The sequence below is a fragment of the Pseudomonas sp. MF6767 genome, from assembly GCF_016405475.1.
GTDB lineage: Bacteria > Pseudomonadota > Gammaproteobacteria > Pseudomonadales > Pseudomonadaceae > Aquipseudomonas > Aquipseudomonas paracarnis.
In genome coordinates this window covers 508,241-565,911 of sequence record NZ_JAEKCY010000001.1, presented here as the reverse complement: position 1 = coordinate 565,911, position 57,671 = coordinate 508,241, and the positions used below count along the sequence as shown (strand labels likewise).

The window sequence follows — 57,671 nt, the reverse complement described above, 5'->3', positions numbered from 1 at the left end:
GTCGATGAACAGTTGTTCCTCGATTTCCACCAGCAGGTCTTCGTCAGGCAGCTCCAAAGGCACCGGGACCGGTTCGTTGGCTTCACGCAGTTGTTCGATGATTTCTTCCACGGCCGGGATCCTCTTGCTAGATGGCGCGGTTTATAGGGGCGTTTTATACAGTAGCTCGCTATAAGTGCAACCGTGAAATAGAAAACCCCGGACATGTCCGGGGTTTTTGTTACCGCTTGCTCAAACGCGCAGGTATTAGCCGTTCTGGCGGATACCGGCGACCAGCCATGGCTGGTCGTCGCCCTGGGCGCGTTCCATATTCCAGCTTTCGCTGAACACTTCGCCCTGGTCGAAGCGCGAGGACTTCGACACGCCGCTGAAGGTCAGGGTGGCGATAGTCTTGTCGGCACGATCATCCACGCCATCGAGCTGTACGCGCAGGTCGTCGATGTAGGTCGACTGGAAGGCGTCACCGATCTCGGCACGTTCGCGCTTGAGGAACTCCAGCAACTGCGGGGTCACGAACTCGGAGATCTTGTCCATTTCGTTGGCGTCCCAGTGCTGTTGCAGGGACTGGAAGTGGCTGCGGGCCGCTTCGACGAAACGCTCTTCGTTGAACCAAGCCGGTGCGTTGATCACCGGACGGGCGGCAGGGGCTGCCGAACCACCGAAGATCGAACCCATGGCAGGCTTCTGTTCGAACGCTTCACGCTGCATCGGCGCGCCGGCTGGAGCCAGGTGCTCCTGCTGCTTGCGGCGACGGGCGGCGATAAAGCGGAAGACCAGGAAGGCGATGACGCCCATGATCAGGATGTCGAAGATCTGCATGCCCTGGAAGCCGTCGCCCATGAACATGGACGCAAGCAGGCCACCGGCGGCGATGCCGGCCAGTGGGCCCAGCCAACGCGAAGCACCGCCGGCCTTGGCAGCAGCGCCAGCGGCACCGGCTGCGCCTGCAGTAGCCGCAGCACCGCCGGCACCGGCGGATGGAGCCATTTGGCTGGTCTGGTGAGTCGGTGCCGCGCCCGAGCTTTTGCCGCCACCGAAGCGTTTGGCGTTGGCGTCGAGGCTCATCGTCAGGCCGATGCACAACGCCATGGCGATGCTAAGAAAACGTTTCATATAGGGAATTCCCATTTGTGGATTGCACGCGCGCCATGTTGCACAGGTGTCGTGGCAGAGGCTAGCGGCATAATGTTTCGGGCTTTTGCGTAAGACCAAATCCGAAGGGTCTGTAGGATCAATTACAGATATTGGCCCGCACGCCTCTAAAACAAGGCTGGGCCAATAATCTTCATGTTACGCAGTGTTTCATGATGGTGGGCTTATTGTGGCCAGAGATTGCTCCCGCTGGGCTGCGCAGCAGCCCCAAAAAACGGGCGCGCTGCGCACGCCAGCGGAAGCAATCTATGGCCACAGGTGATCAGCTCAGACCGCTTCGAGCTTGGCGTAACCCATCATCAGCCACTTGCTGCCCTCGGCGAAGTTCACCTGCACCCGCGCCTGGGCGCCTGCGCCTTCGAAGTTGAGGATCACGCCTTCGCCGAAGATCGCATGCTTGACCTGCTGGCCCAGGCTGAACGGGGTTTCCGGTATTTCGGAACCGGCAAACATGCTGCTGGAGTTCTGTTGCTGGCCACCGCCGAACGGGCGGCTGACGCTGTTGGACAAGCGTACTTCCTGGATCAGCCCCTTCGGCACCTCACGTACGAAGCGCGACACCTTGTTGTAGGTTTCGCTGCCATACAGGCGTCGGGTCTCGGCGTAGGTCATCACCAGGTTCTGCATCGCCCGGGTGATGCCCACGTAGGCCAGGCGGCGTTCTTCTTCAAGGCGGCCGGGCTCTTCCAGGCTCATCTTGTGAGGGAACAGGCCTTCTTCCATGCCCACCAGGAACACATAAGGGAATTCCAGGCCTTTGGCGCTGTGCAAGGTCATCAGCTGGATGCTGTCTTCATGCTCGTCGGCCTGGGTATCGCCGGCTTCCAGCGAGGCGTGGCCCAGGAAGGCGGCGAGCGGCGTCAGCTCTTCGTCGTCCTCGGTGTTTTCGAACGCACGGGCGGCGCTGACCAGTTCCTCAAGGTTTTCTACCCGGGCCTGGCCTTTCTCGCCTTTTTCCGCTTCGTGATAGGCGATCAGCCCGGACTGCTCGATCACGGTCTGAGTCATCAGGTGCAGCGGCATCTCTGCGCACTTGGCGGCCAGGTTCTCGATCAGCTCGACAAACACCCCCAACGCCCCCGCAGCACGGCCAGTCAGGCCTTTGTTGGCGATCAGCAAGCGCATGGCTTCCCACATCGACACATCGGCATGGCGCGCATGGTCGCGGATCGCTTCGACGGTTTTCTCGCCAATGCCACGCGCCGGGATGTTGATCACCCGCTCCAGCGCTGCATCGTTACCACGGCCTTCCAGCAAGCGCAGGTAGGCCATGGCGTTCTTGATTTCGGCTCGTTCGAAGAAGCGCTGGCCGCCGTAGATGCGGTACGGGATGCGCTCGCGCAGCAAGGCCTCTTCCAGCACCCGCGATTGGGCGTTGGAACGGTACAGAATCGCGATATCGCTGCGGGCCAGGCCGGTTTTCAGTGCGCTTTCAATGGTTTCGACCACGTAGCGCGCTTCATCGTGCTCATTGAACGCCGCGTACAGGTTGATCGCTTCGCCTTCGCCGCCGTCGGTCCACAGCTCTTTGCCCAGGCGCCCGGTGTTGTTGGCGATCAAGGCGTTGGCCGCCTTGAGGATCCCGGCGGTGGAGCGGTAATTCTGCTCCAGGCGGATGGTCACCGCGTCCGGGAAGTCTTCGGAATACTGGTAGATGTTCTCGATTTTCGCGCCACGCCAGCCGTAGATCGACTGGTCGTCATCGCCCACCACCATCAGGCTGTCACCGCCCTTGGCCAGTAGACGCAACCAGGCGTACTGCACGGCGTTGGTGTCCTGAAACTCGTCCACCAGGATATGGCGGAAGCGTTTCTGGTAATGGGCCAGCAAACCGGGGTTGTCGCGCCACAGGTCGAGGGCACGCAGCAGCAGTTCGGAGAAGTCGATGACGCCAGCGCGCACGCAGGCCGCTTCATAGGCCTCATAAATGCTGCGCATTGTGGCCAGGAACAGGTCGCCGCTGGCTTGGATATGTTGCGGGCGCAGGCCCTCGTCTTTCTGGCCGTTGATAAACCACTGTGCCTGGCGCGCCGGCCAGCGTTGTTCGTCCAGGCCCAGTTCGCGGATCACGCGCTTGACCAGGCGTTGCTGGTCGTCGCTGTCGAGAATCTGGAAGGTCTGGCTCAGGCCGGCTTCCTGCCAATGCGCCCGCAACAGGCGGTGCGCCAGGCCGTGGAAGGTGCCCACCCACATGCCCGCCGGGCTGATGCCCATCAACTGCTCGATGCGATGACGCATCTCGGCAGCGGCCTTGTTGGTGAAGGTCACCGACAGGATGGAATGCGGGGACGCGTTTTCGACCTGGATCAACCAGGCGATACGGTGCACCAGCACTCGGGTTTTACCGGAGCCAGCACCGGCCAGGACCAACTGACGGCCAACGGGTGCCGCTACGGCCTGGCGTTGGGCATCGTTGAGAGAGTTCAGCAAAAGAGAGAGATCATCGCGCATCGACGCATTCTATGGGCCTTGGGGGGCCTGGGCAAATCCCAATGCCGGATGGTCGATGCAAAACGCCTGCAAGCTATCGACGGGCGAACATTCTGACGGGGGTGATGACCGGTTGGTCATCGCCCGCAGCCCATGCCGTGTCTTGCTCAAGCGGTCTGGGCCAAAGGTTTGCGGCCAATCGCAGGAGGTTTTTTATGACTTGTAGCAGTTTGGCCCAGGCGCTTGCTTGTGTATGCTCCGTCGACGTTTCGGGCTCACCATTATAAGAACACCGCCTATGACCCTTAGCACCGACCTGTTTGGCCCCTCGCCGGCCCCGGCACAGGTCATCCGTAAACACTATGCAACCGAAATCGCGGTTGAGCGCACGCGCCTGCTCTATCAGGGCTCGTTGCTGCCGACGCTGCTGATGCTGGTCAACGGCCTGGTCTGCGCCTGGTTACTGTGGAACCCCAATCAGTACCTGCTGGACAGCGTCTGGCTGCTCTGGTTGCTCGCCCTGGTGGCGATGCGCGTGATTCAAGTGGCGGCCTTTGATTCGGCCATGCCCAGCCGGCAGGCCCAGCCCGTGTGGCGCCGTATGTTCATGCTCGGCTCGGCGGTCAGTGGCCTGACCCTCTCGGTTGCGGCTATTGCCCTGGTGCCCACGGACAGCTTCATGCATCAGGCTTGGGTGTTTGGCCTGATTGGCGCCGCCACCTTGTCGGCCAGCGTGGCCTATGCCGTGAGCTTTTGGGCCTACCTGTCGTTTGCCTTGCCGTGCCTGGTGCCGGCCATCGTCTACCTGTTCTGGAATGGCACACCGCAGCAACAAGGCTGGGGCGTGCTCGGGCTGATCCTGCTGGCGTCCCTGAGCCTGGTCGCGTGGCAGGTCAACCGCCTGATCCAGCGCGGGTTGTTGCGCCGTTTCCAGAACCAGGCCCTGATCGAGCATTTACAGCAGGCGCAGCAACGCAGTGAGCAGTTGAACCAGGACCTGGTGCGCGAAGTCGAGCAGCGCCGCGAGGTGGAGCAGAACTTGCGTGAAGCCCAGGTCGGTCTGCAAGATCGTGTGGCGCAACGCAGCCAGCAATTGGATGCTGCCAGCCTCGCCTTGAGTAAAAGCGAAGCGCGCCTGGCTATGGCCCTGCAAGCCAGTGAACTGGGCCTGTGGGACTGGAACCTGCAAACCGACGAGGTCCACCACACGCAACTCAAGGAGTTGTTTGGCCTGGAGCCCGAATACGTCACGGCGATGCTCAGCCACCTCAAACCGCGCCTGCACCCCGACGATCTGCCACTGCTCAAGCACGCACTGGTAGAGCATCTCAAAGGCCGCAGCGAGGACTATCAGGTGGAGTACCGGATACGTCATGGCGATGGGCATTGGGTGTGGATCGAAGACCGCGGGCGCGCCGTGGAGCGCACACCCAGTGGCCGCGTCGTCCGTATGCTGGGCACGCGCCGCGACATCAGCGCCGGCAAGGCGGTGGAGGAGCAGCAACGCCTGGCTTCGACGGTGTTCGAGGCGGCCAGCGAAGGCATTGTGATCCTCGACCCGAACTACGCGCTGATCGCCGTGAACCAGGCGTTCAGCCGCGTCACCGGTTTCGACATCGACGACATGCTTGGCCGCAACGTCGTGGAACTGCCCAGCAGTCGCGATGCGCGGCGCCACTTCCCGCTGATCCGCCAGGCATTGCTCAGCCACGGCACCTGGCAGGGCGAATTGGTGGAGACGCGCAAGAACGGCGAACTGTACCCGCAATGGCTACAGCTGAATGTGGTGCGTGATGTACGGGGGAACGTCAGTCATATCGTAGGATTCTTCGCCGATCTGTCCGCCCGGCGCGAGTCGGAAGAGCGCATGCGCTACCTCACCCACTACGACGAGTTGACCGGCCTGGCCAACCGCTCGCTGTTTCGCGAACGGCTGCGCGAAGCTCACCAGCGGGTGCGCCAAGGCGGTCGCAGCCTCGCGCTGCTGCATATCAACCTCGACCGCTTCAAATTGCTCAATGACAGCCTGGGCCATGAAGTGGCCGACCAACTGCTGCAGAAAATGGCGCGGCGCTTGATCAACGCGCTGCCGGAGGCCGACACCATTGCGCGCCTGTCCGGTGATGAATTCGCCGTGTTGTTTGACGCCTATGGCAACCTATCGAGCCTGGCGCGGGTGGCGACCCGGCTGCTGGCGAAATTGCGCGTGCCGGTGAATGTGGAGGGGCATGAACTGGTGGTCAGCGCCTCGATGGGCGTCAGCCTGCTGCCTGATAACGCACGGGAGATTTCTGCACTGGTCAGCCAGGCGAATATGGCGATGCAGCACGCCAAGCATTTGGGCGGGAATAATTTCCAGTTCTTCACCGACAGCCTGCAAGCCAGCACCCTGGAGCGTTTGCAGCTGGAAAACCACCTGCGCAAAGCCATCGACGAGCGTCAGCTCACGGTGTTTTACCAACCCAAGCTGTGCCTGGTCACTGGCAAGCTGAAGGCTGCCGAGGCGTTGGTCCGCTGGGAGCATCCGCAATGGGGCATGGTGCCGCCGAGTGACTTTATCGGTTTGGCGGAAGAAACCGGCTTGATCGTGCCGTTGGGCGAATTTGTGCTGCGCCAGGCCTGCTGGCAGGCCTGCGAATGGCAGCGTCAGGGGCTGGCGCCGATTCGCGTGTCGGTCAACCTGTCGGTGCATCAGCTGCGCCAGGGCAAGCTGGTCAGCCTGGTGCGCCAAGTGCTGGAGGAAACCGCACTGGACCCGCAGTACCTGGAGCTGGAACTGACCGAAAGCCAGTTGCTCGACAGCGTTGAACACATCATCGCCACCTTCCAGCAATTGCGCGACCTGGGGGTGAAGCTGGCCATCGACGACTTTGGCACCGGTTATTCGTCCCTCAGCTACCTCAAGCGTATCCCGGTGGACTACGTAAAAATCGACCAGGCCTTTATCCGGGGGCTTGGCCAGGGGCGCGAGGATGCGGCCATCACCCGTGCGATCATCGCCATGGCCCACGGGTTGGCGCTCAAGGTAGTGGCCGAAGGAGTGGAGGATCAGCAGCAGCTGGATTTCCTGCGCGGTGAGCAGTGTGACGAGGTACAGGGTTACCTGATCAGCCCGCCCATGAGGGCCGAAGGGCTGGCGGATTTGTTACGCAAAAACGCAGATTTTTCTTAACGCAGCGTAGGCCGCCTTTATGGCTACATAGCGCCTGCCCGCTGAATCAGAGGGGAGCAGGGCGATTTAGTGATGCATCTAACGGGCAAAACGACAATTCTTGTAGTATAACTACAAGCTTGCTACATCCCTGGCGCCTGCCAATAACAAGAGTCCTGCCCTTTGAACCTGTTGCAACATATCGCCCAGTCGCGCCACCTGTTACGCAAATCGGAACTCAAGGTTGCCGATCATGTGCTGCTTGACCCTGCGGCCGTGATGCACAGTTCCATGGCCGACTTGGCCCACAGCGTGGGCATCAGCGAGCCGACCATCGTGCGCTTCTGCCGCGCCATTGGTTGCTCCGGCTTTCAGGACCTCAAGCTCAAGCTGGCGCAAAGCCTGGCTGCCGGTGCGAGCTTCGGCCAGTTTGCAATCCATGAAGACGACTCCGTCGCCGACTACAGCCTGAAAATCTTCGACACCACCTTGCACACCTTGATGGAAGTGCGTGAGAAGCTCGACCCGGTGGAGCTGCAAAAGGCCGTGACCGCAATGTCCCAGGCCCAGCGCGTCGAGTTCTACGGCTTCGGTGCGTCCGGCGCGGTGGCGGCCGATGCCCAGCACAAGTTCTTCCGCCTGCTGCTGACCGCCGCGGCCTACAGCGACCCGCACATGCAGGCGATGTCGGCGGTGACCTTGAAGCCCACTGACGTGGCCATCTGCATTTCCCAATCAGGTCGTTCCAAAGACCTGCTGATCACCGCCAACCTGGTGCGTGAGAGCGGCGCGTCGTTGATTACCCTGTGCCCGAGCCAGACGCCATTGGCGGAGTTGTCCACGGTGAACCTGGCGATCGACGTGCATGAAGACACCGAAATCTACACGCCGCTGACCTCGCGCATTGCCCACCTGGTGGTCATCGACGTGTTGGCGATGGGCGTGGCCATGGCCCGTGGCCCGAGCCTGGTCAACCACCTCAAGAGCGTGAAGCGCAGCTTGCGTAGCCTTCGCCTCTCGCCAAAATCCGTCAAAGCCCTCGACGACTAAGCCCAGGCCATACTCGGTCAAAGTGTGGGAGCTGGCTTGCTGTGGCGAGGGAGCTTGCTCCCGCTGACTGCGCAGCAGTCTCCGGCTTTTTGGGGGCGCTTCGCACCCCAGCGCAAGCAAGCTTGCTCGCCACAGCGAACCAGCTCCTACAGGGAGTTTGCGTCAATTTCGCAAGATTCATCATCCTGTAATCCCCGCGCCGCCAAACCGTCATCCCCCACGCCCATCCTGTACTCCCCGTACTCGCATTGGGAGACTCCAAATGACCCGGCCCTACGAAGACAGCAACAGCACCGTCAAGACCCGTCGTCAGCAGGAAGACCAGCGCCGCATGGCGTTCCGTCGCGCCATCGAAGACCGTTGCGAGGAGCGCCAGTTGCTCCAGAGCATCAGTGACTACCCGGAACTGCATTGGCAGGCACCCGTGGCTGCCCAGCGAAACGCTCAGCCAGCGCGCTGATCTGCACCCGTTCGCTGCGAATAAAGCCCAGGAACGCATGGGCCACCGGTGACAGGCGTTTAGCCTTGGCCTGCACCAGGCACCAACTGCGGTACAGCGGCAGTTCTTCCACCGGCAGCTCCTTGAGCCCGCCGGTGGCCAGCTCCAGGTTCAAGGCGTGGCGCGTCAGCAATGCCACGCCCAACCCTGCACTCACACATTCACGCTGCGCCTCGGCCGAGGCCACTTCCACCGTCTGGGTGAAGTGCACGCGTTTTTCCTTGAAGTATTCCTCGCAGGCCAGTCGCGTGCCAGAGCCCGGCTCGCGGATGAGCAGGGTATAAGGCTCCAGGTCCTGCAAGCGCAGTGGCCCTTGCAGGCTCAACGGATGATCTGGCAGCGCCACGGCGACAATAGGATTGTTGAGAAACGGCAGGAATTCCAGGCCCATGTCCTGGGGCACCATGGACATGATCACCAGGTCGTCGCGGTTGTCCGAGAGCCGGCGGATCACCTGGGCACGGTTGACCACCGTGAGCTGCAATTGCACTTCCGGATGCTGGCGCTTGAAGGCGGCGAACAGGTGCGGCACGAAATACTTGGCGCTGGACTCCACCGCCAGTTTCAGTTGGCCTTGCAGTGAACCCTGCATGTCCGACAGCTGCATATCGAGGTTTTCCAGGCGCCCGAAGATGTCGCGGCTGGCCCGTTGCAAAGCTTCGGCGGCCTCGGTCATGTAGAGTTTTTTGCCGACATAGTCGAACAGCGGTTGGCCGATCAGTTCTTCCAGCTGGCGAATTTGCAGGCTGACCGCCGGTTGGGTGAGGGACATTTCCTCGGCGGCACGGCTGTAGGAACGCAAATCACACACTTCATTGAAGATCTGCAATTGACGCAATGTCATACGCATCAATGACTTACGCATTTTATAAAGCCTCGGCCCCTTGGTGTTCCAGCCAACTATAAGTCTTTACTTATACACAACCCAATAATTATTGATTTTTGTTAATTCTCCTGTGCGCATAGTGTGTGTCTCGCGACTGTCATGAAACATTTGGTCACGCGCCGGCCCGGCTGCAACGGGTCGAAGCACGCAAATCGGCTCAAGGGAATTTCCAAGTGATAAAAAAGATCCTGATCGCCAACCGTGGTGAAATTGCCGTACGAATCGTGCGTGCCTGCGCCGAGATGGGCATTCGCTCGGTCGCGGTTTATTCGGACGCCGACCGCCATGCGTTGCACGTCAAGCGTGCCGACGAAGCCCACAGCATCGGTGCCGAGCCACTGGCCGGTTACTTGAACCCGCGCAAGCTGGTGAACCTGGCGGTGGAAACCGGCTGCGATGCGCTGCACCCCGGCTACGGCTTCCTGTCGGAAAACGCCGAATTGGCAGATATCTGTGCCGAGCGCGGCATCAAGTTCATCGGCCCCTCGGCAGAAGTGATTCGCCGCATGGGCGACAAGACCGAAGCGCGCCGCAGCATGATCAAGGCCGGTGTGCCGGTCACGCCGGGCACCGAAGGCAACGTTGCCGACATCCACGAAGCCCTCACTGAAGGCGACCGTATCGGTTACCCGGTGATGCTCAAGGCCACCTCCGGTGGTGGCGGCCGTGGCATTCGTCGTTGCAACAGTCGCGAAGAACTTGAACAAGCCTTTCCCCGCGTGATTTCCGAAGCCACCAAGGCCTTCGGTTCGGCGGAAGTGTTCCTGGAAAAATGCATTGTTAACCCCAAGCACATCGAGGCGCAGATCCTCGGTGACAGCTTTGGCAACGTGGTGCACCTGTTCGAGCGTGATTGCTCGATCCAGCGTCGCAACCAGAAGCTGATCGAAATCGCCCCCAGCCCGCAACTGACCCCGGAACAGCGCGCCTACATCGGCGATCTGTCGGTGCGCGCCGCCAAGGCCGTGGGCTACGAGAACGCCGGCACCGTGGAGTTCCTGCTCGCAGAGGGCGAGGTGTACTTCATGGAGATGAACACGCGGGTGCAGGTGGAACACACCATCACCGAAGAAATCACCGGCATCGATATCGTTCGCGAGCAAATCCGCATCGCCTCCGGCCTGCCGTTGTCGGTCAAGCAGGAAGATATCCAGCACCGTGGTTTCGCGTTGCAGTTTCGTATCAACGCTGAAGACCCGAAGAACAACTTCCTCCCAAGCTTCGGCAAGATCACCCGTTACTACGCCCCTGGCGGCCCCGGCGTGCGTACCGACACGGCGATCTACACCGGCTACACCATCCCGCCGTTCTATGACTCCATGTGCCTGAAACTGGTGGTGTGGGCGTTGACCTGGGAAGAAGCCATGGACCGCGGCCTGCGTGCCCTGGACGACATGCGCCTGCAAGGCGTGAAGACCACTGCCGCCTATTATCAGGAAATTCTGCGCAACCCGGAATTCCGTAGCGGCCAGTTCAATACAAGCTTTGTGGAAAGCCACCCTGAGCTGACCAACTACTCGATCAAGCGCAAACCCGAAGAGCTGGCCCTGGCCATCGCCGCCGCCATCGCCGCCCACGCAGGCCTGTGAGGAATATAACAATGAGCAAGAAGATCTTCGTAACCGACACCATCCTGCGCGACGCCCACCAATCGTTGCTGGCCACCCGCATGCGCACCGACGACATGCTGCCGATCTGCGACAAGCTCGACAAAGTTGGCTACTGGTCCCTGGAAGTCTGGGGCGGCGCGACCTTCGACGCCTGTGTGCGCTTCCTCAAGGAGGACCCGTGGGAGCGCCTGCGCCAACTGCGTGCCGCACTGCCCAATACGCGCCTGCAAATGCTGCTGCGCGGCCAGAACCTGCTGGGCTACCGCCATTACAGCGACGACGTGGTCAAAGCCTTCGTGGCCAAGGCGGCGGTCAACGGTATCGACGTGTTCCGCATTTTCGATGCAATGAACGACGTGCGTAACCTGCGCGTGGCCATTGAAGCGGTGAAAGCCGCTGGCAAACATGCACAAGGCACTATCGCCTACACCACCAGCCCAGTGCATACCGTGGAAGCGTTCGTGGCCCAGGCCAAGCAATTGGAAGCCATGGGCTGCGACTCCATCGCGATCAAGGACATGGCCGGCCTGCTCACGCCCTACGCCACTGGCGAACTGGTCAAGGCACTCAAAGCCGAGCAGAACCTGCCGATCTTTATCCATTCACACGACACCGCCGGCCTGGCCGCGATGTGCCAACTCAAGGCCATCGAAAACGGTGCCGACCACATCGATACGGCCATCTCCAGCTTTGCCTGGGGCACCAGCCATCCGGGCACCGAGTCGATGGTCGCAGCCCTTAAAGGCAGCGAGTTCGACACCGGCCTCGACCTGGAACTGCTGCAAGAGATCGGCCTGTACTTCTACGCCGTGCGCAAGAAGTACCACCAGTTCGAGAGCGAATTCACCGCCGTCGACACCCGTGTGCAAGTCAACCAGGTGCCGGGCGGGATGATCTCCAACCTGGCCAACCAGCTCAAAGAGCAGGGCGCTCTGAACCGCATGAGCGAAGTGCTGGCCGAGATTCCACGAGTGCGTGAAGACCTCGGCTTCCCGCCACTGGTAACGCCGACCTCGCAGATCGTTGGCACCCAGGCGTTCTTCAACGTATTGGCCGGCGAGCGCTACAAAACCATCACCAACGAAGTGAAGCTCTACCTGCAAGGCGGTTACGGCAAGGCGCCGGGCACGGTGAACGAAAAACTGCGCCGCCAGGCCATCGGCAGCGAAGACGTGATCGACGTGCGCCCGGCGGACTTGCTCAAGCCGGAGATGACCAAGCTGCGTGGCGAAATCGGCGCATTGGCCAAGTCCGAAGAAGACGTGCTGACCTACGCCATGTTCCCGGATATCGGGCGCAAGTTCCTCGAAGAACGCGATGCCGGCACCCTGGCCCCTGAAGTGTTGTTGCCGATCCCGGAAGCGGGCGGCGTGGCCCGTGCTGGCGGTGAAGGTGTACCGACCGAATTCGTTATCGACGTGCACGGCGAAAGCTACCGTGTGGATATCACCGGTGTCGGTGTAAAGGCCGAAGGCAAGCGTCACTTCTACCTGTCCATCGACGGCATGCCGGAAGAAGTGGTGTTCGAGCCGCTAAACGAATTTGTCAGCAGCGGCGGCAGCAAGCGCAAGCACGCGACCGAACCGGGCCATGTCAGCACGGCGATGCCGGGCAATATCGTCGATGTGCTGGTCAAGGTCGGCGACGTGGTCAAGGCCGGCCAGGCCGTGTTGATTACCGAAGCCATGAAGATGGAGACCGAAGTGCAGGCAGCGATTGCCGGCAAGGTCGCCGCTGTTCATGTGGCCAAGGGCGACCGGGTGAACCCTGGGGAAATCCTGATCGAGATCGAAGGCTGATTACTCAGCCTTCCAACTACCGCTTAAACCTCGGGGGGGCATGTGCCCCCTTTTTTTTGCTGATTTTTTGACCATCAGGCGGTGATTGCCGGGCTCTCCTTGCGTTTGAATTCGACAAAAATGCCCTTCGGGGTGTAGATCAATTCAGGTTCCAGGGTGGTCAGGTTACTGCTGATGGCGCCGAACCTCCCATCAATGGTGGTTGCTTTGGCGATGGGTAGCTGGCGCTTGAGCAACTCGTCGCTCTCTGGCTGTACGTCAAGGTGCAGGGTGGGGTTCCCCAACGTTAATGTGTTGCCGACGTTCAGCACGGAGTGCTGTTGATCCACGCCGATTTTGAAATTCACGCTCGATCCTGGTTTCAGATTCAGATCATTGGTGATCCTTGTCCGCGCCGTAATCGCGGGGTCGAGCAGCAGGGTGCCGGCTACGTTAAGATTGTCGACGTTACCGCCGGAGTAGCTCGCGCCCGGCTCGATATCCATTGTGCCCTTGATCCCACTACGGTTGATCAACGTCGCGTCGCTGTACACCTTGCCTTGTCGGTTGGCGTGCAGTGCACCGGTCAGCTCCCAGGAGCCTTTGCCGACCCACAGATGCTGCATTCTTGTCGCCCCTTCAAAAGTCCCTCCTTCAGCATCGTCGAGAATCACCTGATTGGTGCCACTGCCCCCATCCACTTCGCCGTTGAAACGGCTGCCTTTCTTGATAATCAACAGATCGTCACCGCCTCCCATGTCGAGGGCTACGCCGTTGCCGCCGGTGATAACGCCCTGATTGGTCACTTCATCGGCTTTATTTCCGTCCAGCTTCACACCCGTGCCTGTTGCACCGGTGATGCCCCCTCGGTTATCCAGCCAGACAGAGGTGAGCCCGGAGCTGACCAAGCCATGAACAGGCGCCTTGATCTGTACATCCGGGCTGTTGACGATTTCAACGGCTGTCATGAGGTGGGGGTTAGCCAGATTGGCGTCGCTTTGGGTCAGTTTGGCCAAGTGGTCGATATTCATACCGTGACTGCTCGCTGAGCCTGGGGTAGTCATGAGTTTGATGGTATGGGTATTGAGCAAGCCATTGGACGGTTGGCTATGGGCAGTCTTGAGCTCGCCAGACAACGCTGGCGGGTGTGCAGGTGGCTCTGCTGGTGTGGCCGGGGTGACGGCAGCGGCGAGGGACTGGGTGCCATGGGCAAACAGCATGCCCATGGAAGGGATATACGAGAATGGCGAGATCATGGTTTCCGGCCTCTTCGGTGTAGGAGGCCGGAGTGTAGCGAGCACAATCACCGGCTTAATGTCAGGCGTTGTAACCGGCTTGAGCGTGAAGTTTCCTCAGTTGCTGTCTTAAAACCCCATCTTCCATTCGCCTACCAGCCCATGGTTACGGCTGTTACTGCCGACCTCAGCGGTGTACGCGACGCTCAGTGCCTGATGAGCAGAAAGGCCTATGTCCAACCCCGTGCGCAGGGCCAGGCTGTCGCGGTTCAGCGAGACGCCATCGACGGTGAAATCACTCTTTTCTCCGGTCAGGTCAATCAGTCGGGAAGATTGCTTCACGCTGCTTTGCACGTCGCCGTAGAGGTGCTTCCAGTGGGTGCTCAAATGCGGGGACAGGCTCATGTTGTTATCAAAACGATAAAGGCTGCCCAAGCGAAGCCCCAGGGTGCTGCTGAGGTTTTGCTGGGTTTGCGCACCGACATTCAACGCCGCAAAGCCGCCTTTTTCCTTGAAGCCTTCACGATGGTAGCGCTGGTACCCCAAGCCTGCGAACGGCTCGACGCTTAACGTATCCTTGCCCAGCTGGTAGCCCATTTCGCCAAACACGGTTTGGCTTTGGGCCGTGTATTTGCCTTTGAGTTGCTCGCGATAACCCAAGAAGTCGATATCGACACCGCGTTTGTTTTGCCCGTCATGGTTGCTGTAGATGGCACCCAGGCGCAGAGCCAGCGGGCCGTCCTGGCGTACGGCGTATGCGCCCAGATGCCAGCTGTCGAGCGCTGCTTTGAAACGCTTGTGCTCAAACTCGCTTTCGGATTTGCCTCCCACCACACCGGCACGCCAAGCGTGATCGACTGCCCAGTCGGCGCCCAGAACAACGCCCTTGGTGCTTTGCTGCAACCCGACGCTGCCATATTGGCCGTCAAGTTTGCCGTTGTGGCTGAGGCCTTTTACCCAGATGCGGCCATCGGCATCGTCTGCGACGTTTGCTGGCAGGTCGCGCAGGACCGAGAGCAGCGTGTCGCTGACCTGTTGCGTGCTCATTTGGGTGGCTGCGGCAAGGTTGGCGTTCTGGCTGCCCGCGAGTTGTTCGAGGGCCTGAGCGACCTTCCCCGGTGCGAGGTTATTGAGGTATTCGCCGATATTGCCCAGTTCGTACCTGTCCCAGGGGGTGAGTTTGTCTGATTCAAGTAGCGATTTGACCGCCGCGTCAACGGCCAGGGCCAGGCGCTGGCCGTTGCGAGTGTTTGTGTGTTCGGCCAGGTAAAAATCGACGGGGGCGTCTGTCGAAAGGCGATGCAAGACGCCGTCACGATTGATTGACCCGGTCAGTTCTGTGATCCCGGACCGATCGAACACGTGTTCCACGCTTCCCTGCGCTTGGGCAAATTGAATGCTGCTGGCGGCCAGCCCGAAGGACATGACGAGCACGAGTCGCTGTAAGGTGAATGGCATGCAGTCCCAACCTCTTGATTAATGAGGCCGGGAATTTAGGCGAGGTGAGGGGGGGATAACTGTCAGGCCATCGACCCCTGATTTGCGGGAGTTGTCTCTAGTACGGTGCGATTAAAAACTCATCTGCCATTGGCCGGTCAGCGCATGGTTGCGGCTGTTGCTGCCCACTTCGCCTGTATAGCCCAGGCCCAGGCGATGGCGGGCGGATAAGCCCAGGTCCAGGCCCGCTTCCAGCAACAGGCTGTCCCGATCCAGGGCGCTGCCTTGCACATTGAACGCCGTGCCCCCCGCCAGGAAAGCCTGGCCGGTGGTGCTGTCGACATCGCCATAGGTGTGCTTCCAGCCAACGCTGGCGCGGGGTGTGAGGCTGACGCCGTTGTCCAGCTGGCTCAGGTGCGCCAGGCGCAGGCCGAAGGTGCTGCTGAAGTTGTCCTGGGTCTGGCCCTTGACGTGTAACGCAGCGGCGCCGCCTTTTTCTTTATAGCCGTCGCGCTGGTAGCGCTGGTAGCCGAGGTTGGCGAACGGCTCTGCGCTCAAGCGACCTGTGCCAAGGGCGTAGCCCAGTTCAGCAAAAGCCTGCTGGCTGTTGGCGTCATAGTCGCCTTTGGGGCGGTCGTTAAAACCGTTGAAGGCCACCGTGCGTTTACTGTCGCCTTGGTGCCCGCTGTAGGCAGCACCCAGGCGCAAGGCCAGTGGGCCACTCTGGCGCAGGGCATAGACGCCGGCGTGCCAGCTGTCGACGCTGCCGTCCACACCGGCGGTGTCCAGGTCGGTCTTGGAATAACCCCCCAGCACACCCAGGCGCCAGTCGCCGTCCAGCGCCCAATCGGCACCGAGCACTGTGCCCTTGGTGCGTTGGGTCAAACCGTTACTGCCGTGCTCGCCGTCGAGCTTGCCGTAGCTGCCGATACCTTGCAGCCACAGGCGGCCGCGGGCGTTCGGGTCATTGAGGTTGCGCACCTCGGCGGGTACGCCGGTGGCCGCCAGTGCGGGTGTGTCTTTGCCGTCCAGCCCCACCAGCAGTCCCGCACCGCCGCCCACCTGGTGCATGGCGGCGAGCATGCTGTTGCCAACTTGAGCACTGGCATTGAGGGTGGCGCTGGTGAGGCTGGCAGTGCTGCTGCCCGCCAGTTGCTCGATGGCTGCACCGGCTGTGGCGGTGGTGGTATTGAGCAGGGCGTTGTACAGCGGATTGTTCGTGCCCAGGCCCGCCAGTCTGCTGGCGGCGCTGGCACCGTTGGCGGTGCTGGCGAACTGGTTGAAGGCGATGTCGTTACGTGTGTACGTGAGGCCGACCTGAGTGGCGCTGTAATCCAGGGTTGGGGTCAGGAAGGCGTAGTCGCTGGTGACCTTGCCAAACGTGCCGTTGATGCTGCCGGCTTGCAGCACGCTGTAATGGCTTTGCCACGGGTAGGTGCCTTCGCCGGGGTTGACCGCCAGGGTCGCGCCATTAAGGTAAGCGGTGCCGCCGACCTTGATCGGTGCGCTACTGCCGTCGGCGTTGACGCCATAGGCGAGGGTCGAGCCGCTGCCCATGCGCAAGTCACGGCTGATGCTGGCGGTACCCAATGCGGTGTTGGTCTGCAGGGTGCCGTTCATCAGCAGGCTGCCCACCGAGCCGCCGCCGGCATACACACCGCCAGCATCGACCGTCACATTACCGGCAATGCCGCCTTGGTTGACCAGCTTGGCACCGCTGGAAATCTCGCCGCCGTCGCTGAAATCACCCTGGCCGGTCAACGTCCAGATGCCTTGCTTGACCTCCAGCCATTCAAGGTTGCGGCTGTCGCCAAAACTGCCCCCTGCGACGTCGTCCAGGGTCAGTCGGTCGTAACCGCTGCCGCCGTCCACTGTGCCGATAAAGCGGCTGCCATTGCGCAAGATCACGTGGTCGTCACCGCCGCCCAAGTCCAGGGCCAGGCCATTGCTGGCACTGATCGTGCCGCTATTGATGACTGTGTCGGCGTAATTGCCGACGAACTTCACACCAAAGCCATCCAGGCCTTGAATCGTGCCGTGGTTCTCCAGGGTGGTAGTCGCAAGCCCGGGCCCGTCGCTGCCGTCGTCCACCAGGATGGCATTGTTGGCACCACTGATCAGCGCGCCCTTGGCGTTGTAGATAGCGCCGCCGCCCAGGGCGATCCCGTCGCTGCCGTTGGCAAAGCCGTTCTTGTCGACACCCCCGGCGCCGACACCCTGGATGACGCCGTAGTTTTCGATATGGGCGATCTTGTCGATGTCCACGCCGTCACCGTCGCCATCCGGTTGCAGCCCGGAGAACGCGCCGGTGATGGTGCCGTGGTTGATCACAGTGCCGTCGCCATCGGAACCAAAGCCCGAGCCGTTGCGGCCGATCACCGTGCCGTAGTTGGTCAGCGTGGCGCCCTCGTCCGTGGTGATGCCATGGCGGCCACCGGAAATCAGGCCGTAATTGGTGACCGTTACGCCGCTGGCGGAGTCGATGTCCACGCCATCGAACTTGTCATCGCGGGAGAAGGTGTTGCCGGTGGAAATCTCGCCGTAGTTAGTGATAGTGGCGTTGGCGCCGGTCTTCATGCCGTCGCTGGCCTCCCCGCGAATCAAGCCACCGGCACGGTTGATGATGGTGGTGGTGACGTTGCTGCTGCGCAGCGCATCCAGGTCCAGCCCTTGGCCGGTGGCCGAGCGAATGGTGCCGCTGTTGTCGATCAGCACGCTGCCGCTGGCAACGTTACTGTTGATGCGCAACGCATCATTGGCGCCTTGGATCACCCCGCCGGCAAGGTTGTAAATGCTGTACCTGCGCTCCCCGCTGACACTTCCTGAACTGTCGATACCCCGACCGCCACTGGAGACCAGCTTGCCCGCGTTAGTCACCACCACCCCCGCACCGCGGGTGCCGTCCTTGAGCGTCACCGCCACCCCAGAGGTTGTAATGCTGCCAGGCGCCGACGTGGTCAACGTATCACTGTCCCCCAAGGTTTGCCCCTGGGTGGTAGGCGTGTCGATCTGCAGGGTTTTGGCTGCGGCTGCTTCGATGAAACCACCGCTGGCCAACAGGGTGATGGCGAGCGCGAGGCGTTGAGGAGACGGGGGCATGCTGGGCGACCTTGTTATGGCAAGCGAGTCGACCTGTATAGCGGAGGGGAGTTGCAGGAATGTGTCGAAAAGATGACGACAATGAATATGCAATCTATTGCAGATCCTTGAGCCTATTCAGCCTGAGCGCTGCAATATATTGCACATTCTGCACGTCAACCGCGCCGCACGTAGCCCTTGCCGAAATGCCGCTCCATCCGCGCCTGGATCAATTCGAGCCCCAGGGACATCACCCAATAAATGATCGCCGCCGTCGTGAGCATCTCGATATAGCGGTAGCTTGAGCGGCCATAGGACTGCGCCAGAAACATCACTTCCCACACGCCCATCACGGAGATCAGCGACGAATCCTTGAGCATCGAGATGAACTGGTTAGTGGCCGGCGGGATGATGGTGCGCATGGCCTGGGGCAGGGTCACGTGCCAGAAGATCGCCCTGTCGCGCATGCCCAGGGCCAGCGCAGCCTCGCGTTGGCCGTGGGGCACGCCGAGGATGCCGGCCCGGAAAATCTCGCTCAGGTAGGCGCCGTAATTCAGTGACAACGCGATGATCCCGGCGACGATGGCGCCTGGCACCAGCCCCAATTGCGGCAGGCCCAGGTAGATCAACAGGATCTGGATCAGTAGCGGCGTGCCGCGAAAGAACGAGGCGTAGAAACTGGCAATGCCGAACGCCACGGCACTTTTGGACAGGCGCCCCAACGCGGTGATAAAGCCCAGCACCGACGACGCGACAATGGCGCACAGGCACAAAAACAGCGTCAGCGCCGCACCTTGCAGGAAGCCGTTGGGCGCAAGGTGCAGGCCGACCAGGTTGGGCAGCTTGTCGAGGATGATCGAGAACTTCAGGTCAAAGCTCAGGAAAAAACTCGCAAACAGGGCGAACAGCGCCGCCCAGGTCAGGTAAAGCCGTAGGCGAAAACTCATCGGCTTATATCGGCGCCGATCCATTTTTGCGACAGCGCGCTCAAGGTGCCGTCCTGCTTGAGCTGGGCGAAGACCTCACGCACTTTGCTGTCCCACTGCGGGTCGCCTTTCTCGATGGCCACCGAGTTGGGCTCCGAGTACAGCGGCGCACCGGCGAGCTTGAAACGCGTGTCCTGGGTCAGGCGCGGCTGCGCGGTGACCAGGTTGGTGAGGATCGCATCCAGGCGCACGCCAGCGCCCAGGCCCAGATCCTGGAACGCCACGTTGTCGGTGTCGTACGGTGCGATCTGCACCTCCTCGAACGGGTACTGCAACTGCGTGTCTTCGGCGCCTTCGATCACCAGGTTCTTGTTCAGGTAGCTTTCGTAGCTAGAGGCGCTGGTGAGGCCGACTTTCTTGCCGCTCAGGTCCTTGGCTTCGTGGATGCGGTCGTCCTTGGCATTGACCACAATCACGGCGGGCGAGGCGTAGTACTCCACCGGGAAGTCGAACACCTCGGCGCGTGCCTTGCTTGGGGTCATGGAACAGATGCAGATGTCGTAGCGCCCGCTCCAGCGGCCGGCGGCGATCACGTCCCAGGACGGGGTTTCCAGGCGCAACTTCACGCCCAGTTTTTGCGCCACGGCCTTGGCCACGTCCACGTCGAAACCGTCGAGCTGATTCTGGTCATTGAGAAATGAAAACGGTGGATAGCTTTCCATCAGCACGCCGACCAGCTCTTTCTTCTGCTCGACACGATCCAGCGTGGCACCGCCAAAGGCTTGGGTTGAAGCAGCCAACATCGTCAGGCCCAGGGCCAACAGCGGTCTGAATTTCAAAATCGAACACCTGAATAAAAAAGAGGTTGTTATTAACCGAACGGTACGCATTAAATAGTTATAAGAACGACTCTCATAGTGAGTTATTTTCATAAGCATATGAGTAAAAAGCATATGGGCGCAGTAAGCACAGTAATTCTCGATGGTGGCATGGGCCGTGAACTGCAACGCCGTGGCGCGCCGTTCCGTCAGCCGGAATGGTCGGCACTGGCCTTGAGCGAAGCGCCGCAAGCGGTGGAGGCGGTGCACGCGGCCTACATCGACAGTGGTGCCAATGTGATCACCAGCAACAGTTACGCGGTGGTGCCGTTCCACATTGGCGAAGCGCGGTTTGCCCAAGAAGGGCAGGCGCTCGCCGCCCTGGCCGGTGAGTTGGCGCGACGGGCGGTGCAGGCCTCCGGTAAAGCCGTGCAGGTAGCCGGCTCACTGCCGCCGCTGTTTGGCTCTTATCGCCCAGATCTGTTCCAGGCCGAGCGCGTCAGTGAGTTGCTCACCCCCTTGGTGAACGGCCTGGCGCCGTATGTCGATCTGTGGCTGGCGGAAACCCAGAGCTCAATCGCTGAAGCGCGTGCGATCCATGCCGGGTTGCCGAAAGATGGCAAGCCGTTCTGGCTGTCGTTTACCTTGAAAGACGAAGACACCGACGAGGTGCCGCGCTTGCGCTCCGGCGAACCGGTGGCGGACGCAGCCGAGGCGGCGGCGCAACTGGGCGTGCAGGTATTGCTGTTCAACTGCAGCCAGCCGGAAGTGATCGGCGCGGCCATTGATGCGGCGCGGGCAACTTTCGAACGATTGGGTGTAGCGATTCAGATCGGCGCCTACGCCAACGCTTTCCCACCGCAACCCAAGGAAGCCACGGCCAACGATGGTCTGGACCCGTTGCGCGACGACCTCGACCCGCCCGGTTACTTGCAATGGGCGGCCGATTGGCAAGCGCGCGGCGCTAGCCATTTGGGTGGGTGCTGCGGCATCGGACCGGAGCATATTGCGGTGCTGGCCCAGAAGTTGGCTGGCTGAGCCTAAGTTCCGAGAGTCGCCACCCTCCAATGTGGGAGCTGGCTTGCCTGCGATGGCATCAACTGGTTTGCCTGATACACCGAGGTGTCTGTATCGCAGGCAAGCCAGCTCCCACACATGTGAGCATTAATCCCGACACTCTGTGAGTGTCTTCAACTGGCCCGAACCACTCTGGTTCGCCTCCGACAACCACGCCTCAAACCCGGCACCGACCTTCGGCCATTCCGAATCCAGGATCGAATACCACGCCGTATCGCGGTTCTGCCCCTTGACCACCATGTGCTGGCGGAACACCCCTTCAAAACTGAACCCCAAGCGCTCGGCTGCGTACTTGGACCGCGCGTTGCCGTTGTTGCACTTCCACTCCAGCCGACGGTAGCCCTGCTCGAACGCATACTTGGCCAGCAGGTACACCGCTTCGGTGCTTTTTGGCGAGCGCTGCATGGGTGCGCCGAAGGTGACGTGGCCGATTTCGATACGGCCTTGCGTCGGGACGATGGACATCAGGCTGAGGATGCCCTGAACCTGGCCCGTCGCACGGTCGATCACGCTGAAAAAGTACGGGTCGCTGTGGGCGGCGTGATTGTTCAACCATGCGTCGAAGGCACTGCGCTCGGTGAACGGGCCGTAGGGCAAGTAATCCCACAGCTTCGGATCGGCCCCTGGGCCGTCAAGGGCTTGCCACAGTTGATCGGCATGGCGCGCCGGGTCGAGCTTTTCCAGGTGGATAAAACGCCCTTCAAGCAGTTGCGCAGTCGGCGCCGGGACGCCTTTCCAATCAGCGAGGGAATTGATCATGCAGTGCTCCTTAAAGACCTTTGCGAAATTGGATGAAGCCTGGGCGTTCGGCGATGCGCTCATAGAGCTGGATCGCCGTGGCGTTGGTCTCATGGGTCAACCAGTGCACCTTGCAGCAGCCATCGGCCTTGGCGGTGGCGTAGACGAATTCGATCAGCTTGCGACCGACCCCCGTGCCACGTTGGGCTGGGTCAACCAGCAAGTCCTGCAGGTAGCAGGAGTTCTCGATGCTCCAGTTGGAGCGATGGTAGATGAAGTTGACCATGCCCACCGCCTTGCCGTCCTGCCAGGCCAGTGCCGAATGGGTCGGCTCGCTGGCGTCGATCAGGCGTTGCCAAGTGCTTTGGCTGACGGCGTCCGGCAATTCGGTGTTGTAGAACGCCAAGTAGGCCTGCCATAGCGGCAGCCAGGCGGCTTGGTCGGCGGCTGTGACCTGGCGAATGTCGATCAAGCTCATTCTGAAACTCCTTGGGGAATAAAGCGGGCGAGGGTCTGGTCACGTACATCGGCACTGGCGGCCAGGCCGTCACGGACACCGGCCATGTCGGCGGCGCTGCGGTTCTGGCTGAGTTTGCGTTTGCCCACCAGGCGTTCGATCGGCAGGGCAAAGCCGACAATGGCCTTGAGCATGCCGTCGATGTAGTCCGCCGGTGCGTCGCTGACACGCCAGGGTTGGGCGCGACCGCTCTCATGGCGGTCGGTGAGGGCGGTGACCACCTTGAGCAAGCGCTCGGCGTCGCTGAATACCGCAGGCGTGCCATAGGCGTGCACGGCGATGTAGTTCCAGGTCGGGACCACTTTGCCGTGCTCGGCCTTGGCGGGGTAAAACGCCGGGCTGATATAGGCGTCGGCACCGGCGAAGATCACCAGCGCTTCACCGCCATTTTGCAGCTCACGCCATTGCGGGTTGGCCTTGGCCAGGTGACCGTACAGCGTGCCGTTGGGCCCTTCATCGGGGTTGAGCAGCAAGGGCAAGTGGCTGGCTTGCAGGCCGTTTTCACCCACGGTTACCAACTGCGCCAGACGGGTGTGCTGGATCAGTTGCTGGATTTCGGGCAAGTCATCGAGAGCAAAGGCGCGGGGTGTGTACATGGAGATATTCCTTGGCGAATGCCTGCATCCTAGGCAGGCTATTGGTTCGTTGTAAGAGCCATCTCGCGCTATTTTCATAGGTCCAATATGCCGCCTGTTTCGCCACCGCTGTCCTTCAACCCCGCCGGTATCGAGCTGGACCGCCGCCAGGGCCTCACGCGCCAGCTTTATGAGGCCCTGCGCCAGCGGGTATTGGATGGGCGATTGGTCAGCGGCACGCGGTTGCCCGCAACCCGAGATTTGGCGACAGCCTTGTCGATTTCCCGCAACAGCGTGGTGCGCGCCTACGACCAGTTGTATGCCGAAGGGTTTATCGAGAGCCGGGTGGGTGATGGCACCTATGTTGCCCAATTGCCGATGCCCCAAAAACTATCCACAAAAGTATCCACAGGGTTGTCAACAGGCTTATCCCCAGGGTTATCCACAAAATGGGCAAATTTACCCGAGGATTTGGATGACGAAGTTATCCACAGTGCCGGGTTGGCGCGGGTAAAAGACCACCACCTGCCTCAGCCGCCTTCGGGGCCGCCTCGGGCATTTCGCGTGGGCGTACCCGCCTTCGATCTGTTCCCGTTTGAGGTATGGGCCAAGCTGAATGGGGCGTTCTGGCGCAAACCCGACCTGGAACAGCTGTGCTATGGCGACCCGGCAGGTGATGGCCGCCTGCGCGGTTTGATCGCCGCGTACCTGCGCAGCTCGCGTGGCATGCAATGCACGGCTGAACAAATTGTGATCACCAGCGGCGCACAGCAAGCCATCAGCCTTTGTGCACAGTTGCTGGTGGAGCCTGGGGATGGCGTGGCGGTGGAAAACCCTGGCTATCGCGCGGCCGGCCATGCATTCGCTTTGGCCGGGGGGCGACTGCACGGCGTGCCGGTGGACGGTGAGGGCATGGATTGCCAGGTGCTCAGTGCCCTCAATGATTGCCGCGTGGCGTATGTCACGCCTTCCCATCAGTATCCGCTGGGCGTGGTGATGAGCCTGGCACGCCGCCTGGAGTTGCTGGCCTGGGCCGAGCGTTCAGGCGGCTGGATCGTGGAGGACGATTACGACGGCGAGTACCGCTACAGCGGCGCGCCGCTGTCACCATTGGCCGCGCTGGATCGCAGTGGCCGCGTGCTGTACGTGGGCACCTTCGGCAAGGTGGCGTTCCCGGCGTTGCGCCTGGGTTACCTGTTGTTGCCACCGGGCCTGGTGCAAGCCTTCACCCGGCGCCGCGCGGTGGACGTGCGTCACTCCGAAGTCAGCACCCAGGCGGTGATGGCCGAGTTCATGGCGGCGGGGCACTTCCAGCGCCACATTCGTCGGATGCGCCGTGCTGCGTTGAGCCGACGCAATGCCTTGTTGGCTGGATGGCCAGAGGCATTAGCCGGTGTTGGCCCATTGCCCAACGTTGCAGCGGGACTGCACTTGACGGTGCGTGTCGACAGCGTGTCCCGCGAGCAACAATTGCTAAAGCAAGCTCATGCAGTCGGTGTAGAGATCAACGGATTGAGCACCTATTGGCTGCCAGACTCCAGCACACCGCCGGATCAACGCGCCGGCCTGGTGCTGGGGTTTGCTGCCGTGCCTGAGTCGGGCATTGCGCAGGCGCTGGAGCGTTTGCGTCTGGCTTGGCTGCCATAAGCCGATCAGGTGTTGAAGAACAGCGACTGGGCCAGTTGGGCGCCGATGCTGCTGCGATGGATTTCAATCATGTCCCAGTCACTGGGGCCGGTGCGCTGATAGGCACCGCCTAGACGTTGTTGCTCGCGGGTCTTGAGGTGATCCTTGGTGAAGTTTTCCAGCGCGGCATCTTTTGTTTCATAGTGAAAGTGCGCGTACCACAGCACAGTGCCGTTTTCTTTGTCGCGAATCTCGTACTCGTCCAGATAGTCCTTTTTGGGCCCCTTGAGGGGGCGGCGGCTGATGACCTTGACGATGCGGATCAACCCTTGGCTGTTGAGCCAGTCAACCCGTTCGGCGGTTGGCGCTTGATGCTTGATCATGTCGATGTAGTGTTTTTTACCAAGTCGATAGAGGCGTTGCGCCGCGTCGTTGAGCTGGCGCTTGGTTGAGGCGGCAGAAGCGTGATCGCTTTCAGTAAGATTGCGCTGGGTCAGGGCTTCTTCGATATCGTTTGAGGCTTTTTCCAGCGCCTTTGCATGATCATCGAACATGTCTTGAATATCCTGCGGCGCATGCCAGGGTTTCCTGGAGAAACCCTGGTATTTACGGGTTTCAGCTTGTTCGCCATCCAATAGCGCTTGCCCCGTGTTGATGCTGGTGTCCAGATCCACAGCTACCGGTGCGCTTGGCTGCGATGGGGCTTTCTGCCGTTTAACCCAGACTCCCGGTGCCTTCTCATGAAACGTGGCGAGCACCTTGCCGGTCATGTGTGCCTTGACGTCGACCAACGAACTGTCTGCTTCGCGGGGCTCACCCATCACCAAGCCGTGATGACGTGTCTTGATCACTTTACGCCTTGGGGCGGGCTCGGCCCTGGAGCTGCCGGGCTTGGGCTGCTGGGCTTTTTTCTCTCGCAGCAGGTAGGCCAGGTCGTGGATGGCCCGTTGGCTGAACTCGCTTATTTGCAGGCGAAAACGTTCGAGGCGGGGTTTGAGCAAGTGCTGCGGGTAATCGGCATGCAGATCCAGCAGGCGTTGGTCGGCGCTGGAAAATTGCTCAACGAGGCTGTTGAGCACCTCGATACGATTATCCAGCGAGGCGCCATTACCGCGTTCAATAATCTCACTGAAACTTTCAACGTTGATTTCGGCTGAATCGACGATCTGGCCCATTCGCTCACGCACGGTGGCTGGAACCTGGCTTTGCGTCTCATCGATACACAAGTAACGGCCCAAGCCAATCTCAAGAGATTTGAGTTCAATGAGCGTGAGCTGCGGCAACTCTCGTATGGTTTTACGAATGATCGCCACGCCTTCATCTCCCAGGGTTTTAAGTTCGTTGAAGCGGTCGTTGATGAATTCCAGCCGCCTGATGATGCCAAGGTTCTGAGTGGACAGGGTTTTTGCGATTTTTGCCTGGTTTTTATAGTCAATGTCTACCTCCGCATCAAGAACCGGCAACGACGCCGTCAAGGCTTTCTTGTAGCTCTTCACCTGTTGCTCCATGGCTATCTGTGTCAGTTGCACCTGTTGTTTCAGGTAACCGCTCATGTTGCTCTGGTAGGTGGGTACGGTGTCGATGATGCTCAAGGACTTCAGCTGGCTGATCGCTTCGTCGTACGCCGCCAGCCGCCTGTCGACCTTGTCGATGAACGCTGTACGCTGCAGGTCCGTGGACGGCCCCGGGGTAGCGTCCAGCGCGGGCTTTGATTCAAGCACGTCCAGTTGTTGACTGGCGGCGACGGCGTCAAAGGCGTTGAGCTGCCTCTTGAGTGCTGCAATGCGCGCAGGCTGATCGACCTTGACCGCCCGCCGGCGGTTTCTAAGACCGCCGCCGCGCAGTCGCAGGCGGATGTCGACAAACCACTGGCCCGCCAGGTTGCCGATCAGCGGCGGGCCTGTACGCAAGGGAGATTTGGAGTCGATGATAATGACACTGTCGTTGTCATCCACGATGACTTCGAACCAGCGCTCACCAACGGGTGCAAACCACCGATCCGCGAGTGGATAGAGATTGAGGTGGCGGCCGGGGGTTTTATTTTGCTCGCCAAGCTTATCGGGTTTGGCAACATTAAAACTGTCGAGTGTTCTGGCCAGTCCCAGGCGACTATGGCTCAGGGCGCCGCGCGTGTGTACGGCACCTTCATGCTTGGCAGGTAGTTGATTGTCGGGAATATCCGGTTGCTGCACGCAGGTATATTTTTTCTCGGCAACCGGCGGTTTGCTCACCGTTTCGATTGTCGTTTGTTCGGATTCAGGCTCAATCCTGGCCGCATCGAACTGCTTTCGAGGTCGCGGATGGCGCAGGGCTATATGCAGAGTCAGCGCCATTCCCAGGTTGAGGAATACATCCACCAACGCAGTCCAGGCCGTTGAGTGGTCATCCTTGTTCACGGCCTCCTCGGCAGCTTGCAGGTCGTCCATGATTTGCCAGATCCAGGCGGCGACTCCCAGGGTGCGGCCCATGAACGGCAGCGCGGCACTGAATATTTGCCAACCTGCATGTCGAAAGGTCGCCCACCGTTTCTGTACGTTGGATACCGACTGGCGTGTTGCCAATTCGACCATGGCATTGGCATTGGCCTTGAACAGCGTCGCTAACGCGTCATTGCCTATTTCTTCGTTGGTCAGCGTCACGGGGCCGCTCATGTACAGCACGGTAAGCGGCTCAACCAGTGCGCGCACCACGGTCCAGGGCGAGGGAAGGGTGTCGGGGAACACATATTGTGCATAGTTGAAGCGTTGCGCGTCGGGCAGCCAGGCCAGCACTGACTCGCGCAAGGTACGGTCATGTTTGATGGCGTACAGCAGGTTTTGCCGCGATGCAAATTGCATCAGCGTCGGTTCGAGCAGGGGCCGATAAAGCACGCAGGGGCCGGCGTCGGAATGCCTCGGGCCGATCACGAACATATTGGCGACCACGTCTTGCTCATGGCCGGGGCGCAAGGTGGGCACAAAGGCCAGGCAGCGAATGACAATGGGCTGCCCATCTACTTTGCGCTCCTGTTCTTCGTTGTGCATCACCGCGGCGATGTAGCGGTAACCGCGTTCATCGACGCCGCCCTGGCCGCGGATTTTCATCTGCAAGGCCAGCAGTGGCAGTTGCACCTGAAGGTGGCGGGTGTAGATCTGCTGTCGATGGCGCGATTGCAGCGGATCATCGAGCAGTTTTTGTTTGACCAGGGCTGGGTAGTTCTGGCCTATATCAATGTCTTCTATGACGTCTTTCAGAAAGCGGTAAGTCAGCCAGGTGGGTACACCGTTGTCCTTGCCGTTGTAGTGCACGGTCGCGTTGCCGGTAGGCAAGCCGGTAAGGTTTTCCAGGGCCAGGTCGATCAGGTCACGACGAGTGATGTCGACGGCACCCGGAATGACAAATGTGCCCCACAGAACCGGGCTTTCAATCACAACCTCGACCTTATCCAGATTCAGACTCACGCCCTTTTCCGGGACGCGGATATGGCTGTGCAACTGAGTCCGGGCATAGTCACGAATAGACGGAATGCCGTCCTGGAATGTTTCGCCGTGGTAATGGGTGTGCAGTTGGGCCAGGTCGATCATATAGCGGCTGTAGGCGGCGGTATCGGAGTCCGTCGCCGAGGTCAGCCAGTCCGGGAGTTGTTGGTGAATCTGGCGAATATTCGACAACTGGTGATCGCTCATCTCTTCGATGCTCGGCACGATCCGGGCGACAGTTGGGGCGGGCGGCTGATCCTGCAGGCCGGCCCCGCCGAGGCTGCCAATGACCTGGATTTGCAGCGAGATCAGCGTGCAGGCCAGCGCATCGAAGAAGTTGCCATCAGGCTCGTACAAGCGCCATTGCAAGGTAGCGTCCTGCTCTGGTGCATTCAGCCTTGCCGGCAGCGAAGCACCGAACTGGGCCAATGACTCGAACGTCTCATACCCGCTCACAAGCGAGTGCGTCAGCACCATCGGGCGGTTCTCGTGTTCGCCCACCAATACGGTAAGGTCCAGGAAGTAGAGGTGGGTAGACTGGCCATCTTCAAGAATATCCACGTCAACCAGGTAGGCATGGGTTTTATAGGGGTCTTTCAGCGAGCGCCTGGCTCGGTCGGGCTCATGAAAAACCGTGCGGGCCATGGCGCATTCGTGCTCATCCAGACCTTGCTCTTCGGTGATGTTCCACACGTTTCTCAACGCGCTGGAGAAGGCCTGCCAGCGTGGGCCGGCTGCGCCATTGGACGCGTTCCAGAAGTCCAGCTGCTGCTCTTGGAACGCGGCGAACAGCAGGTCTGATAACTCGTTGATCAGACGTGCAATGGCATCGATTTTCACCGCGAGGTGTACGGGAGCCGTAGCGTTGGGTTGTAGCGTGAGGAAGTGTTGACCGTCGAGGTAGGTCACCCTGTCGCTGGACAGTGCCTGATGAGCAAGCACCGAGGTGAGTGATTCCACAGTAGCGGGCGCGCGCTCGACGGCGTTACTGACCACCTCCCATTGAGGGCTGACTACCACGGCCAGATCGGGGTCGATATTCAGGTTGGGATACAGCTCTTTGAGTGCAGAGCGCAGTGTGGCGGCGGCAACTTCCCGGGCGGTGGGGCCGGTGGTTAACTGGGTAAGCAGTTCATAGGTACTGGGCGGGCGGTGATTATTAGCGGTGTCATTGGGCATGTGCAGCTCCTCTGCATTCGATGGCCCGGACGGGCTTCGCAAATGAGCAAAGTAGCGAGCTGCGTTGCGTCGAGGGCGGTAGATACGTCGAGGCGCATCTACGCCCGCCAGTGTTTCACGTGCCGGATTTGATCTTGGTCCAGGCTCTGGTCCTGGCGCGCTCCGCATCACGCCCCAGAGGCTTTAACGTATACAACGTCGCCATCGCCGCTTCGGTCGGGTAGAGGTTGGGGTTGTTGCGAATGGTCGGATCGACTCGTTCGGTCGCGTCCTTGTTAGGGTTGGGATAACCGACAAAATCGCTGATGGGCGCAATAACCTCGGGCTGTAGCAAGTAGTTGATAAAGGTATAGGCGTCCTGTGGGTTTTGCGCGCCCTTGGGGATGGCGAGCATGTCGAACCAGATCGGCGCGCCCTCTTTGGGCAGGCGCATGTCCACGGAGACGCCGTTTTTTGCCTCTTTGGCACGGTTGGCGGCCTGGGAGAAACTGCCGGAATAACCCACCGCGACACAGATGTCGCCATTGGCGATGTCGGCCATGTACTTGGACGAGTGAAAGTAAGTGATGTACGGGCGGATCTTCATCAACAGTGCTTCGGCCTTGTCGTAGTCCTTGGGGTTGCTGCTGTTGGGGTCCAGGCCCAAGTGCTGCAACGCCAGGGGCAGGATCTCCGAGGGCGAGTCCAGCAGTGCGACGCCGCATTGCTTGAGCTTGCTGATGTTCTCTTCCTTGAAGATCAGGTCCCAGCTGTCCACGGGGGCGTTGTCGCCCAGGGCCGCCTTGACCTTGGCTGGGTTGAAGCCGATCAGGATGGTGCCGTACATGTAGGGCACGGCGTATTGATTGCCGGGGTCGTTGGCTTCGATCAGCTTCATCAGTTTGGGGTCAAGATGGTTCCAGTTCGGCAACTGGCTGCGGTCCAAGGGCTGGAACACGCCGGCTTCGATCTGTTTGGCCAGGAAAACGTTGGACGGCACCACCACGTCATAGCCGGAGTTGCCGGTGAGCAGTTTGGCTTCCAGGGCTTCGTTGGTGTCGAAGATGTCGTACACCAGCTTGATCGACGGGTGCTGGGCCTTGAAGTCTTCCAGCGCCTTGGGCGTGATGTAGTCGAACCAGTTGTAGACCTTCAGGGTTTTTTCTTCGGCCTGGGCTGCGCCGCTGACAACCACGGCGCACAGGGCGAGCGACTTGAGTATGTTCATTGGGCTGCTTCCTCGAAACCTTCCAGCACGTTGACGGCGTTGATGCCGATTTCTTCCACCGCGTAGCCGCCCTCCATCACGAACAGCGTGGGTTTGCCCAGGCGGGCAATGCGTGCGCCCATGGTCAGGTAGTCCGGGCTGTCGAGCTTGAACTGCGAGATAGGGTCGTCCTTGAACGTGTCCACGCCCAGGGACACCACGATGATGTCGGCGGCGTAGCACTCGATTTCGGCGCAGGCCTGTTCCAGCGCGGCGCTCCAGGCCTGCCAGCCGGACCCGGCCGGCAACGGATAGTTGAAATTGAAACCCGCGCCTTCGCCTTCGCCATGCTCATCGGCATAACCGAGGAAGAACGGAAACTCTGCCTCCGGATGGCCGTGAATCGAGGTGAACAGCACGTCGCTGCGCGCGTAAAAAATGGACTGCGTGCCGTTACCGTGGTGGTAGTCCACATCGAGGATCGCGATCTTTTTGCAGCCCTGATCAAGGAATGCCTGGGCTGCGATGGCCGCGTTGTTGAGGTAGCAATAACCGCCCATCAAATCGCTGGCGGCGTGATGCCCCGGCGGGCGGCACAGCGCGAAGGCACTGTGGGCGCCTTGGGCGATAGCGGCCTGGGCGGTGAGGGCAACTTGTGCTGCGCTGTAGGCCGCTTGCCAGGTGCCGGCTGTAATCGGCGCACCACCGTCGAAGCTGTAATAGCCCAACTGGCCGTGCAGGCTGGTGGGCATCACGCGGCGCAACGTGCGCGCAGGCCAGGTGTAGGGCAACAGATCGCCGTCCTGGTCGTATTCGGTCCAGCGCTGCCAGGCGCCTTTGAAGAAGTCGAGGTAGTCGCGGCTGTGGATACGTTGCAGCGGTGCCAGGCCGAAGTCCAGCGGTGCTTGCACGGGCCCCAGCTCCCGCGCCTTGACCCGTTGCAGCACATGGTCGGCGCGCGAGGGCATTTCGAAGCAGGGCATCAGTTGCCCGTCCATCAGTTCACAGCGGCCATGGTGCAAATGATGATCGTCCGAGTAGATCGTCAGCATGTTGTTGTTCTCCGAAGGCTCTGGGGTATGCCTTGCAGTGTTGCCAGACGCCGGGTTTTGGAGAACGGCAGGAGCGGCCAAAAGGGGATCGATATGGCCAATGTGTCTGTCCGCTATTCGCCCCTTGCTAAGGCCTGAACTGACTCGGTGCCACACCGCTCCAGCGCACGAACGCATGCCTGAAGCTCGCGGTCTCGCTGAAGCCCAGTTGCTCGGCGATCCGGTAGATCGGCAGTTCATCCTCCCCCAGCAACTGTTTGGCGCGTTCGAAGCGTAGTTCGTCGAGCAACTCCTGATAGCTGCACCCCAAATCATGCAAATGCCGGCGCAGGGTACGTGCTGAACAGTTCATCTGCCCTGCCAGTCCCTCCAGGCCCGGAGCGGCATTCAGTTGCGCGGCCAGTAACAGGCGCACACGCCCCAGCCAGGCCTGGCGACCGGTGAACTCGGCATTCTGCCGCCGGCAGCGTTCCACCATGGCGCAGTGGGTGACGGCGTCGGCCAGCGGCAGGGGTTGATCGAGCCAGTCACGGTCGAACGCAAAGGCATTGCTGGCGGCGCCAAATTGCAGCGGGCAGTCGAAGCGTTCGGCGTAGCGTGCTCGATAGTCGGGCGCTGGGTATTCAAAGCGCGCGCCGAGTAATGGCAGTGGTTGGCCGAGCAGATCGTCGCCGATGACTTTCAGCGAGAGCAGGCAGAACTCGACATTGAAGGCGTGCAGGGCTGGGTCTTCGCGATAGTCACTGGCGCTGAACCAGACACGCTGGCCGTCCTCCTCCAGGCTCAGTTCAAAAAGTGTTCCCAACAGCGCCGGGTAGCGCAGGGCCAGGCGCAAAGCGTCACCGAAGGTGGCACTGGTGAGCAGTGCATAACCGAGCATGCCGTAGGATGACACATGCATGCGCCGGCCCAGTTCCAAGCCGATACCCCGGCGCAACGCCACGGCGTTGGCGCATACGCGCATTTCCTGATGAGTGGTAATACGCGTATCGGCGCGGCCCAGGTCGGCACTGCTGATGCCACTGCCGGCCAGCAGGGTTTGGCTGGGTATGCCGTCAGGCTTGAACGTCTCCAGTATCAGCGAGACCGCATTGAGGGTGGTCAGGTGTGAATGCAGCATGATCGATTCCAGCCTGGGTTTGCCAGGCTGGAGCAAGTTATGTGCCGTTGCGCGAGGGGATGGTCAATAGACCTCTGGCGGGAAAAACAAGCGCTGGGCTTGCGTCAGGTTGATGGAGCTGCGGTAGTAGTTGAGTTGTTCCTCTGCGTTCAAGTCGGTGATCGTGTCAGCCACCTCTTTGAGCTGTTGTTCTGCTGGTGTTTTCAACCGTGCATGGAGAAATCTGTTAAGTGAAGCGTGGGCGCTCGAGTATTGGAAATGTGCATACCAGAGGGGTTTGCTGGTAGACAGATCAATGACGGCATACTCATCTTGATAGCTCCAAGTGGCGCCCTTGAGGGGCTGGCGGGTCGTGACCTTTTTGATCGCAATTTCGCGGTGGTTAATGAGCCAGTCGACATGGGCAATGGTCGGCGGCTGTTGCTTGATCAGCTTTGCCACGGTTTCAGTGGCTCGTGCGTAAAGTGCTTTTGTGGCAGCCTTGAGTCGTTTGCGCAGGTCTGCGCTGGATTGCTTGGTTTGTGCCGTGACTTTGGCTTTGATCAATGCCTCGTCAATATCTTGCTCGCTGCGCTCGAGCAACCAGGCGTGCTGGTGAAACATGTACTCGATGCCGATGGCCGTGCGCGAGGTATCGTTGGCTTGTTGGCTGGCGCGTTCTTGAAACTTCGGCAATTGGGCGAGTAGTTTCTCGCCCGCGGTGGTGGCGTCGTGGAGCGTGAGCGTTGTGGATGTGGCCTGTGCCGTGGGCGTTTCGATGTGTTCGACCCACATACCCGGAGTCTTCTCATGAAAGGTGGCCAGGACCTGGCCGGTTATCGGGGTCTTGATATCAACGAACCTTGATACGGTCCCTATGGGGTCCAAGCGGGGTTCGCCAATCAACACGCCGTTGTAGCGTGTCTGGATAAATTTTTTCAGCGGCCTGGGTAGCGCAGGGGGAGGGGTGGGCCTGATTCGCGTCAGTTTCTGTTCTTCGTGCAGAGGGACAAGTGCCGCCTTGGCGCGGTTGGCGAACCCTTGCAGCGATCGACTCAGGCGCTCCAGGGGTTGGGCCTGGATCTGTTCGGAGAACTCTTGAGAAAAGTCCTTCAAGCGCTCATCGATGAACTTGAACTGCTCCACTAGATTGCTCAAGGCATCAATGCGCTCGTCCAGGCGATATTCGCTTCGCTCATCCAGGGTGTCACGCAGGGTCTGTACCGCGACGTCGGCACTGTCGAGCGTGTTGTTGAGCATCTCCCAGGCATGGGGTTCGGTTGCGAGGGATTCAGGGGTCAGGCACAAGTGACGCGCCAACGTCACCTGCAGGGCCCTGAGATCGTCGCTCATATAGCGGGGCAGTTTGCGCTTGCTCTCCCTCATCACGTCGAATCCGGCCGGGCCGAATTTGCGTAGTTCGGTGAAGCGTGACTGAGCGTAATCCAGGCGTTTGATCATGCTGTCGCTCATCTCGACGATCTGCTGGTAGTCCGCGATATCGCTGGTATGAGGTGGCGGTGCATGGATTGGGAGCTGTTCCAGAACGGGCGAAAGTTTTGAAGTAAAGGGGACGAGTTCTTCGTTTACCCCTGCTTCATTGAGCGCCAGTTGGGCCTGTAGATAGCCAATGGCTTTTACTTGGAATTCAGGCTCCGAGGTGAAGACGGCGATGGTCATCAGGTGTTGCCGTGCTTGTTCGTAGTCTTCCGATTGGCCATCGAGCGTGTCCAGGTAGGCCTGGCGTTTGGCTTGGGCACTGGTACTGGGGGCCTCGTCCATTGCTTTGCGGGTTTCTTGCAGTAGGCGCTGCTGGGTTTTCTTCGCGCTTTCAAACGCTTTCAATTTACTGCGCGATGCGTCGGCTTCGGTGATCGCAAGGTCCTTGGCGGTATTTTTCAACCGATCGGTACTGGGTTTGCGCAGGCGCACCCGGTGGTCGACGGACCATTCGCCCTGAGCGTTGTGAATCAGTATGGGGCCGATGCGGTTGGCCTGGTTGGGGTCAATGACAACAATGTTTTTATCGTCGTCCACTTTCACCATGAACCAGTTTTCGCCGACGGGAGCGTAGTGCTGCTCTCCTGACTGATACAGGTAGCGGTCAGCAGCCGGCTGGTCTATGACGGCGCCGAGGTCAGCGGGCTTTTCTGTTTTAAAGCTTTCAAGCATCGAGGTTTCCAGCGCTGGCGTGCGGTTGATTGCGCCGCTCGTGTTCAGTGCGATCTCGTGATCGGGAGGCGGGGCCAGCGAGGTTCGCTCAGGCAGTTGCTCGACGGTGAAGCTTATCGTGCTGGAGGGGCCCGGCGTTTCAGGCGCAAGCTCGGTCGTCTTGACTTTGGTGGGCTCGATCCTGGCCGGCTCGAACTTAGGTCTGCTGCGCTGTGCGCTGTGTAAGGTGATCGCCATACCCAGGTTAAGCAGCACATCGGTCAGCGCAGACCATTGTGCAGGCTTGTCGCCCTCCTCATGGGCCTGGGCAAAAGTTTCCAGCTGTTCGACGATTTGCCAGATCCACGCGCTAGTGCTTGCGACGCGCCCCATAAAGGGCAGTGCGGCATTGAAGAGCACCCAACCGGCCTGCTTTAGCGTGTCCCAGCGGCTTTCGGCATTCGATACCGATTGGCGGTCCGCCAGTTCAATCAGCGCTTTGGCGTTGCTCTCGAACAGCGTCTTGAACATATCCCCGTTGAGGCTCTCCTCACCAAGACTCACGGGACCGCTATAGGTCCATAGCTCGATGGGGTTTACCAGAAAGTCGGCGATGACCCACGGCGACGGCCAATGACTGGTAAAGACATAATTGGCGTAGTGGTTACGCACCGCGTCCGGTAGCCAGCTAATCACCGAATCGCGCAACGTGCGCGACTGGCTGATGGCATACAGCAAGTTTGCCGGTGATGGGTATTGCAGCAACGCGGGTTCAAACAACGGGCGGTATAGCAGGCAAGGGCCGTCTTGAGCATTTTCTGGGCCGATGATGTACATATTGGTGACGTCATCGTTGCCGTTGATGAGCCGGCGCTTGGGGTTGAAGCTCAGGCGTCGCACCATGATGGCTTTGCCGTCGACGTAATGGTCGCCGCTTTCAGGCTGCATCACAGCCACAACGTAGCGGTAGCCGCGCTCGTCAATCCCGCCCATGCGGCGAATCTTGTGCTGTAAGGCCAGCATCGGCAATTGGACTCGCAGGTGATCGCGGTACAGTTTTTTGCGACGTGACGCCTCGGCCGGGTCATCCAGCAGTTTGCTGCGGATCAATGCAGGGTACGTGACACCGATATTACAGCGGCTGATCAGTGTTTCGAGGTAAGCCACGGTTATCCGATCCGGTATGGATTGGCGGATGTCGCTCAGCAACGTTTTATTACCGGTGGGCAGTGCAATCAGGTTTTGCAGGGCCAGTTCGGCAAGGCTGAACGTGGTGGTTTCGAACTGCCCGGGCACGGTGAAAAGGCCCCATACCACCAGGCTCTTGACCTGGATTTTCAGCTTGTCGAGCTTCAGGTAATGCAGCGTCGGGTGGTCCTTGAGCAGCTCGATTTTCAACTGGTCCAAGGCGAACTGATGAATGCTGGGAATACCGTCATCGTAGGTCTTGCCGGCATTCAGGCTATTGAGCGAGGCCAAGTCCTTGAGGTGGCGTGAATAAAGCGACTGATCGCTGGCAGAGGCATCGGTCAGCCAGTCCGGCAGTTGGGTTTGATACCAGCCTGGGCCCGGCCCTTTGGCGATGGCTTTTTCGGCAGGCATCGGGAGTGTTTGCAGGGGCGGGTGTTTCGCGCTGGGCTGTTTGTAATCCCCGGTTTTGAGGTTTTCCACAGTCTCAAGTTGCAGGGCGATCAGCTTGCAGGCAGCGTGCTCGAAAAAATCGCCGTCAGGTTCATAAAGGCGCCACTCCAGGCGATCAAAAGCCTCCGGTTGCTCCAGGTGATCCTTCAACGAATCGCCTAGCTGTTGGTAGGTGTCGTATTTCTCGTATCCCTTGAAGGGTGAGTAACAGAGGATCAGGGTTTTGTCTTCGGATTTGCCCTCGAGCACGGTCATGAATACTTGGTCGGTGTGCTGCGTCTTGGAACCTTTTACCAGGTCGGCATCAATCAGATAAGCGCGGCTGCCATAAGGGTTATTGCCTTGGCGAGCGGAGCGGGTGGGTGCATGAAACAGCGTTCGGGCCATCGTGCAGTCTTCGTCGGTCCAGGCATCGACGTGTTGCACATTCCAGGCCCCGCGCAGGCTCTGGGTGAGTGTTTGCCAGCGAGGACCGTTGCCGTTGCTCTGGTTCCAGAACGTTACCAGCTGTTCCTGAAAGGCCCGGTAGACCACCGGCGCCAGGGTATTGATCAGATTGGCGATTTCGACAATACGCACGGGTAAATGAAGCGGGGGGGTGGTCAACGGCTTCAGGGTCAGGAAGTGATTGCCCTCGACGCACAGCGTCGGCACCTTGAGGATGGCCTGCCGGGCCAGGATGCTGCTCAAGGTTTCATAGCGTGTTGGCCCTGGCACGATCTGGTCATCGATGAGCTCCCAGGTGGGAGTGCCCATCAGTGTCATGGCCGGGTCGATGTCCAGGTCTGGGTATTTCTCCAGTAAAGACTGGCGCAGCAGTTCGCGAGCTGCTTCACGAAACGAAGGTCCGACGGACAGTTGAGTGGCCAGTTTGTGTGTTTCAGTGTCTGGAGGCGTTTGCTGCGAGGGTGTGGAGTTGGAGGTTGTCATGCGGGCATCCCTGTCTTGCCGATCAATGGAAAAAGCCGAGAGCAGGCTCGGGTTTTCCATGTTAGGTATCAGCAAGCAGGGAATAGCAGTGCTTATGTAGGGCTGTCTTGGGCGTTCAAGTTGGGTTGGTATGCAGGTCCAACTCTACCAGGCGCCGCACTTCCTCGACGGCAAGGCCGGCACCGAGCAGGGCGTGCAACTTGCCGAACGCGGCTTCGCGGGTCATGCCTGCGCCGGACAACACGCCGGCGCCTCGCAAGCGGCTGCCGGCTTCGTAGACATCCAGCTCTACACCGCCTTCATGGCATTGAGTGATGGCGACCACCACCACACCTTGATCCTGCGCACGCTGCAAGCTGGCGAGGAACTGCGGGTTATCGCTCGGCCCGGTGCCGCTGCCGAAGCACTCCAGCACCAAGCCCTGAATGCCGCTGCTGATGATTGCGTCTAGCTGTGCAGCGTCGAAACCGGGTATCAGCGGCAGTACGCCGACGTTCGCCAAGGCTTTGGGCTGACGGTAATCCAGCGCTGCCGGCAGGGTTTCGGCACGGGCGAAGTCATCCTTGCGTTGCAAGGCCGCAAACGGATTGCGCCCAAAACTGCGAATCTTCGCGCAGCGGGTCGGTGCCATCAGCGCGCCGTGGAAGTACAGGTGCACACCCGGCTCCAACCCTTCGGCCAAGGCTGTCAACGCACCGCTGACGTTTTCCCAGGCATCGCTGTCGGGCACACCGGCGGGCAGCATCGAACCGGTGAACACCACCGGTGCCGGCAGGCCCAGCAGTTGGAAGCTCATGGCCGCCGCGCTGTAGGCCAGGGTGTCGGTGCCGTGCAGGATCAGCACGGCATCGCAGCCGGCGTCTACCGCCTCGACCACGGCGCTGCGCAGGCGTTGCCAGTAGGCGGGGTTCATGTTGGCGCTGTCGATCAGTGGTGACATTTCCCGAAAGCGCCACGCGGGCAGGTCTGCGTCGGCGAACTGTTCACGCATGCGTACTTCAAAACCAGACGCGGGTGCCAGGCCATTGGCGCTGGCCTGCATGCCAATGGTGCCGCCGGTATAGAGCACCATCACGTTATTAGCTGATTGCATCGAAAATCTCCTGAACGAAAAACGCCGCCGGGCCCAGAGCATGCCCAAGGCCGGGCGGCGTGTCATCTAGCCGTGATTAACGTTGCGCTTGAGCGCTCAGTTCAGCTGCCGGAGCCGCTTCGGTTTTCACCGGGTTGGCCGGCCAGGCCTTGCGGTCCAGGTCCAGGTCGGGGAACTGGCTGGAATCGAACACCGGGGTCTTGATACCCGCCGCGCGCTGGTTGTCGTAGTCGTTGAGGATGCGCATGGCAATCTTGAACAGGAACGCCAGGGCGAACAGGTTGACGAACGCGAGCATGGTCATGGTGATGTCGGCGAAGGCAAACACCGTGCTCAAGTTCTCGATGGAGCCCCAGAAAATCAGCACCAGCACCAAAGCGCGATAACCCATCAGCACCTTGCGGTTGTTGCCGACCAGGAAGCGCAGGTTGCTCTCGCCCAAGTAGTAGTTGTACATGATCGACGTGAACACGAACAACGCCAGGGCCACCGAGATGAACATGCGGCCCCAGTCACCCACTACTGCCGCCAGGGAGTTCTGGGTCAGGGCAATGCCGTCGCCTTCAAAGCCTGGGGTGTAGAAACCCGACAGCAGGATCAGCAACGCAGTACAGGTGCAGATCACGAAGGTGTCGAGGAACACGCTGAACGCTTGCACCACGCCTTGGGCGATAGGGTGTTCTACCGACGCCACTGCCGCCACGTTAGGCGCACTGCCCAAGCCTGCTTCGTTGGCGAACACGCCGCGCTTTACACCCATGATGATCGCGCTGCCCACCAGGCCACCGAAGGCTTGGTCGAGGCCGAACGCGCTCTTGACGATGGTCGCGAGCATGGCCGGTACGTGGTCGAATTGCAGCACGATCACGTACAGGGTCACGGCGATGTAGACCAGGGTCTTGACCGGCACCAGCAGGTCGGCGATCGAGGCGATACGCTTGATCCCGCCGATGAACACCAGGCCCAGCAACACCGCCAGCGCGAGGCCGGTGTAGGTGGTGTCGAGGCCGAAGGCGTTGTTCAGCGAGTGGGTGACAGCGTGTGCTTGCAGGCCGTTGAAGGCAAAGCCGAAGGTCACCAGCAGCAGGAACGCCATGACCATCCCCAGCCAGCGCTTGTGCAGGCCGTGCTGGATGTAATACGCCGGGCCGCCACGGTAGGTGCCTTCAGCGTCGGTGCGCTTGTACAACTGGCCAAGGGAGCACTCGATAAAGCTCGAAGACATGCCCACCAGCGCGGTGACCCACATCCAGAACACGGCACCCGGACCACCCAACGTCACGGCAATGCCGACACCGGCGATGTTACCGGCACCCACGCGGCCGGCCAGGCTGAGCATCAGCGCCTGGAACGAGCTGAGTTGGCCGGCGCTGCTCTTGAGGCTGTCTTTAAACACCGAGAACATGTGGAAAAAGTGACGCAACTGCACGAAACGCGAGCGGATCGTGAAATAACCGCCGAGCCCGACTATGAGCACGATCAGTACTTTCCCTGAGAGGAAGTCGTTGATGACTTCGAGCATGGAGTGTTCCTCGCTGATTTTTCTAATGGCAAACGCAGGACGGTCCGACGCATCGCTCGGCACCAGGCAGTGCACGACGCTCGATCCCCATCCTTTTGCGGGTGTTGTTATTCATGCGCTTTCGCGTGGTTCCCGGGCCTCGTTACCGACAGCCGCAGACGCGAAGAGGGGCGGCACTATACCTAGGCGAGCGTGATCCGTCTGCACGGGGCGATTAAAGGTTTCAGCGCGGTCGCGGAAGGGGAGGAAGGTTTGCGGTGCGATATTAGATTTTTTATGGGCGTCATGGAGCAACCTCAAGGCAAAAAAAAGGGCCTGAAGAACGAGCCTTCAGGCCCTCAAAAGGTGAGAGGTGTCTAGTCCCTCAACCTGGTGAGCGGTGCAACAAACGCTTAGGCCTTCAGCGGGACCAAGCGTGGAGCGATCATGTTTTCCGGGCGCAGGATGTCGTCGAGCATGGCGTCGTCGAGCAAGCCTTCTTCACGCACCAGTTCCAGCACGCCGCGCCCGCTTTCAAGAGCGATACGCGCAATGCGGGTGGCGTTTTCATAGCCGATGTACGGGTTCAGCGCGGTGACCAGGCCGATGGAATGCTCCACCAGTTCGCGGCAGCGTGCTTCGTTGGCGGTGATGCCGACGATGCAGTGCTCGCGCAGCATGTCCATGGCGCGTTGCAGCAGGCGGATCGAGTCGAAGATCTTGAAGGCGATCAGCGGCTCCATCACGTTCAACTGCAATTGTCCGCCTTCGGCTGCCATGGTCAGGGCCAGGTCGTTACCGATCACCTGGAATGCCACCTGGTTAACCGCTTCCGGAATCACCGGGTTGACCTTGCCGGGCATGATCGAGCTGCCTGGCTGGCGTGCCGGCAGGTTGATCTCGTTGATGCCGGTGCGTGGGCCGCTGGACAGCAGGCGCAAGTCGTTGCAGATCTTGGACAGCTTCACGGCGGTACGCTTGAGCATGCCGGAGAACAGTACAAAGGCGCCCATGTCGGAGGTGGCTTCGATCAAGTCGGCCGCCGGTACCAGCGGCTGGCCGCTGATGGTGGCCAGGCGTTGTACGGCCAGGGCCTGGTAACGTGGGTCGGCGTTGATGCCGGTGCCGATGGCGGTGCCGCCCAGGTTCACTTCGGTGAGCAGCTCCGGTGCCAGGGTCTTCAGGCGCGCCAGGTCTTCGCCCAGGGTAGTGGCGAAAGCGCGGAATTCCTGGCCGAGGGTCATCGGCACGGCGTCTTGTAACTGGGTGCGGCCCATTTTCAGCACATGGCTGAACTCGGCGCCTTTGGCGGCGAACGCCTGGATCAGGCTGTCGAGGCTGGCCAGCAGCGCGTCATGGCCCAACAGCAGACCCAGGCGGATCGCGGTCGGGTAGGCGTCGTTGGTCGACTGCGCCATGTTCACGTCGTTGTTGGGGTGCAGGTACTGGTATTCGCCCTTCTGGTGACCCATGGCCTCCAGCGCGATGTTGGCGATGACTTCGTTGGCATTCATGTTGGTTGAAGTGCCGGCGCCGCCTTGAATCATGTCCACCACGAACTCTTCGTGGAAATCGCCGCGGATCAGACGAGCACAGGCTTCGCTGATGGCAGCGTGCTTGGCTTCGCTGAGCTGGCCCAACTCGCGGTTGGCGTCAGCGGCCGCTTGCTTGACCATTGCCAGACCGACCACCAATTTCGGGTAATGCGAAATCGGAACGCCCGAGAGGCGGAAGTTATTCACCGCTCGCAGGGTCTGGATGCCGTAATACGCTTGAGCCGGTACTTCGAGTACGCCAAGCAGGTCTTTTTCGGTACGGAATGATGCAGCAGAGGACATGACGGAAATCATCTCAATATGGACCCGGAACTGGCCGGAACGCTGCGAATGCTAGGCTTGTAGAACTTTTTGGGCCAATGCTGTTAAACACTGGCCTATGCACAAACGGCATAATGTGGATGTGACCCGGTTATCTTGGCGGGCGTGTGTGCCAAAATGGTGCATTCCGTGGGAGGCAGTGATGAACCTTGAGAGCAAGTGGTTGGAAGACTTCAGCGCCCTGGCGGCGACGCGTAGTTTTTCCCAGGCGGCTGAGCGGCGCTTTGTCACCCAGCCGGCGTTCAGTCGGCGTATCCGCAGCCTGGAAGCCGCGTTGGGCCTGACGCTGGTCAACCGTTCGCGTACACCGGTGGAGTTGACGGCGGCGGGGCAGTTGTTCCTGGTTACGGCGCGCACAGTGGTCGAACAGCTCGGTGAAGTCCTGCGCCATTTGCATCACCTGGAAGGCGGGCAGGGCGAAGTCATGCAAGTGGCGGCCGCCCACTCCCTGGCCTTGGGGTTCTTCCCGCGCTGGATCGCGCAGTTGCGCAACGAGGGCTTGAATATCGCCACGCGGCTGGTGGCCACCAACGTCGGCGACGCCGTGCACGCCCTGCGCGAAGGCGGTTGCGACCTGATGCTGGCGTTCTACGACCCGGACGCGGCGATGCAAATGGACGCCGAGATTTTCCCGTCGCTCCATCTGGGCAACACCGAAATGCTCCCGGTGTGCGCCGCCGATGCCGAGGGCAAGCCGCTGTTCGACCTGGAGGGCGAGGGCAGCGTGCCGCTGCTGGCCTACAGCGCCGGCGCGTTCCTTGGCCGCTCGGTGAATTTGCTGCTGCGCCAGAGGGCTCTGCGCTTTACCACCATCTATGAAACCGCCATGGCTGACAGCCTCAAGAGCATGGCGCTCGAAGGCTTGGGGATCGCCTGGGTGCCGCAGTTGAGCGTACGTGCAGAGTTGGCACGTGGCGAACTGGTGGTGTGCGGCGGGCCGCAATGGCATGTGCCGCTGGAGATTCGCTTGTATCGCTGCGCGTTGGTGCGCAAGGCGAATGTGCGGTTGTTGTGGCGCAAGCTGGAAGGTGGGGCGGCGCAAAGCGCTTGAGCCCAGCGCAGAACACATGTGGGAGCTGGCTTGCCTGCGATAGCGGTGTGTCAGCCAACCTATTTGGCTCTGATCCACTGCTATCGCAGGCAAGCCAGCTCCCACAGGATTTTGTGGTGTATTCGCTGACTCTTAAGTCAATAAAACCGCCACTTTGCGCCGCTAGACAGATGGTCATCCCAGGGGCTGTTTATCTGGATTATTACGGTATACTGCGCGGCCTTCGGCCGGTCCAAACCGGCCTTAATTCGTACACCAAGCCACGCCGGTCTCCCGCGTGGCTTGTTGTTTTTTGACGCGCCTGCGGGCGCCCAGAGAGAAGAGGCACGACGATGAGTGCATTGGTTGGCGTGATCATGGGCTCCAAGTCCGATTGGTCCACCCTTAGCCACACCGCCGATATGCTGGAAAAACTCGGCATTCCGTACGAAGTGAAGGTGGTCTCCGCCCACCGCACCCCGGATTTGCTGTTCCAGTATGCCGATGAAGCAGAATCCCGTGGCATCGAGGTGATCATCGCCGGTGCCGGCGGCGCGGCGCACTTGCCTGGCATGTGTGCGGCCAAGACTCACCTGCCCGTGCTTGGCGTGCCGGTGCAGTCGTCGATGCTCTCGGGCGTGGATTCGCTGTTGTCCATTGTGCAGATGCCGGCTGGCATTCCGGTGGCAACCCTGGCGATCGGCAAGGCCGGTGCGATCAACGCAGCCTTGCTGTCCGCCAGCATCCTGGGCGCCAAGCACCCGCAGTTTCATGCGGTGCTGAAAAAATTCCGTGCTGAGCAGACAGACAGCGTGCTGGACAATCCAGACCCACGCATCGCCTGAGGTTGTTGACGATGAAAATCGGTGTAATCGGTGGCGGCCAACTGGGCCGCATGCTGGCTTTGGCGGGTACGCCGCTGGGGATGAACTTCGCTTTCCTGGACCCGGCGCCGGACGCCTGCGCTGCGGCCCTGGGTGAACACCTGCGCGCTGACTACAGCGACCCGGACCACCTGCGCCAACTGGCCGATGAAGTCGACCTGGTGACCTTCGAATTCGAAAGCGTCCCGGCCGAAACCGTGGCCTTCCTGTCGCAGTTCGTGCCGGTGTACCCGAGCGCCGAAGCCTTGCGCATCGCTCGCGATCGCTGGTTCGAAAAGAGCATGTTCAAGGACCTGGGCATTCCGACGCCGGCCTTCGCCGACATCCAGTCCCAGGCCGACCTGGACGCGGCGGTCGCCAGCATCGGCCTGCCGGCGGTGTTGAAAACCCGCACCCTGGGCTACGACGGCAAGGGCCAGAAAGTCCTGCGCACCGCGGCCGATGTGGTCGGCACTTTTGCCGAGCTGGGCAGCGTTGCCTGCCTGCTGGAAGGCTTCGTGCCGTTCACTGGCGAAGTCTCGCTGATTGCCGTACGCGCCCGTGATGGCGAAACCCGCTTTTACCCGTTGGTGCACAACACCCACGACAGCGGCATTCTCAAGCTCTCCGTGGCCAGCACCGACCACCCGTTGCAGGCCCTGGCCGAAGATTATTCCAGCCGCGTCCTCAAGCAACTGGATTATGTTGGCGTGATGGCGTTCGAGTTCTTTGAGGTCGACGGTGGCCTCAAGGCCAACGAAATCGCCCCGCGTGTGCACAACTCCGGGCACTGGACCACCGAAGGCGCCGAGTGCAGCCAGTTCGAAAACCACCTGCGGGCGGTGGCGGGCTTGCCGTTGGGCTCCACGGCCAAGGTCGGCGAGAGCGCCATGCTCAACTTCATCGGCTCTGTACCGCCGGTGGAGCGTGTGATGGCGATCGACGATTGTCACGTGCATCACTACGGCAAGGCCTTCAAGGCCGGGCGCAAGGTCGGCCACGCCAACCTGCGTTGCAAGGACCGTGCGACGCTGCAGGCGCAGATCCTCAAGGTTGAAGCACTGATCGCCGAACAATAAGCCTGGCTACGGCGGGAACCATTGGGGTTCTGCGTCTCTCTGATTGCAGGATGCCAAAGCCTGACTAGGCTTTGGCATGACTCATACCAATCAGAGGGAAATGCCATGGGTATCATCGGAACCATCTTTATCGGCTTGATCGTCGGCCTGCTGGCGCGCTTCCTCAAGCCTGGCGACGACAGCATGGGCTGGATCATGACCATCCTGCTGGGTATCGCCGGTTCCCTGGCCGCGACCTACGGCGGTCAGGCCCTGGGGATCTACCAGGCAGGCCAGGGCGCAGGTTTCATCGGCGCGCTGGTGGGTGCCATCGTGTTGCTGGTGATCTACGGCCTGATCAAAAAGAAGTAATCAGCCGACAAAGTCCTCTGCGCTGCGCAGGCGCAGAGGGCTAGAATGCTCGGCACTTGTATTTGCCGAGCCTCTCCATGCGCCGTCTTCTGTTAACGCTTCTTCTGCTGGGCTCTGGCCTGGCGCACGCTGGCGAACTGCCGGAAACCGACTGGCTCGACCTGATGCCGCTGTCGGATCAGAAAGCTCTCGAAGCCATGCCCGAGATCGACCACAACTCCCCCGAAGCTCAAGGCACGTTCACCGAAAAGGGTGGCTTGAAGCAGAGCAAGGGCCTGCCTGCGGTGATGTATTCCACCAAGACCGTAGCGGCCATGAACGGCAAGAATATCCGCATTGGCGGCTATCCGGTGCCGCTTGAAACGGACGCCAAGGGCCGCAGCACATTGTTCTTCCTCGTGCCTTACCCGGGCGCCTGCATACACGTGCCGCCACCGCCGCCTAATCAACTCGTGCTGGTGCGCTATCCCAAGGGGTTGAAGCTGGATGATATCTACACGCCGCTGTGGGTCACGGGCACGCTGAAGGTGGAGACGGTCAATAACGACTTGGCAGATGCCGCGTATGCGCTGGAGGCGGGGAAGGTGCGGGTGGTGAAGGAGTCTGATCTCTAAAGCTCAGAGCATAATCTGTGGGAGCTGGCTTGCCTGCGATAGCAACGCCTCGGTGTTCCTGATACACCCAGTTGCCTGCATCGCAGGCAAGCCGGCTCCCACATTTGATTGGGTTTACAAGGCCAGTGCCGTGATGCTCACGCCTAGAGTGTGGCTTTCGCCGGGCGCCAGGTTCACAACATCGTCCAGCACGTTGGCCGTCTCGATGCACAACATACTCTGCCAGCCGTCATCGGCCATATCGTCGAAAGCCTTGGCGCGTTCGGTCCAGGGGTTCCAGACCACGGTGGATTTCGAGCCTTCGCTGGTGAGCTGGATACGGCGCTGCCAATCGCTATCGACGATGGTCAACTGGGCCGGCGTATTCAGGTAAATGCGGTCTGTTTCGGCGCTGAAGTGCAGCAGCCCGGCTTGCTGTTTCTCGGTCCACCCGTCGGCGGTATCGATGTAGGCCACGCCATCCAGCCCCTCGACCTGCACTTTGCGCACATCGCTCACGGCGAAGTAGGTGTGCAATGCCTGGCTGAGGGTCACGGTGTCGGCGCCGCGGTTGTGGCTGGTCAGGCGGATGTGCAGTTGGTCATCCAACAGCAGGCTCAGCGTCAGGTCTACCTGATGGGGCCAGCCTGGAAAGCCGCCAGCCGGCACCGGCAATACCAAGTCCACTCGCAGCGTCTGGCCGTCGAGTTCGGTGGTGGCCAGTTCCCAGCGGGCGGTGCGCACAAAACCGTGGGCGCCGGCAGGCTGATCACTCTGGCGCATGGCTTTGACGCTTTGCGGGTTGCGGTCGAACACCCCGAACCACGGCCAGCACACCGGTACGCCGGTACGAATGCCTTTGCCCTGCTTGAACACTGCCTCAGGGTTCGGCCAGATCAGCGGCTGTTCGCCCTCGCGCTGGTAACTGAAGATATGCGCACCCTGTTGGGCCACCATCAGCTCGGCGCCGTTGTGGCGGATGCGCCAGCAGTCCAGCTCGTCGATTTTTACCGTCTCAACGTGGGGCGTAGGCATGACAAAGCTCTCTTAGTGGCAGGCAATGGGGCAATTGACCGTTAAAACCCGGCGAGGTTTAACGCGCCCGTGACGGTACCGAGCGCGTGCGGCCGCTGCCATCGATGGCGACGAACACGAATACGGCTTCGGTCACCTTGCGCCATTCGCTGGACAACGGATCGTCGCTCCACACTTCGACCATCATCTGGATCGAACTGCGGCCGATTTCCAGGGCCTGGGTATAGAAGGAAAGCTGCGCACCCACGGCCACCGGCACCAGAAACGCCATGCGATCAATGGCCACGGTGGCCACGCGCCCACCGGCGACCTTGCTGGCCATTGCCGTGCCGGCGAGGTCCATCTGCGCGACCAGCCAGCCGCCGAAGATATCGCCAAAACCGTTGGTTTCACGCGGGAGCGCGGTGATTTGCAGGGCGAGATCGCCTTGCGGGATAGGATCTTCTTGTTCGAGTTCGATCATGCCGAGGGTGCCTCTGACCCGTGACGCTTCATGGGTATTTCAAGTGGATAGCCGTCTTCTCAGAAAAACGTTTCAGCACCAACATACACCGCTCGATGCGTTTCTCGTAAGGCGAACTAAAGGGAAACTCTGCCAAACCGGCTGGACGGCACCCAACAACGTTTTGGCACAGCAGCCCCTCAAGACAGCGGGTCTGGCGCTTGCACCGGCGAGTATATCGAGACCCTGGCGCCACGACGACCTCCCGACGCTCATTTGGTCGGTAAATAGATGCTGTATCGGGGCTTTTGCGCGCAACTGTGCTCCTGGCGCTGTGCTTTTTCGGGCGATTTGCTATCTTGCCAAACCCGCCGCAAGTCACGGGCGTGCAGTCCTTTACGATGATTACTATAAGAGAAGCCTTGCCATGTCCTCCGTGCCCGCAAGCAGTGCGCAACCCTCGCGCCCGCTGACCCGCAACGACTACAAAACCCTGTCGCTGTCTGCCCTGGGTGGAGCGCTGGAGTTCTACGACTTCATCATCTTTGTGTTTTTCGCCACCGTGGTCGGGAAACTGTTCTTCCCTGTGGACATGCCCGAATGGCTGCGCATGATGCAGACCTTCGGCATCTTCGCCGCCGGCTACCTGGCGCGCCCCTTGGGCGGCATCATCATGGCGCACTTTGGTGACCTGCTGGGGCGCAAGAAGATGTTCACCCTGAGCATCTTCATGATGGCCGTACCCACCCTGATCATGGGGCTGCTGCCCACCTACGCGCAGATCGGCCTGTGGGCGCCGGTCCTGTTGCTACTGATGCGCATCATCCAGGGCGCGGCGATCGGCGGCGAAGTACCGGGCGCCTGGGTGTTCGTCTCCGAGCACGTCCCGCCGCGCCACATCGGCTACGCCTGCGGCACCCTGACCAGCGGCCTCACCGCCGGTATTCTGCTGGGCTCGTTGGTGGCTACCGCCATCAATAGCGCCTATACACCGGAACAGGTCTCTGATTACGCCTGGCGGATTCCTTTCCTGCTCGGCGGCGTATTCGGCCTGCTGTCGGTGTACCTGCGTCGTTGGCTGCATGAAACCCCGATCTTCGCCGAGATGCAGCAACGCAAGAGCCTGGCCGCTGAACTGCCGTTGCGCGCCGTGTTGCGCGATCACCGTGGCGCCATTGTGCTGTCGATGCTGCTGACCTGGCTATTGTCGGCCGGCGTGGTGGTAGTCATCCTGATGACCCCGACCGTGCTGCAAACCATCTACCACTTCAGCCCTACGGTTGCGCTGCAAGCCAATAGTCTGGCCATCGTGACCCTGAGCCTGGGTTGCATCGCCTCGGGTGCGCTGGCCGACCGTTTTGGCGCCGGTCGCGTGCTGGTCACAGGTTGCGCACTGCTGCTGGCGACTTCCTGGACGCTGTATCACAGCCTGATGGCCCACCCCGACTGGCTGTTCCCGTTGTATGCCTTGACGGGTCTGTTTGTCGGTACCATCGGCGTGGTGCCCTACGTGATGGTCAAAGCCTTCCCGCCGGTGGTGCGCTTCAGCGGTCTGTCGTTTTCCTACAACGTTGCTTATGCCGTGTTCGGCGGGTTGACGCCATTGGCGGTGTCGCTGCTGATGAAGGAGAGCCCGATGGGCCCGGCTTACTATGTGGCCGTCCTGTGTGTGATGGGGATGCTGGTGGGCGGGTATCTGTGGAAACGCGGCCGCTGAAGCCTGCACATTCAGATAGTGGCCTTTCATCTAATTGTCATATTTCAGACATAGAGTGTTCACACGGCCTGCCGATACTTGGCCCCGATCCAATTATCCCTATCTGCTAGGAGCAAGGCATGAAACTGAAACGTTTGATGGCGGCAATGACTTTTGTCGCTGCTGGCGTTGCGACCGCCAACGCGGTGGCCGCTGGTGTCGATCCGGCAATCCCGGCTTACGTCAAGACCACTGGTGTGTCGGGCAACCTGTCCAGCGTCGGCTCCGATACCTTGGCTAACCTGATGACCCTGTGGGCCGAGGGTTATAAAAAGGAATACCCGAACGTCAACATCCAGATTCAAGCTGCTGGCTCCGCTACTGCGCCACCTGCGCTGACTGAAGGCACCTCCAACCTGGGCCCGATGAGCCGCAAGATGAAGGACACCGAACTGGCGGCCTTCGAGCAGAAGTATGGCTACAAGCCAACCGCTATCCCGGTTGCCGTGGATGCCCTGGCGGTATTTGTGCACAAGGACAACCCGATCCAGCACCTGACCATGGAACAGGTCGATGCGATCTTCTCCTCGACGCGTCTGTGCGGCGCCAAAGCCGATGTGAAAACCTGGGGTGACCTGGGCGTGACCGGCGACCTGGCCAACAAGCCAGTGCAACTGTTCGGGCGTAACTCGGTATCCGGCACCTACGGCTACTTCAAGGAAGAAGCCCTGTGCAAAGGCGACTACAAGCCAAACGTGAACGAACAACCGGGCTCGGCTTCGGTCGTGCAGTCGATCAGCTCCTCGCTGAACGGCATCGGTTACTCGGGCATCGGCTACAAGACCGCCAGCGTGAAGACCGTGCCATTGGCCAAGAAAGGCAGCACTGACTACATCGAAGACTCCGAAGAAAACGCCCTGAACGGCAAGTATCCGCTGTCGCGTTTCCTCTACGTGTATGTCAACAAAGCCCCGAACAAGCCACTGGCGCCGCTGGAAGCTGAGTTCGTGAAACTGGTGCTGTCCAAGCAGGGCCAGGAAGTGGTGGTCAAAGACGGCTACATCCCGCTGCCAGCCAAAGTCGCCGCCAAGGCCCTGGCTGACCTGGGTCTGAAAGAAGGCAACTAAGCCTGCGATACCTGATGTAGACGCATGCTTTTCTGTGGGAGCGGGCTTGCCCGCGATGCTGGCGACGCGGTTTAGCGTTGAAATCGTGTTGATGGCATCGCGGGCAAGCCCGCTCCCACATAAGCAGTCTGCATCCCTAATTTTTATCCGCTGCCAGCCCTGCTTCGCGGCGGATTTGTTGCGTCACTGCACTGTCATCTTTCTGTCATACAGGATCGCTAGGGTGTGCGCATGAATGATCTGGCCAATTCCACCATGACGACGACTTCCCCTCCCAAGCGCATTGATTTCAATACGCCTGAGCTGCAACGCAAGCGCCGCATCCGCGCGCTCAAGGATCGCTTCACCCGTTGGTATGTGCTGGTCGGCGGCCTCGCCGTGCTGGCCGCCATTACCCTGATCTTCTTCTTCCTCGCCTATGTGGTTGCGCCATTGTTCCAGGGCGCCTCGTTGACCAAGGAAGACGCGTTGACGCCCGCTTGGATGCAGGACGCCGGCAAGCCGTTGATGATCTCCCTCGAAGAACAGAACCAGGTCGCCATGCGGGTTTCCGACAAGGGCCAGGCGCTGTTCTTTGCCGTGGACACCGGTGCCGAGCTCAAGCGTGTCGACCTGCCGATTCCGGCCGGTACCAGCGTTGCTTCCATTGGTGAAGATCAGCCGGGCAGCCCGCTGGTGATTCTCGGCTTGTCCAATGGCCAGTCTTTGGTGTTTCGCCACACCTATAAGGTGTCGTACCCGGACGGCAAGAAAACCATCACCCCAGCGATCGAGTACCCCTACGGCGAAACGCCGATCGTGCTGGATGACACCGGTCGTCCCTTGGAACACGTTGCGCTCAACGCCACCGATACCTCCCTGGTGGTGGCAGGTTCCGCCGGTTCGCACTTGAACGTGCTGACCCTGAGCCGTGAAGAAAACATGATGACCGGTGAGGTCACCAGCGAGCAGAAGCGCGTCGAGCTGCCGCAGATGACCGAGCCGGTGAAGGCGATCTTCATCGACCCACGCCAGCAGTGGTTGTATGTGATCAACGGTCGTGCCCTGGCCGACGTGTTCAGCCTGCGCGACAAGAGCCTCAACGGTCGCTACAAACTGTTGGAAGACGCCGACACGGAAATCACCGCCAGCACCCAGTTGGTCGGCGGTATCTCGCTGATCCTGGGTAACTCCAAAGGCGGCCTGGCCCAGTGGTTCATGGCCCGCGACCCCGATGGCGAACAGCGCCTGAAGCAGATCCGCACCTTCCAGATGGGCACCGCGCCCATCGTCGAAATCAGCGCTGAAGAGCGCCGCAAAGGCTTCACCGCCCTGGATGCTGCTGGCCAGTTCGGCGTGTTCCACAGCACTGCCCACCGCACCTTGCTGGTGGACCCGGTGGTCGACGGCCAGGGTCTGTTCGGCATGTCGCCACGGGCCAACCGTGTGATTGTCGAGGCGGGTGGCAAGCTGCAACCGTTGTTGCTCGACAACCCGCATCCGGAAGTGTCGTGGAGCGCGTTGTGGAGCAAGGTCTGGTACGAGAACTACGACGAGCCTAAATACGTCTGGCAATCCACGGCCGCCAACACTGACTTCGAACCCAAGATGAGCCTGGCCCCGCTGACCTTCGGTACCTTGAAGGCCGCGTTCTACGCCATGTTGCTGGCGGCGCCACTGGCGGTTGCTGCAGCGATCTACACCGCTTACTTCATGGCGCCGAGCCTGCGCCGCAAGGTCAAGCCGGTGATCGAGCTGATGGAAGCCATGCCGACGGTGATCCTCGGATTCTTCGCCGGCCTGTTCCTGGCGCCGTATGTGGAAGGGCACCTGCCGGGCATTTTCAGCCTGTTGATGCTGTTGCCGATTGGCATCCTGGTCGCCGGCTTTGTCTTCAGCCGCTTGCCTGAGTCGATCCGCCTGCGCGTTCCCGATGGTTGGGAAAGCGCGATCCTGATTCCTGTGATCCTGTTGGTGGGCTGGCTCTCGCTGTACATGAGCCCGTACCTGGAAACCTGGTTCTTCGGCGGTGACATGCGCATGTGGATCTCCCACGATCTGGGCATTACCTACGACCAGCGCAACGCGTTGGTGGTCGGCCTGGCCATGGGTTTTGCGGTGATCCCGAACATCTACTCCATCGCCGAAGACGCCGTGTTCAGCGTGCCACGCGGCCTGACTCTGGGTTCCCTGGCCCTGGGCGCCACGCCGTGGCAGACCATGACCCGCGTGGTCATCCTCACCGCCAGCCCGGGCATCTTCTCGGCGCTGATGATCGGCATGGGCCGCGCTGTGGGCGAGACCATGATCGTACTGATGGCTACCGGTAACACCCCGGTGATGGAGATGAACCTGTTCGAGGGCCTGCGCACCCTGGCGGCCAACGTTGCGGTGGAGATGCCCGAGTCGGAAGTGGGCGGCAGTCATTACCGCGTGCTGTTCCTCTCGGCGCTGGTGCTGCTGTTGTTCACCTTCATCATGAACACCCTCGCCGAGCTGATTCGTCAGCGTCTGCGCAAGAAATACTCGTCGCTTTAAGAAAGGTAGAAGTCTGTGAAACAGAACTCCCTGAATGGATGGTTCAAGAGCGGCGCCCCCGGCGTCTGGATCAGCGGTGGCGCGGTGTCCATCGCGGTCATCATGACCATTGGTTTGCTGGCTGTGATTGCGGTGCGGGGCCTGGGCCATTTCTGGCCGGCCGACCTGATCCAGGCGAACTACAACGTGCCAGGCCAGGCCAACCACATCGTGATCGGCGAAGTGGTCCAGAAAGAAGAAGTGCCGCGTGAGCGCCTCAAGAGCGCTGGCCTGCCGGTGCCCGACCAGGGCCCGGAATTCATGACCCGTGAGCTGATCAAGGTCGGCAACCGCGACCTGAACGGTAACGACTTCACCTGGATTGTCGGTGAGTGGCTGAAGGACCAGACCAAGCCTGCGAACCTGATGGCCATCGAGCGTCGTGAGTGGGGCAACTTCTACGGCACCCTGGTCAACGTCAAGCAGGACGGCAAGGTGATTGCCGAAGGCGAGGCCGCGTGGCCTGAGCTGCAAGCCCGCGTGGACCGCGTGAACAAGCTGGCCGCTCAGCTCAAGAGCCTGGAAAAAACAGATATTGGCGCGATCAACGCAGGGCTGGAGCGCATCCGCTTGCACGGTCGCAAACTGGAACTGGAAGGCAAGCTCGACGCCGCCGCCCAGGCCGACATGGACGCCGACCGCGCCGAGCTGAACGCCCGCTACCAGGACATCGAAGCGCGTCTGGCCGACCTGCATGCACAGTTCAACCGCGACGCCCTGACGGCGCGTGACGGCAACGGCAAGGAAGTGGAAATCGGCATCGGCAAAGTGGTGCACGCCTACCAGCCGAACGCCATGGGCACGATGACCAAAATCGGCTTCTACTTCAGCAAGGTCTGGGAATTCCTCAGCGATGACCCACGGGAAGCCAACACCGAAGGCGGGATCTTCCCGGCCATCTTCGGCACCGTGATGATGACCCTGATCATGGCAATGATCGTGACCCCGTTTGGCGTACTGGCCGCGGTGTACCTGCGTGAGTACGCCAAGCAGAACACTTTGACCCGCATCATCCGCATCGCCGTGAACAACCTGGCCGGCGTACCGGCCATCGTCTACGGCGTGTTCGGCCTGGGCTTCTTCGTGTATGTACTGGGGGGCTCGGTAGACCGTTTGTTCTTCGCTGAAGCGCTGCCTGCGCCGACCTTCGGTACGCCGGGGTTGCTCTGGGCTTCGCTGACCCTGGCGCTGCTGGCGGTGCCCGTGGTGATCGTGGCCACCGAAGAAGGCTTGGCGCGGATTCCTCGCACCGTGCGTGAAGGCTCCCTGGCGCTCGGCGCGACCAAGGCGGAAACGTTGTGGAAGATCGTGCTGCCAATGGCCAGCCCGGCGATGATGACCGGCATGATCCTCGCCGTGGCCCGTGCCGCGGGTGAGGTGGCACCGCTGATGCTGGTGGGTGTAGTGAAGCTGGCGCCGTCGCTGCCGCTGGATGGCAACTACCCGTACCTGCACCTGGACCAGAAGATCATGCACCTGGGCTTTCATATTTATGACGTCGGCTTCCAGAGCCCCAACGTCGAAGCCGCACGGCCGTTGGTGTACGCCACCGCCTTGCTGCTGGTACTGGTGATCGCCACGCTCAACCTGTCGGCAGTGTGGATTCGTAACCACCTGCGCGAAAAATACAAAGCGCTGGACAGCTAATGCGATCCAATGTGGGAGCTGGCTTGCCTGCGATGGCATCACCGCGGTTTTACTGCAATACCGCGCCACCCGCATCGCAGGCAAGCCAGCTCCCACAGGGCTCGGTGTCAGGCACAGAATTTGAGTAAGCCGCCCCGGCGGTTCAACGAAATGAATTGGTAGCACAGGGAGCATCCCATGCAACACGAAACCCAATCCCACGGCATCAACATGTCTGCCCTGGGTCGCGACAAGCAGAGCCTGAGCCTGGCCCAGGAAACCGTGGCCATCGAAGTCCCCGGCCTGAGCCTGTACTACGGCGACAAGCAGGCGCTGTTCGATGTCAGCATGAACATCCCCAAGCAACGCGTGACCGCCTTCATCGGCCCGTCGGGCTGTGGCAAGTCCACGTTGTTGCGTACCTTCAACCGCATGAATGACCTGGTGGACGGTTGCCGTGTAGAAGGTGCAATCAACCTCTACGGCACCAATATCTACCGCAAGGGCGAAGACGTGGCCGAGCTGCGTCGCCGCGTGGGCATGGTGTTCCAGAAGCCCAACCCGTTCCCCAAGACCATCTACGAAAACGTGGTCTACGGCCTGCGTATCCAGGGCATCAACAAGAAACGCATCCTCGACGAAGCGGTTGAGTGGGCGCTCAAGGGCGCGGCATTGTGGGACGAGGTCAAGGACCGCCTGCACGAATCGGCACTCGGCTTGTCCGGCGGCCAGCAGCAGCGCCTGGTGATCGCCCGTACCATCGCCGTAGAGCCGGAAGTGTTGCTGCTCGACGAACCGTGCTCGGCGCTCGACCCGATTTCCACCTTGAAAGTCGAAGAGCTGATCTACGAGCTCAAGTCCAAGTTCACCATCGTCATCGTGACCCACAACATGCAACAGGCGGCGCGGGTTTCCGACTACACCGCATTCATGTACATGGGCAAGCTGGTGGAGTTCGGCGATACCGACACCCTGTTCACCAATCCGGCGAAGAAGCAGACCGAAGACTACATCACCGGTCGCTACGGCTAGGAAGCTGTGGTTCTGATTGCACTGACGCTGCGGTTCTCCGCACCTTACCGGACGCTCCAAGGACGCCAACATGATTAGCAAAGAAGGCCTTACCCACCACATCTCCGCGCAGTTCAATGCCGAGCTTGAGGAAGTGCGCAGCCACCTCCTGGCGATGGGCGGGCTGGTGGAGAAGCAAGTCAATGATGCGGTCACCGCGCTGATCGAGGCCGACTCGGGCCTGGCTCAGCAAGTGCGTGAGATTGACGAGCAGATCAACCAGATGGAACGCAATATCGACGAAGAGTGCCTGCGCATTCTTGCCCGCCGCCAGCCAGCGGCCTCGGACCTGCGTTTGATCATCAGCATTTCCAAGTCGGTGATCGACCTGGAGCGCATTGGCGATGAAGCCACCAAGATTGCCCGCCGCGCCATCCAGCTGTGCGAAGAGGGTGAGGCGCCTCGTGGCTACGTGGAAGTGCGCCATATCGGCGATCAGGTGCGCAACATGGTGCGCGATGCCCTCGACGCCTTCGCCCGCTTTGACGCCGAGCTGGCATTGTCGGTGGCGCAGTACGACAAGATCATCGACCGCGAATACAAGACTGCGCTGCGCGAGTTGGCCACCTACATGATGGAAGATCCGCGTTCGATCTCGCGGGTCTTGAACATTATCTGGGTGCTGCGCTCCCTGGAGCGTATCGGTGACCACGCGCGCAATATCTCGGAATTGGTGATTTATCTGGTGCGCGGTACCGACGTCCGGCACATGGGCCTAAAGCGCATGAAGGCCGAAGTTGAAGGCACTGCTGATCTAATCCCTAATGTTCCGGGCGAATCTGACGATAAGTAAGGTTGCCCGAGAAATTAACGCCCGGCCTCTGGCCGGGCGTTTTTGTTTGCGGCATCTGAATTTTTTGCACAGCAGGCGCCATAAAATCCTTCTGTGACCCGCGAGTTTTGGCAAAATGCCATCAGTCAGGCGTTTTGCAGACGTTTTTATAGGATGAAGGGTCGATGAGTAAAGTCAGTGTGTTGGTGGTGGATGACGCCTCGTTTATTCGCGACCTGGTGAAGAAGTGCCTGCGTAATTACTTCCCCGGGATCAAGATCGAAGATGCGGTGAACGGCAAAAAGGCGCAATCCATCCTCATGCGCGAAACCTTCGACCTGGTGCTGTGTGACTGGGAAATGCCGGAAATGTCCGGCATTGAGCTGTTGACCTGGTGCCGCGAGCAAGCGCACCTGAAGGCCATGCCGTTCGTGATGGTGACCAGCCGTGGCGACAAGGAAAACGTGGTGCAGGCGATTCAGGCGGGGGTTTCCGGCTACGTCAGCAAGCCGTTCACCAACGAGCAGTTGCTGAACAAGGTCAAGCAGGCCCTGCACAAGATCGGTCGCCTCGATGCGCTGATTGCCAGCGCGCCGACCAAGATGAACTCAGCCTTTGGCAACGATTCCCTGAGCGCCCTGACCGGCGGCAAACCCGAAGCGGTCAAGCCGGCCCCGGTGGCGGCGCCCAGCAAAGGTCTGCTCAATACACCGCCAGCCAAGGCCCCCGCAGCAGCGGCGCCGACGGGCAGTCGCGGTCAGGGCCAGTTGCGCCTCGCAAGCGGCACCCAGCAATGCGTGATCAAGGCCCTGAGCATCAAGGAAGCGTTGCTGGTGGTAAAGCGTGGCGAGGTCCTGCCACAAGTACTGGAAAGCGCCGTGCTCGACCTTGAACAGGGCGACAACGCCGAAGTCGCACGGCTCAACGGCTACCTGCACGCCATCGTCGCCTACGAGCCCAAGCCCGACAGCGACTGGTTGCAACTGACCTTCCGCTTTATCGACCAGGATGCGCAGAAGCTGGACTACATATCCCGCCTGATCGCCCGTGGCACGGCGCAGAAGCATTTCGTGCCGGGTGCGTGAAGCACCGCGACGCCTATCCCCTGTAGGAGCGAGCTTGCTCGCGAAAAACGCCAACGATAACGCGTGCTTCCTGAATAAACGCGGCGCCTGTGAGTTTTTCGCGAGCAAGCTCGCTCCTACAGAGGGCGACTGGTCTACAGTCAGTCCAGCAACAGCACCTTGGCCAACACGATCTTCGGCCCTTTCATCTTCTTGATGATGATCCGCAAGCCTTCAACTTCCAGCACTTCTTCTTCTTCCGGCACGCGCTTGAGCGTGTCGTAGATCAGGCCGGCCAGGGTTTCGGCTTCGATGTGGTCCAGGTCGACGCCCAACAGGCGTTCCACCTTGAACAACGGCGTGTCGCCACGCACCAGCAGTTTGCCGGGCTGGTAGGCGAGGATGCCGCGCTCGGCCTTGCGGTGTTCGTCCTGGATATCGCCCACTAGCACTTCCAGCACGTCTTCCATGGTCAAGTAGCCGATGATCTTGCCGTCAGCTTCCTCTACCAGGGCGAAGTGCGCGCCGCCTTTGCGGAACTGCTCCAGCAGTTGCGACAACGGCATATGCCGCGATACGCGTTCCAGCGGGCGGGTCAATTCGGCCAGGTTGAACG

General features: G+C 60.5%; 42 protein-coding genes (2 of these 42 running past the window's edge). 19 read left to right on the top strand and 23 right to left on the bottom strand.

Going from position 1 to position 57,671, the window contains the following annotated elements:
* The 3 genes from JFT58_RS02560 to uvrD all read right to left on the bottom strand — a co-directional run.
* Window positions 1-111 carry the start of an SMI1/KNR4 family protein gene (locus JFT58_RS02560; RefSeq protein ID WP_034129154.1) on the bottom strand. Its footprint begins 297 nt before the window's first position, so the window shows 111 of its 408 coding nt (coding positions 1-111); its start codon is at window positions 109-111; its stop codon lies off the left edge, out of view.
* Window positions 112-246: 135 nt separating this feature from the next.
* A complete protein-coding gene (locus JFT58_RS02555; RefSeq protein WP_003195740.1) occupies window positions 247-1,113 on the bottom strand; it encodes a Tim44 domain-containing protein in 867 nt (288 codons plus the stop codon).
* Window positions 1,114-1,419: 306 nt separating this feature from the next.
* Window positions 1,420-3,603, bottom strand: a complete 2,184-nt coding sequence (uvrD, locus tag JFT58_RS02550; protein WP_014720554.1) for a DNA helicase II — start codon at window positions 3,601-3,603, stop codon at window positions 1,420-1,422.
* 277 nt (window positions 3,604-3,880) lie between these two features.
* Between uvrD and JFT58_RS02545 the strand changes: the two genes are divergently transcribed.
* The 3 genes from JFT58_RS02545 (at window position 3,881) to JFT58_RS02535 (ending at window position 8,243) form a co-directional block, all read left to right on the top strand.
* On the top strand, window positions 3,881-6,754 hold the full coding sequence (locus JFT58_RS02545) for a putative bifunctional diguanylate cyclase/phosphodiesterase (RefSeq protein ID WP_054896080.1): 2,874 nt from the start codon (window positions 3,881-3,883) through the stop codon (window positions 6,752-6,754).
* Between the two features lie 162 nt (window positions 6,755-6,916).
* The gene (gene hexR, locus JFT58_RS02540; protein ID WP_003177007.1) at window positions 6,917-7,783 is read left to right on the top strand and encodes a transcriptional regulator HexR; all 867 of its coding nucleotides are present in this window, start codon (window positions 6,917-6,919) and stop codon (window positions 7,781-7,783) included.
* Between the two features lie 262 nt (window positions 7,784-8,045).
* Window positions 8,046-8,243 (top strand): PA3496 family putative envelope integrity protein, encoded by a 198-nt coding sequence (locus tag JFT58_RS02535; protein WP_073526287.1) that lies wholly within the window; start codon window positions 8,046-8,048, stop codon window positions 8,241-8,243.
* Here JFT58_RS02535 and JFT58_RS02530 read toward each other — a convergent pair.
* Entirely contained in the window at window positions 8,173-9,147 is a 975-nt protein-coding gene (locus JFT58_RS02530; RefSeq protein ID WP_034129151.1) for a LysR family transcriptional regulator, read from the bottom strand. The two genes, JFT58_RS02535 and JFT58_RS02530, sit on opposite strands and share 71 nt — an antisense overlap.
* A gap of 194 nt (window positions 9,148-9,341) precedes the next feature.
* Here JFT58_RS02530 and JFT58_RS02525 point away from each other — a divergent pair, with 194 nt between their 5' ends.
* Both JFT58_RS02525 and oadA read left to right on the top strand, forming a co-directional pair.
* Entirely contained in the window at window positions 9,342-10,757 is a 1,416-nt protein-coding gene (locus JFT58_RS02525; protein ID WP_003195732.1) for an acetyl-CoA carboxylase biotin carboxylase subunit, read from the top strand.
* Between the two features lie 11 nt (window positions 10,758-10,768).
* Window positions 10,769-12,577: a sodium-extruding oxaloacetate decarboxylase subunit alpha gene (oadA, locus tag JFT58_RS02520; RefSeq protein WP_034129149.1), complete on the top strand. Its 1,809-nt coding sequence runs from the start codon at window positions 10,769-10,771 to the stop codon at window positions 12,575-12,577.
* A 74-nt stretch (window positions 12,578-12,651) separates the two neighbouring features.
* Here the strand turns inward: oadA and JFT58_RS02515 are convergent, their stop codons facing one another.
* The 5 genes from JFT58_RS02515 to JFT58_RS02495 all read right to left on the bottom strand — a co-directional run bounded on the left by JFT58_RS02515 (window position 12,652) and on the right by JFT58_RS02495 (window position 20,071).
* Window positions 12,652-13,587 carry a hypothetical protein gene (locus JFT58_RS02515; protein WP_127880328.1) on the bottom strand — a complete coding sequence of 312 codons (936 nt, stop codon included), beginning with the start codon at window positions 13,585-13,587 and terminating at the stop codon, window positions 12,652-12,654.
* Between the two features lie 333 nt (window positions 13,588-13,920).
* Window positions 13,921-15,249 carry an autotransporter outer membrane beta-barrel domain-containing protein gene (locus JFT58_RS02510; RefSeq protein WP_054896077.1) on the bottom strand — a complete coding sequence of 443 codons (1,329 nt, stop codon included), beginning with the start codon at window positions 15,247-15,249 and terminating at the stop codon, window positions 13,921-13,923.
* Between the two features lie 111 nt (window positions 15,250-15,360).
* On the bottom strand, window positions 15,361-18,327 hold the full coding sequence (locus tag JFT58_RS02505; protein ID WP_054896076.1) for an autotransporter outer membrane beta-barrel domain-containing protein: 2,967 nt from the start codon (window positions 18,325-18,327) through the stop codon (window positions 15,361-15,363).
* Window positions 18,328-18,482: 155 nt separating this feature from the next.
* Window positions 18,483-19,253 (bottom strand): amino acid ABC transporter permease, encoded by a 771-nt coding sequence (locus tag JFT58_RS02500; RefSeq protein ID WP_014720547.1) that lies wholly within the window; start codon window positions 19,251-19,253, stop codon window positions 18,483-18,485.
* On the bottom strand, window positions 19,250-20,071 hold the full coding sequence (locus JFT58_RS02495; protein ID WP_054896075.1) for an ABC transporter substrate-binding protein: 822 nt from the start codon (window positions 20,069-20,071) through the stop codon (window positions 19,250-19,252). Before JFT58_RS02495 ends, JFT58_RS02500 begins: the two co-directional genes overlap by 4 nt.
* Window positions 20,072-20,185: 114 nt before the next feature.
* On the opposite strand from JFT58_RS02495, the gene JFT58_RS02490 reads away from it, so the two are divergent.
* Window positions 20,186-21,088, top strand: a complete 903-nt coding sequence (locus JFT58_RS02490; RefSeq protein WP_054896074.1) for a homocysteine S-methyltransferase family protein — start codon at window positions 20,186-20,188, stop codon at window positions 21,086-21,088.
* A gap of 126 nt (window positions 21,089-21,214) precedes the next feature.
* On the opposite strand, the gene JFT58_RS02485 is transcribed toward JFT58_RS02490, so the two are convergent.
* The 3 genes from JFT58_RS02485 to JFT58_RS02475 are packed head-to-tail and all read right to left on the bottom strand — an operon-like array spanning window position 21,215 to window position 22,978.
* Window positions 21,215-21,886, bottom strand: a complete 672-nt coding sequence (locus tag JFT58_RS02485) for a GNAT family N-acetyltransferase (RefSeq protein ID WP_054896073.1) — start codon at window positions 21,884-21,886, stop codon at window positions 21,215-21,217.
* Between the two features lie 10 nt (window positions 21,887-21,896).
* The gene (locus JFT58_RS02480) at window positions 21,897-22,343 is read right to left on the bottom strand and encodes a GNAT family N-acetyltransferase (RefSeq protein ID WP_054896072.1); all 447 of its coding nucleotides are present in this window, start codon (window positions 22,341-22,343) and stop codon (window positions 21,897-21,899) included.
* The gene (locus JFT58_RS02475; RefSeq protein ID WP_019818148.1) at window positions 22,340-22,978 is read right to left on the bottom strand and encodes an FMN-binding negative transcriptional regulator; all 639 of its coding nucleotides are present in this window, start codon (window positions 22,976-22,978) and stop codon (window positions 22,340-22,342) included. Before JFT58_RS02475 ends, JFT58_RS02480 begins: the two co-directional genes overlap by 4 nt.
* A gap of 87 nt (window positions 22,979-23,065) precedes the next feature.
* On the opposite strand from JFT58_RS02475, the gene pdxR reads away from it, so the two are divergent.
* Window positions 23,066-24,604 (top strand): MocR-like pyridoxine biosynthesis transcription factor PdxR, encoded by a 1,539-nt coding sequence (pdxR, locus tag JFT58_RS02470; protein ID WP_054896071.1) that lies wholly within the window; start codon window positions 23,066-23,068, stop codon window positions 24,602-24,604.
* A 5-nt stretch (window positions 24,605-24,609) separates the two neighbouring features.
* Here pdxR and JFT58_RS02465 read toward each other — a convergent pair whose 3' ends face one another.
* The 8 genes from JFT58_RS02465 to aspA all read right to left on the bottom strand — a co-directional run bounded on the left by JFT58_RS02465 (window position 24,610) and on the right by aspA (window position 41,711).
* Window positions 24,610-29,220 carry a dermonecrotic toxin domain-containing protein gene (locus tag JFT58_RS02465; protein WP_103299471.1) on the bottom strand — a complete coding sequence of 1,537 codons (4,611 nt, stop codon included), beginning with the start codon at window positions 29,218-29,220 and terminating at the stop codon, window positions 24,610-24,612.
* Window positions 29,221-29,335: 115 nt separating this feature from the next.
* Window positions 29,336-30,427 (bottom strand): polyamine ABC transporter substrate-binding protein, encoded by a 1,092-nt coding sequence (locus JFT58_RS02460; RefSeq protein ID WP_054896069.1) that lies wholly within the window; start codon window positions 30,425-30,427, stop codon window positions 29,336-29,338.
* Complete coding sequence (locus tag JFT58_RS02455) at window positions 30,424-31,458, bottom strand: histone deacetylase family protein (protein ID WP_054916930.1); 1,035 nt, start codon at window positions 31,456-31,458, stop codon at window positions 30,424-30,426. Before JFT58_RS02455 ends, JFT58_RS02460 begins: the two co-directional genes overlap by 4 nt.
* A gap of 127 nt (window positions 31,459-31,585) precedes the next feature.
* A complete protein-coding gene (locus JFT58_RS02450; protein ID WP_054896067.1) occupies window positions 31,586-32,578 on the bottom strand; it encodes an AraC family transcriptional regulator in 993 nt (330 codons plus the stop codon).
* A 63-nt stretch (window positions 32,579-32,641) separates the two neighbouring features.
* A complete protein-coding gene (locus tag JFT58_RS02445) occupies window positions 32,642-37,279 on the bottom strand; it encodes a hypothetical protein (protein ID WP_054896066.1) in 4,638 nt (1,545 codons plus the stop codon).
* 115 nt (window positions 37,280-37,394) lie between these two features.
* Window positions 37,395-38,372 (bottom strand): asparaginase, encoded by a 978-nt coding sequence (locus tag JFT58_RS02440; RefSeq protein ID WP_054896065.1) that lies wholly within the window; start codon window positions 38,370-38,372, stop codon window positions 37,395-37,397.
* A gap of 76 nt (window positions 38,373-38,448) precedes the next feature.
* Window positions 38,449-39,894: an alanine/glycine:cation symporter family protein gene (locus tag JFT58_RS02435; RefSeq protein ID WP_034129133.1), complete on the bottom strand. Its 1,446-nt coding sequence runs from the start codon at window positions 39,892-39,894 to the stop codon at window positions 38,449-38,451.
* Window positions 39,895-40,286: 392 nt separating this feature from the next.
* Complete coding sequence (aspA, locus tag JFT58_RS02430; RefSeq protein WP_003195657.1) at window positions 40,287-41,711, bottom strand: aspartate ammonia-lyase; 1,425 nt, start codon at window positions 41,709-41,711, stop codon at window positions 40,287-40,289.
* Between the two features lie 181 nt (window positions 41,712-41,892).
* On the opposite strand from aspA, the gene JFT58_RS02425 reads away from it, so the two are divergent.
* The 5 genes from JFT58_RS02425 to JFT58_RS02405 all read left to right on the top strand — a co-directional run bounded on the left by JFT58_RS02425 (window position 41,893) and on the right by JFT58_RS02405 (window position 45,687).
* The gene (locus JFT58_RS02425; RefSeq protein ID WP_019818139.1) at window positions 41,893-42,801 is read left to right on the top strand and encodes a LysR substrate-binding domain-containing protein; all 909 of its coding nucleotides are present in this window, start codon (window positions 41,893-41,895) and stop codon (window positions 42,799-42,801) included.
* Between the two features lie 332 nt (window positions 42,802-43,133).
* The gene (gene purE, locus JFT58_RS02420; protein WP_003195648.1) at window positions 43,134-43,625 is read left to right on the top strand and encodes a 5-(carboxyamino)imidazole ribonucleotide mutase; all 492 of its coding nucleotides are present in this window, start codon (window positions 43,134-43,136) and stop codon (window positions 43,623-43,625) included.
* An 11-nt stretch (window positions 43,626-43,636) separates the two neighbouring features.
* Window positions 43,637-44,722 (top strand): 5-(carboxyamino)imidazole ribonucleotide synthase, encoded by a 1,086-nt coding sequence (locus tag JFT58_RS02415; protein WP_054896064.1) that lies wholly within the window; start codon window positions 43,637-43,639, stop codon window positions 44,720-44,722.
* Window positions 44,723-44,827: 105 nt separating this feature from the next.
* Complete coding sequence (locus JFT58_RS02410) at window positions 44,828-45,073, top strand: GlsB/YeaQ/YmgE family stress response membrane protein (RefSeq protein WP_005792540.1); 246 nt, start codon at window positions 44,828-44,830, stop codon at window positions 45,071-45,073.
* A 77-nt stretch (window positions 45,074-45,150) separates the two neighbouring features.
* Window positions 45,151-45,687 carry a DUF3299 domain-containing protein gene (locus JFT58_RS02405; RefSeq protein WP_034129130.1) on the top strand — a complete coding sequence of 179 codons (537 nt, stop codon included), beginning with the start codon at window positions 45,151-45,153 and terminating at the stop codon, window positions 45,685-45,687.
* A gap of 114 nt (window positions 45,688-45,801) precedes the next feature.
* Here JFT58_RS02405 and JFT58_RS02400 read toward each other — a convergent pair whose 3' ends face one another.
* Together JFT58_RS02400 and JFT58_RS02395 are read right to left on the bottom strand one after the other, a co-directional pair.
* Window positions 45,802-46,701, bottom strand: coding sequence for a D-hexose-6-phosphate mutarotase (locus JFT58_RS02400; protein ID WP_054896062.1), 900 nt, complete (start codon window positions 46,699-46,701; stop codon window positions 45,802-45,804).
* A gap of 58 nt (window positions 46,702-46,759) precedes the next feature.
* Window positions 46,760-47,164 carry an acyl-CoA thioesterase gene (locus JFT58_RS02395; RefSeq protein WP_003176975.1) on the bottom strand — a complete coding sequence of 135 codons (405 nt, stop codon included), beginning with the start codon at window positions 47,162-47,164 and terminating at the stop codon, window positions 46,760-46,762.
* 406 nt (window positions 47,165-47,570) lie between these two features.
* Here JFT58_RS02395 and JFT58_RS02390 point away from each other — a divergent pair, with 406 nt between their 5' ends.
* The 7 genes from JFT58_RS02390 to JFT58_RS02360 all read left to right on the top strand — a co-directional run bounded on the left by JFT58_RS02390 (window position 47,571) and on the right by JFT58_RS02360 (window position 57,076).
* Window positions 47,571-48,860 carry an MFS transporter gene (locus tag JFT58_RS02390; RefSeq protein ID WP_034129128.1) on the top strand — a complete coding sequence of 430 codons (1,290 nt, stop codon included), beginning with the start codon at window positions 47,571-47,573 and terminating at the stop codon, window positions 48,858-48,860.
* Between the two features lie 119 nt (window positions 48,861-48,979).
* Window positions 48,980-49,966 carry a phosphate ABC transporter substrate-binding protein PstS gene (locus JFT58_RS02385; RefSeq protein ID WP_003195633.1) on the top strand — a complete coding sequence of 329 codons (987 nt, stop codon included), beginning with the start codon at window positions 48,980-48,982 and terminating at the stop codon, window positions 49,964-49,966.
* A 483-nt stretch (window positions 49,967-50,449) separates the two neighbouring features.
* Entirely contained in the window at window positions 50,450-52,483 is a 2,034-nt protein-coding gene (locus tag JFT58_RS02380; RefSeq protein ID WP_169918798.1) for an ABC transporter permease subunit, read from the top strand.
* A 15-nt stretch (window positions 52,484-52,498) separates the two neighbouring features.
* Window positions 52,499-54,169, top strand: a complete 1,671-nt coding sequence (pstA, locus tag JFT58_RS02375; RefSeq protein ID WP_034129126.1) for a phosphate ABC transporter permease PstA — start codon at window positions 52,499-52,501, stop codon at window positions 54,167-54,169.
* Between the two features lie 177 nt (window positions 54,170-54,346).
* Window positions 54,347-55,180 (top strand): phosphate ABC transporter ATP-binding protein PstB, encoded by an 834-nt coding sequence (gene pstB, locus JFT58_RS02370; RefSeq protein ID WP_003195626.1) that lies wholly within the window; start codon window positions 54,347-54,349, stop codon window positions 55,178-55,180.
* 70 nt (window positions 55,181-55,250) lie between these two features.
* Window positions 55,251-56,012, top strand: a complete 762-nt coding sequence (phoU, locus tag JFT58_RS02365; RefSeq protein ID WP_034129125.1) for a phosphate signaling complex protein PhoU — start codon at window positions 55,251-55,253, stop codon at window positions 56,010-56,012.
* Window positions 56,013-56,176: 164 nt separating this feature from the next.
* The gene (locus tag JFT58_RS02360; protein ID WP_034129124.1) at window positions 56,177-57,076 is read left to right on the top strand and encodes a response regulator; all 900 of its coding nucleotides are present in this window, start codon (window positions 56,177-56,179) and stop codon (window positions 57,074-57,076) included.
* Window positions 57,077-57,216: 140 nt separating this feature from the next.
* Here the strand turns inward: JFT58_RS02360 and JFT58_RS02355 are convergent, their stop codons facing one another.
* Window positions 57,217-57,671, bottom strand: the 3' end of a protein-coding gene (locus JFT58_RS02355; protein WP_003195620.1) for a hemolysin family protein. The gene runs 886 nt beyond the window's last position; the window shows 455 of its 1,341 coding nt (coding positions 887-1,341); its start codon lies beyond the right edge, outside the window; it ends in the stop codon at window positions 57,217-57,219.

What these genes read in the sequence shown, in the direction of transcription:
- JFT58_RS02555 (WP_003195740.1), bottom strand. Translation starts at nt 1,113, where the DNA reads ATGAAACGTTTTCTTAGCATCGCCATGGCGTTGTGCATCGGCCTGACG.
- uvrD (WP_014720554.1), bottom strand. Translation starts at nt 3,603, where the DNA reads ATGCGCGATGATCTCTCTCTTTTGCTGAACTCTCTCAACGATGCCCAA.
- JFT58_RS02545 (WP_054896080.1), top strand. Translation starts at nt 3,881, where the DNA reads ATGACCCTTAGCACCGACCTGTTTGGCCCCTCGCCGGCCCCGGCACAG.
- JFT58_RS02535 (WP_073526287.1), top strand. Translation starts at nt 8,046, where the DNA reads ATGACCCGGCCCTACGAAGACAGCAACAGCACCGTCAAGACCCGTCGT.
- JFT58_RS02530 (WP_034129151.1), bottom strand. Translation starts at nt 9,147, where the DNA reads ATGCGTAAGTCATTGATGCGTATGACATTGCGTCAATTGCAGATCTTC.
- oadA (WP_034129149.1), top strand. Translation starts at nt 10,769, where the DNA reads ATGAGCAAGAAGATCTTCGTAACCGACACCATCCTGCGCGACGCCCAC.
- JFT58_RS02515 (WP_127880328.1), bottom strand. Translation starts at nt 13,587, where the DNA reads ATGAATATCGACCACTTGGCCAAACTGACCCAAAGCGACGCCAATCTG.
- JFT58_RS02510 (WP_054896077.1), bottom strand. Translation starts at nt 15,249, where the DNA reads ATGCCATTCACCTTACAGCGACTCGTGCTCGTCATGTCCTTCGGGCTG.
- JFT58_RS02505 (WP_054896076.1), bottom strand. Translation starts at nt 18,327, where the DNA reads ATGCCCCCGTCTCCTCAACGCCTCGCGCTCGCCATCACCCTGTTGGCC.
- JFT58_RS02500 (WP_014720547.1), bottom strand. Translation starts at nt 19,253, where the DNA reads ATGAGTTTTCGCCTACGGCTTTACCTGACCTGGGCGGCGCTGTTCGCC.
- JFT58_RS02490 (WP_054896074.1), top strand. Translation starts at nt 20,186, where the DNA reads ATGGGCGCAGTAAGCACAGTAATTCTCGATGGTGGCATGGGCCGTGAA.
- JFT58_RS02485 (WP_054896073.1), bottom strand. Translation starts at nt 21,886, where the DNA reads ATGATCAATTCCCTCGCTGATTGGAAAGGCGTCCCGGCGCCGACTGCG.
- JFT58_RS02480 (WP_054896072.1), bottom strand. Translation starts at nt 22,343, where the DNA reads ATGAGCTTGATCGACATTCGCCAGGTCACAGCCGCCGACCAAGCCGCC.
- JFT58_RS02475 (WP_019818148.1), bottom strand. Translation starts at nt 22,978, where the DNA reads ATGTACACACCCCGCGCCTTTGCTCTCGATGACTTGCCCGAAATCCAG.
- pdxR (WP_054896071.1), top strand. Translation starts at nt 23,066, where the DNA reads ATGCCGCCTGTTTCGCCACCGCTGTCCTTCAACCCCGCCGGTATCGAG.
- JFT58_RS02465 (WP_103299471.1), bottom strand. Translation starts at nt 29,220, where the DNA reads ATGCCCAATGACACCGCTAATAATCACCGCCCGCCCAGTACCTATGAA.
- JFT58_RS02460 (WP_054896069.1), bottom strand. Translation starts at nt 30,427, where the DNA reads ATGAACATACTCAAGTCGCTCGCCCTGTGCGCCGTGGTTGTCAGCGGC.
- JFT58_RS02455 (WP_054916930.1), bottom strand. Translation starts at nt 31,458, where the DNA reads ATGCTGACGATCTACTCGGACGATCATCATTTGCACCATGGCCGCTGT.
- JFT58_RS02450 (WP_054896067.1), bottom strand. Translation starts at nt 32,578, where the DNA reads ATGCTGCATTCACACCTGACCACCCTCAATGCGGTCTCGCTGATACTG.
- JFT58_RS02445 (WP_054896066.1), bottom strand. Translation starts at nt 37,279, where the DNA reads ATGACAACCTCCAACTCCACACCCTCGCAGCAAACGCCTCCAGACACT.
- JFT58_RS02440 (WP_054896065.1), bottom strand. Translation starts at nt 38,372, where the DNA reads ATGCAATCAGCTAATAACGTGATGGTGCTCTATACCGGCGGCACCATT.
- JFT58_RS02435 (WP_034129133.1), bottom strand. Translation starts at nt 39,894, where the DNA reads ATGCTCGAAGTCATCAACGACTTCCTCTCAGGGAAAGTACTGATCGTG.
- aspA (WP_003195657.1), bottom strand. Translation starts at nt 41,711, where the DNA reads ATGTCCTCTGCTGCATCATTCCGTACCGAAAAAGACCTGCTTGGCGTA.
- JFT58_RS02425 (WP_019818139.1), top strand. Translation starts at nt 41,893, where the DNA reads ATGAACCTTGAGAGCAAGTGGTTGGAAGACTTCAGCGCCCTGGCGGCG.
- purE (WP_003195648.1), top strand. Translation starts at nt 43,134, where the DNA reads ATGAGTGCATTGGTTGGCGTGATCATGGGCTCCAAGTCCGATTGGTCC.
- JFT58_RS02415 (WP_054896064.1), top strand. Translation starts at nt 43,637, where the DNA reads ATGAAAATCGGTGTAATCGGTGGCGGCCAACTGGGCCGCATGCTGGCT.
- JFT58_RS02410 (WP_005792540.1), top strand. Translation starts at nt 44,828, where the DNA reads ATGGGTATCATCGGAACCATCTTTATCGGCTTGATCGTCGGCCTGCTG.
- JFT58_RS02405 (WP_034129130.1), top strand. Translation starts at nt 45,151, where the DNA reads ATGCGCCGTCTTCTGTTAACGCTTCTTCTGCTGGGCTCTGGCCTGGCG.
- JFT58_RS02400 (WP_054896062.1), bottom strand. Translation starts at nt 46,701, where the DNA reads ATGCCTACGCCCCACGTTGAGACGGTAAAAATCGACGAGCTGGACTGC.
- JFT58_RS02395 (WP_003176975.1), bottom strand. Translation starts at nt 47,164, where the DNA reads ATGATCGAACTCGAACAAGAAGATCCTATCCCGCAAGGCGATCTCGCC.
- JFT58_RS02390 (WP_034129128.1), top strand. Translation starts at nt 47,571, where the DNA reads ATGTCCTCCGTGCCCGCAAGCAGTGCGCAACCCTCGCGCCCGCTGACC.
- JFT58_RS02385 (WP_003195633.1), top strand. Translation starts at nt 48,980, where the DNA reads ATGAAACTGAAACGTTTGATGGCGGCAATGACTTTTGTCGCTGCTGGC.
- JFT58_RS02380 (WP_169918798.1), top strand. Translation starts at nt 50,450, where the DNA reads ATGCAGGACGCCGGCAAGCCGTTGATGATCTCCCTCGAAGAACAGAAC.
- pstB (WP_003195626.1), top strand. Translation starts at nt 54,347, where the DNA reads ATGCAACACGAAACCCAATCCCACGGCATCAACATGTCTGCCCTGGGT.
- phoU (WP_034129125.1), top strand. Translation starts at nt 55,251, where the DNA reads ATGATTAGCAAAGAAGGCCTTACCCACCACATCTCCGCGCAGTTCAAT.
- JFT58_RS02360 (WP_034129124.1), top strand. Translation starts at nt 56,177, where the DNA reads ATGAGTAAAGTCAGTGTGTTGGTGGTGGATGACGCCTCGTTTATTCGC.